Source organism: Coleofasciculus sp. H7-2, from assembly GCF_042747725.1.
GTDB lineage: Bacteria > Cyanobacteriota > Cyanobacteriia > Cyanobacteriales > FACHB-T130 > FACHB-T130.
The window spans coordinates 1-57671 of sequence record NZ_JBHZGO010000112.1 but is presented as its reverse complement, the minus strand read 5'-3'; the positions used below and the strand labels follow the sequence as shown (position 1 = coordinate 57671).

Genomic DNA, 57671 nt, shown 5'->3' with positions numbered 1-57671 from the left:
AGAAGTTGAGAGATTGGTAAGGTTAAATGCTCAGATGCTAACTTTAAAACTTGCTCGGCAACCGCAGGAGGCAATTTTTTCGCGTCATTTGTCGGGATCTGCCTTTGATAAAGCTGAACCTGGGAACCCACTTTGTCAGTATTATAAATCCAGCGTTTTTGTCCGCTTTCAATGGTGACTTGCCAACCTTCCACTACAATCGGATCGCAAGGATAGGGAAAAGTTGAAACTTCGCAACCATACGCCCACTCTGCCTGTTTAGCATTAATAATGCGTCCGGTGTTTGCTGGTAGTCCCCAGTTTTGGGTGGCATCTTGCAAAACGGCACTAACAACAGATTTAGGCAAATTGGCATCAACGATGCTGCTAGCGGCTTCATTTAATCTAATCTGAGAGCCGTTGCGATCGCTACGATAAACTAAGCTTTGTTGCCTAGCTTTTACAGTGACTTCCCAAGCAGGCATATTAATTTTGGTGCAACCTTCAGCCGGACGCGGCAGATTTAAACAGCCGTTCGTGTAAATCTGTTTATACTTAACGATGCGTAGTTGCGACGCTTGTAACCCCGTGCGTTGAGATGCCATTCGCAAAACGGCATTGGCAACAGAAGAAGGTAACTTTTCCTCCTTGGATAGTTGTCTGGCGGGATCGGCGACAGCAGCTTCTTTTAGGGTTAAAGCAGTACATAAAGATAAAGATAAGCTGCTAGTTAACAAAATTAAAGTAGCAATCACCCATTTTTTATGATTTATCTTTTGAGTCATTTTTTCCATGATTAATGCTGCTCCAAAGCTCATAAAATTCAAGTTTAGAAGTTTGATGCTTGCTTGAACTTTCTACAATTATTTGAGACGTGACTGCAAAACTTATGTTCCAAATTGAGTTTTCTCTGATTCGTAGAGGCACGTTAGCGCAGTGCCGTTTTGCGTTTCTAGGTTTTGAACGCACTTAACGCACTTTATTATAAAAAAATCACGACTAAAATCCGATTGCCATAACCTCCTATTTTTATAGCATTGGGATTAGGGTATCTAAAGAGTTGGTTTCAAAAACTGAAACCACTGATATTATCTGGGCGACTGAAGTTGCAGCTATATAAACGAAACCCGCCTACAGGGATTTCAAAAGTCCTATCAATTACCTATCTTCTCAGGCTGAAAGCACTATTCTTTACACTAAAGTAGCTTTCGCGCATGAACAATACTCAGTACATCATGCGTCCAAGTGGGAAGAATTAGTGTCATAGCAATTTCTTCTACCGTGTGAATGCAACCTACAGTAATTGCGATGAATAGAGTAACTCCGGCATAATTAAAACCGAATAGAGCAATTGTGGCGATGAACAGCGTTACTCCCCAAGCTTTGGCTGAATAAGTGTGATAGCTGGCAGGTTTTCCATATTTCGCCAAGTTGACTACCAACCAGATTAATTGCATCAAGATTATTAGGCTCAATGGGATTGAGAATGCAGTTACTAGATCAGGATGCACTAGCCATGCACTGATTGCGATACATAGATAAAGACAAACATCAGCCAAACTATCGGCTTGCCTCAAAGAAGCGGTACTGACACCTATTCGACGGGCGATCGCGCCATCAAAAATATCTGAAAGAAAGGCAAGTACAAAGCCAACGATGAACCAGGTGCTGGTTGTGCCATCAATGGCATCCCATAATAGCAAAGGGCTTAGAAAAAGGCGGATGATGACCAGTGAAAAGGGAATAGATTGCAGCATTAAGGATGAATATTTTTGGCGATCGCGTTGGGAGTGTTCGATTGTATTTATGTTGTTCATGTTATTGAAGTAATCAGTAGGCGTGTGATGATAAAGACGCGATCGCTCATCCCATTTCACTTTTGTGAAGCTACACATCAGCTTCCCCCAGCCCCCCTTAAAAAAGGAGGCTAAGAAGAAGCTTATGTGTAGCGGTTAGAAAATGAATGGGTAATCGCTAAAAAGGAAGCACCGTTATCGCTTGCATCTCGTACTGCTGATTCGCTGCTACATGACTGGATCTCGCGTTTGTCCCCAAAGGCAAGGGAAGTGGTTCGTGGCGTTCCAGGCGGTTGAGGGGTGTGCTGGTGGCAGTTTCGTAGGCGATCGCGGTGTGGATGTAAGCTAGGATTTCCATCATTGGTAGATGCCTGTGGGGGTGAAGTTCTCGATTACCCTTAGTTTTATGGGAATCCAGATTTAGAGGGAGCGATCGCTTACCAGTTTTTGAAAAGTGCGCCCGCTTGGTGGCTGTAAACCTAGTTTTTTCGTAGTGGCTGCGGCTTGAGAAGGGGTCAGTTGCAAAATTGGCTGACGCATTGCGTGCGAAAATAGCGAAGTCTTTTTCGCCTTGTCTACGCTTTGGCAAAGGCGATCGCTTCCGGAGCCTCTCCATGAGGCTTTCTCTACACGAACGAATTTCATCACCAGGAGAGCGATCGCCCTCTCTGATATAGCAATCCTATTTGAGTTGTATGCCAGCAGTTCAGATCCCCGACTTCCTCCCGGCTCACCCGACCGGGTGATTTCTCAGAACTCAAGAGCGATTAAGATAAACTCAGCAAACAACACGATTGAATACAACGGTTCGGCGTGCGTTGGTAAGTTTTGTAAACTACCTTCAGCCAATTGCAACTACTTGTAGTATTATACTACAGTTCCCTTGACCGGGAAATTATTGAAAAGTATCTAAGGAGGAAGAGTGATGTTAGAGCGTGTAGCCGTTAAGACCGCCACAACCATTCAGACGCAACACCCCATCTTCACAGAGCTTTTCATTCAATTATTCTGATGTACGCGAATAATTTACGCGATTCCTCTGTGAGTTTGGCGGTCAATAACCGTACCCATAGAGGAAACTTCAATGAATTTAGAGTTGTTAGGCTGGAATCGTTTTTTTGCGAAAAACTTTGACAGCTATTTTCAACAAGGATATACTGTTGGTCGAGTTGCTCTAGAGCAAAAAAATACCTACCTTCTCTACACCGAGTTTGGAGAATTGTCGGCAGAAGTAACGGGGAAAATGCGTTACCAAGCCGAGCGACGAACAGATTTTCCAGCGATAGGAGATTGGGTAGTCGTCAGCATCATTGACGATGAAGAAAGAGCAAATATCCATGAAATTTTGCCCAGAAAAAGCAAATTTTCTCGAAAAGCTGTAGGCGCACAAACAGATGAGCAAATAATTGCCACCAACATTGATACGGTGTTTTTGGTTTCGGGATTGGATCGGGATTTCAATCTCAGAAGAATCGAACGTTATCTAATTTTGGTTTGGGAAAGTGGAGCGAATCCAGTCATCATTTTGAATAAAGCCGACTTGTGCGATGAAGTTGAGCAACGAAAAGCGGAAGTAGAAGCGATCGCTCCTAGCGTACCCATTATTAGCTTGAGTGCGATTGAGAACCAAGGACTTGATGCCTTGACTCCTTATCTCAGCACAGGACAAACGGTAGCGCTGATTGGTTCTTCGGGAGTCGGGAAATCGACCATTACCAATCAATTAGCTAAAAAGGACATTCAAGCAGTTCAAACAGTACGCAAAGGAGATAATCGAGGTCGCCACACCACAACACATCGAGAGTTAATTATTTTGCCTTCTGGGGGTTTGCTGATCGATACTCCGGGAATGCGAGAAATTCAGATGTGGAATGGAAGTGAAGGCTTTCAAGAAACCTTTACTGATATCAATACGCTTGCTACAGAGTGTCGCTTCCGCGATTGCCAACATGAAACAGAACCCGGTTGTGCAGTGCAACAAGCTTTGCTTGATGGCACTCTAGATAAGCAGCGTTTTCGGAACTACCAAAAACTTCAACAAGAGCTTGAATACAATAACCGGAAACAAGATCAAAAAGCGTCTTTAGCCGAGAAGGAAAAATGGAAAAAAATCCATAAAGCTCTGAGGAACAATCCAAAACGCTAATTAGAAACCGTTACTCAAATTGTCGAAGCGTTAGAGGATTATCAAGGTGCTATATTGGTAATTTCTCACGCTCTGGACTTTCTCAGTCGCATTTAGATAACCAAAGTCTTGAAAATCCAAGATAGGGCGATGCGAACGACCGTTTCTCTTGCCGATGACCCAGAAAACTATTATCAAGAGTTGCTGGGATAGCTAAAGGTAGCTCAAAGTAAAATTAGGTGAAAGCTAAATAGGCAGGTTTGTTTGTATAGACACTACTTGAGGCGTCAGATATTTTTAGTAAACAGATGCCATGCTGAAAGACTATCAAAAACTCCTGAAACATGAATAAAAATCGTAGGGAATGGTTGAGCGTAAGGGAAACCCAACAAATATCACCAGTGCTGGGTTTCGTGACCTCAAAGAGAGCCTACACATCCTACTTGAGGCGTCGCATATTTTTAGCAAACAGATGCCATGAACCCTAACTCAAATAATCCTAAAACGATTACCTACACCCAAATTGTAGACCTGAGCCATATCATCGATCCAAATATGCCTATTTGGCAAAACGATCCACTCGTTGAATTTGAGACAGTCGCCGAGTTAGAAAAAGATGGTTACTATCTACGAAGATTCTCGATGGGAGAACATAGCGGGACTCATATTAACGCACCGAATAGCTTTTATGAAGATGGAGTTGGGATTGAGAGTTATCCAGCTCAGTCGCTCGTTGTACCAGCGATTGTTATCGATATTTGCGACAAAACTACTGCTAATTTTGACTATGCTTTAACAACAGTCGATGTCCTCAACTGGGAACAGCAACACCATCCTATCTCCGCTAACAGTGTTGTACTTCTATATACGGGTTGGCAAGAAAAGTGGGGCGATCGAAGAGCCTTTTTTAATCAGGACGAACAAGGCAAATTTCACTTTCCGGGGTTTGGTGCTGAAACTAGCCGATTCTTAATCGAACAACGCGCGATCGCTGGCGTGGGAATTGATACTCATGGCGTCGATGCCGGACAAGATGAAACCTTTAGCACCAATCGGCTGGTACTAGAAAAGGCTGGAATTGTATTGGAAAATTTGACAAATCTCGATCGGTTATCGCCCAGTGGAACTACATTAGTCATTGGGATTTTACGTCTACGGGGTGGTTCTGGGACACCTGTATCCGTGTTAGCTTTTGTGCCTTGATGCCTGCACCAAAAATCGCATTGACTTTAGGCGATCGCGCCTTCCTATTAAATCAACCTTGACAGGCTATTATCCCTTGTGGTGAAAGCAAAGATAGATGACACCGGATCTTGCCGACAACTCCCCGATAGCTGCACAAGAAAGGATCGATATGTCTGAACAAGAGGTTTTTGTCTTTCCTGCATCGTTTGCTCAACAGCGGCTGTGGTTTCTTGACCAGTTGATCCCTGGCAATGCCATCTATAATGTGCCGACAGTCATTCGCTTAACAGGTTCGCTCAACACTTCGGCATTAGAGCAGACGTTTAACGAAATTGTGCGTCGCCACGAAGCCTTACGGACTACATTTAAGGTGCTAGAGGGACTACCCGTACAAGCGATTCCTGCGGAAAGCGGCGCTAACGCTTCCAGCTTAACCATACCTCTGTCCGTACTCGACCTGCGGCAATTCCCAGTAGGCGATCGCGCACTCCAAGCACAGCAATTGGTAGCAGCAGAAATCGAGCGTCCTTTTGATTTGTCCTCTATCCCATTGCTGCGAGTGATGCTGCTACAGCTTTCCGAGACAGAACATATTCTATTGCTGAATATGCACCACATTATCTGCGACGATTGGTCGATTGGGGTGCTGATTCGGGAACTGGGAACACTATACACAGCTTTTACTCAGAAGCAGCTTTCTCCTCTGCCGGAATTGCCCCTGCAATACGCCGACTTTGCCCATTGGCAGCGCGAGTGGCTGCAAGGGGAAGTGCTGGAAACCCAGTTAACTTACTGGCGGCAACAATTAAACGGTATTTCCGTGCTAAATTTGCCCGTTGACCGACCGAAACCAGCTGTTGCAAGCTATCGAGGAGCAACGCAATCTTTAGAGTTACCGAAAAAGCTAAGTGATGCGCTACAGACGCTTTCGCAGCAAGAAGGTGTCACCCTATTTATGACTTTGCTGGCAGCATTTCAGACCTTACTCTATCGCTACACGCATCAAGAAGATATTGCGGTAGGTTCGCCAATTGCTAACCGTAATCGCAGCGAAATTGAAGGCTTAATTGGCTTTTTTGTCAACAGCTTGGTATTACGCGCCGACTTATCTGGAAACCCAACTTTTCGGGAACTCTTAGGCAGAGTCCGGCAGGTAACACTAGGCGCATACAGCCATCAAGATTTGCCTTTTGAGAAGCTTGTTGAGGAACTACATCCAGAGCGTAACTTAAATATTCATCCGTTATTCCAAGTAGTATTTGGCTTTGAGAATGCGCCAATGTCGGCGCTAGAACTACCTGGATTAGTGCCTAGCTTTATGGATATTGACTTTAAAACAACGCGATTCGATTTGGAGTTGCATCTGTGGAACTGTTCCGAAGATTTCCGGAGTTTATGGGGCGGTAAATGGGAGAATTCTGAGGGAATTAGAGGCGTAGTGGTGTACAACACGGATTTATTCGATGAAGCCACAATTACCCGAATGCTGGGACATTTTAAAACATTGCTTGAAGGTATTGTTAATAATTTAGAAGAACGAATCGCAAATTTACCGCTATTGGGTGAAGCTGAAGTACAGCAATTATTAATTCAATGGAACGACACCCAGACAAATTATCCTCAAAATAAGTGTATCCATCAGTTGTTTGAAAATCAGGTAGAGCAGAATCCTGATTCCATAGCAGTAATCTTTGAAAATGTAGAGACAAGGGTTATCGAGTCTCTAACCTACCGAGAGTTGAACATACGCAGCAACCAATTAGCACATTATTTACAAAAATTCGGGGTAGGTTCGGAAGTTTTAGTCGGCATCTGCATGGAGCGTTCTGTAGACATAATTGTGGGATTACTAGGCATTCTGAAAGCAGGAGGGGCTTATGTGCCTTTAGATCCTAGTTATCCTCAAGAGCGTTTGAAGTTCATGCTTGATGATGCTTGTAGGGACGAAGCATTCGTAAAGAAAAACCTTGGCTCCAATCCAGAAATTACTGGCATGAATGCTTCGCCCGTACTGTTGCTGACAGAAAAATTTGTTGAGCATTTTGGGGACTTCTCGAACCCAGTTGTTTACCTCGATAAGGATTGGGAAATCATTGCCCAAGAAAGTGAAGAAAACCCGAAAAGCGGCGTAACAAGCGATAACTTAGCTTATGTAATCTACACTTCTGGATCTACAGGAAAGCCCAAGGGAGTTGCTGTTACTCACAAAGCTGTAAATCGGCTGGTGTGCAACACAAATTATGTAAAATTGTCATCTGATGATAAAGTTGCCCAAGCCTCAAACACTTCCTTCGACGCAGCAACCTTCGAGATTTGGGGAGCTTTGCTTAACGGCGCTCAACTTGTTGGAATTAGCAGAGATGTCACCCTTTCGCCCCACGAGTTTGCATTACAGCTCCAACAAAAAGACATCAGCGTTTTATTTTTGACCACCGCCTTATTTCAACAGATTGCCAGAGATGTTCCGCAAGCTTTCGCTGACTTGCGCTATTTGCTATTTGGAGGCGAGGCTGTTGATATTAGGTGGGTCAGAAAGGTTCTTAAACAAGGAGCGCCAAAGCAATTAATTCATGTTTATGGGCTAACAGAGAGTACAACATTTTCTTCTTATTACTGCGTGGAGAAATTAGCAGAATCAGCAACATCTATCCCCATTGGTCGCCCGATTACGAATACGCAGATTTATCTGCTGGATGCTCATTTACAACCTGTACCAATTGGCGTAGTCGGCGAGTTGTACATCGGCGGTGATGGACTGGCGCGAGAATATCTCAATCGCCCTGAATTAACTGCTGAACGCTTTATTTCTAATCCTTTTGTAGCGGTTTGCAGTTCGATGCAGTACGGGCTGACCTCTCCCCCAACCCCTCCCCTACGTAGCTTGCTTCCGCGAAGCGGTGGGGAGGGGAGTCTTGCTCCCCCTTCCCTACAAGGGAAGGGGGTTGGGGGGTTAGGTTCTGTGTTCGATCCAATTGAGAACCGCTATAGTAATAAACCAGAAGCACGACTTTATAAGACGGGTGACTTAGCCCGCTATCTACCAGACGGCAATATTGAGTTTTTAGGTCGCATTGATAATCAGGTAAAAATTCGCGGCTTCCGCATCGAATTGGGCGAAATTGAAGCAGCAGTCAATCAGCATCCAGCAGTGGGGGAGACAGTGGTAATTGTTAGCGAAGACATACCTGGGGATAAGCACTTGGTCGCTTATATTGTTCCCAACCAGAAACAGACACCGACAAGCATAAATCTGCGACAATTCCTGAAAGAAAAGTTACCAGAATACATGGTGCCTTCAGCTTATGTGATGCTGGAATCTCTACCGCTGACACCGAATGGAAAAGTGGATCGCCGTGGCTTACCTGCGGTAGATACGCTCAGTTTTGATATTAAAGAAAATTATGTCGCACCGCGCGATCGCGTTGAGGAAGCGCTAGTCGAAATTTGGGCTAAAGTTTTGGGAAAACAGCAGGTAGGTGTCCGCGACAATTTCTTTGAATTGGGCGGTCATTCTCTACTAGCAACTCAGCTAACTTCCCGCATCCGCGACGCATTTCAAATAGAGTTATCTGTACGCAACTTGTTTGAATCTCCAACTGTAGCTAGTTTGGCTAGATACATTGAAACAATGTGTTGGGTAGCGGAAGGTTTGGATACCACAAGTTCTACGGGAAATGAGCGAGAAGAAATGGAATTTTAAGTGATTCTACAATCTCATTTGCAAATACTCAAGGTTCTGAGCGTTACCCGCATTTAGCACAAAACGCACTGACAACTTCGGAAAACACTTGATTCTTTTCCATCAATGCCATGTGTCCACCCGGCTTAATCGTGACGAGTTCAGCTTGAGGCAATTCGGCTTTCATGCGATCGCTTGCAACAGGTTTAGTCGCTATATCTGTTGCACCGCAAACGACCAACACCGGAACGTTAATCGTTGAGAGTGTCCTTGTTTCCTCGAAATTGAACATTGCCAATGTACCGCGAGCAAGAACACCAGGCGAACCTAAAGTCGATAAGAAAGCGGCGAAATCCAGCTGACCGCGTGTTTCAGTCCCCTTAAATCCAGAAATTTCTACGCTGATGTACAGCGAACCATTGAGATAGCTTAGCCAAGTCATCAGCCAAAAGATGGGTGACAGTAAAATGGTGAGGTACAGTAGTGGTTCGAGCAGCGGTTTCTGCAATTTGCGTAACACACCGCTCAAGATAGAAGTTTTCAGTGGATTTGTGTAGGTTGTATCTACGAGGATTAAGCCTGCCACCCGACGCCCCAGATGTTCTGGAAATAGCCGACAAAATGTTAGGTTAATCATACCGCCCATGCTATGTCCGAGCAGGATAACAGGCTTGTCTCCCGCTATGGCAACAACCGCTTCCAGGTCACGGGCATATTTTTCCACCGAGTAGTCATTGTTTTTGGGTCTAGAGGATTTTCCTAGCCCTGGCAAGTCCCAAACAATCACTCGGAAGCGATCGCTCAGTTGTCGCTTGGCATAGTACCATACCGCACTGTTCGGTCCCCAACCGTGTGACAAGATAATCGGTTGACCATCCTCAGGCCCATAGAACTCTACTTGCAGGACGCTACCATCCGGTCGTGGCACGCGCTGTACAGTTCCGGTACGCATCAACTTAGGTTCGTCAGCACCTTGGCGACGCAGCAGCGGCAAGCTGATAAAACGACCGCCACAAGACCACAAAACCATCGCCAGTCCGCCTATCAAGTAGGACATCCCCACCAGTTCCCCTTCATACCACTCATAAAGAATGTAAATCCCTCCGCCAAGTATCCCGATGGACAGCAATCCAACCAGCCATACGAGTAGGAAATTGAGGGGCATGAACATCATGAGCAGAAACCTTCGCGGTAGGATGTTGACTGCGTTGTTTTCCAACGTCATACCGAGGTTAGACTACAGTCGGCTCAATAGCAAGTACACTCCTCTAGCAGGTTAGGTAATCTCTTTATCCATCCAGTTATTGATTTCCGTTATCAGTTTGCACATTATGGTTCAAACAATTCAAGCTAAAAACGTTACCCTGCATGACTTAAGAAAAAAATTTGGACTCCAGCTAGTTGAGGATGACCAATTTTTTCAAGAATGGCAAGATAACTTGTCAGAAATCACAGATTTAGAAAAACAGAGACTCGACCGAGTTAAGGAGAGTTATTCCAACTTACTTGAGTACCCTCCCATGCTGGAAAATACTGTCAAAATGGTGGTGCTATCTCCACTGTTAGATTTAGCCGGATTTTATCTACCTCCCTTTCATATCAAATCAGAATCTTCTGTGGAAATTTCTGCTGAAGATGAAGGAGTCATCTACAAAGGACAAATGGATGTCTTGGTTTTGTTTCAAAAGCTTTGGATAATGGTCATCGAGTCTAAGCAGGCGGCTTTCTCTCTAGAATCAGGGAGAGCGCAGTTACTAGCTTATATGCTGGCAAATTCTAATCCAGATAAACCTACTTTTGGACTGCTAACGAATGGCGCAACTTTTAGATTCTTCAAATTAGCAAAACTCCATAACCATCAATACGCATTGTCTAAGCTGTTCGACATTTTCAATCCTGAAAATAAATTAGATGACGTTTTGAGAGTGTTAAAACGCTTAGGTCAATTGGCAACTAACAACTAATAACTATCGCCTTGATAAATAGTAATTGTAGTTTGGGTTAAGGTAACGAAACCCAACGTCTCTAAGCATTTTTTGAGTTAATCTAAGCTCAACCCAACCTACAATTATTCTTAACTGCACGGTATTGCTTGATAAATAGCCGAAAAGAGGTGTGATTTTGAAGACAGTTGAGTTTTTATCTTACCTCCGTAGCTTAGATATTCAGGTTTTTGTCGATGGAGAACGCCTTCACTGTAACGCCCCAGAAGGAACCCTAACATCCGAACTGCGTGCAGAAATACAAGAACGCAAAGCAGAAATTATTTCATTTTTAAGGGCAGCTAATTCTACTACCAGCCACGCTTCTACATCCCTGGTACCTATCTCGCACAATAGAAATCTCCTCCTCTCCTTTGCTCAACAGCGGCTGTGGTTTCTTGACCAATTATTTCCTAACAATTCCTTCTATAATGTCCCGGCAGCAGTGCGTCTAACAGGTTCGCTCAACGCTTCGGCGCTGGAGGAAACTTTTAACGAAATTGTGCGCCGTCACGAAGCTTTGCGTACCACTTTTGTCACAGTGGAAGGGCAACCCATTCAGGCAATTAATCCCAACTTAAAAATATCTTTACCAGTAATAGATTTACGAGAACTGCCAGCAGCCGAACGAGAAACCCAAGCACAACAGCTAACAACCCAGGAGGCTCAACGCCCTTTTAATTTATCAACTGACCCATTGCTGCGAGTAACGCTGCTGCGGTTGGATGAGACAGAACATATAATGCTGCTGAATATGCACCACATTGTCTCCGATGGTTGGTCTATCGGGGTACTAATTAAGGAGTTAGCAGCACTCTACACAACCTTTGCTTCTTGTAGAGATGGGATTAATCCCGTCTCTTTCCCCCTGCCAGAATTACCCATCCAATATGCAGACTTTGCACACTGGCAACGCGAGTGGTTGCAAGGGGAAGTTTTAGAAACGCAACTTGGTTACTGGCGGCAACAATTAGCTGGCATTTCTATGCTGAATTTGCCCACCGATAGACCGCGACTAGCCGTTCAAACTTACCGGGGTGCAACGCAAATTTTGCAACTACCGAAAAGTTTAAGTGAAGCGCTAGAGGCTCTTTCCCAGCAGGAAGGAGTAACTTTATTCATGACCCTGCTGGCAGTATTCCAGATTTTATTATACCGCTACACACAGCAAGAAGATATTGCTGTGGGTTCGCCGATTGCCAACCGCAATCGCAGCGAAATTGAAGGTTTAATTGGCTTTTTTGTCAATAGTTTAGTGCTGCGTACCGACTTATCAGGAAACCCAACTTTTCGCTCATTATTGAGTCGAGTGAAAGAAGTTGCCTTGGGAGCTTATGCTCACCAAGATTTGCCTTTTGAGAAGCTAGTAGAGGAACTGCATCCAGAACGCAGCTTGAACCAAAATCCCCTGTTCCAAGTGGTATTTGCGCTACAAAATGCGCCAATGTCAGCGCTAGAACTACCTGGATTAACGCTTAGCCCGATGGAATTTTATAGTCAGACAACCCGCTTTGATTTAGAGTTTCACTTATGGGAAAAAGGGCAAAATAATGGATTATGGGTAGATAGCTCAGAAGGAATTAGCGGCTTTGTAATTTATAGCACCGATTTATTTGATAAAGCCACTATCAATCGGATGTTAGGGCATTTTAAAACGCTGCTAGAAGAAATTGTTGCGAATCCAGAGCAACGAGTCGCCAACTTATCGCTACTCAGTCAATCTGAGCTACATCAGTTGTTGGTTGAATGGAACAATACCCAGGTAGATTATCCCAAAAACTTGTGCATTCATCAGCTATTTGAGGCTCAGGTAGAGCAGAATCCTGATGCTATAGCGGTAGTTTTTGAAGACGTAGAGACAAGGGTTATCGCATCTCTAACCTATCGAGAGTTAAATATACGGAGCAACAAAGTTGCACATTACCTACAGAAACTGGGTGTTGGTGCGGAAGTTTTAGTGGGACTTTGTGTGGAGAGAAGCCTCGATCTGGTAATCGGGATGTTAAGCATTCTCAAAGCGGGTGGAGCTTATGTATCTTTAGACCCTATTTATCCCCCTGAACGCTTGAACTTGATGCTAGAAGATGCTCAGGTGTCCGTGTTACTCACCCGCCAGGGAATTAATTTTCTGGCGAGTGAGAGTGCGGTGCAAGATGTGGAAATACAGGCAGATTGCCAAATCCATAATCCAATTGTTGTTTGTCTAGACCAAGATTGGCAAACGATTGCTCAAGAAAGCGAAGATAATCCTAGCAGCAACGTTACTGCAGAAAACCTTGCTTATGTCATCTACACTTCTGGCACCACCGGAAAGCCTAAAGGAGTTCAAATTGAACATGGTGGACTATTAAATCTAGTATTTTGGCATCAACAAGCGTTTGCAGTTTCACCGCTTGACCGAGTAACGCAGGTTGCCGGAGTTGCTTTTGATGCTTGCGGGTGGGAAATTTTGCCTTATTTGAGTGCAGGAGCTAGCGTCTATTTTCCAGATGATGAAATCAGGCGATCGCCTGAAAAACTGAGAGATTTTTTAGTGTCAAAATCGATAACAATTAGCTTTTTGCCGACGCCTTTAGCTGAGAAAGTTTTGTTGTTAGATTGGTCTGGAGATACCTGTTTGCGAATTTTATTAACAGGGGGCGACAAATTACATCAGTATCCTTTGGCTGAGTATCCTTTCCAGGTAGTGAATAATTATGGGCCAACTGAGAATACTGTTGTTACAACTTCCGGGATAGTTGCTGTTAGAGAGCAAGAAGATCCCCCCAACCCCCCTTTAAAAGGGGGGCAAGAAGATCCCCCCAACCCCCCTTTTAAAGGGGGGCAAGAAGGGAGCGCAGATGTAATAACACAATCAGGAAATGCGATCGCGCCTGCAATTGGTCGTCCCATTGCTAACATTCAAGTTTATGTGCTGGATAGTCATTTACAACCTGTACCGATTGGTGTTACTGGTGAATTGTACATTGGCGGTGATGGACTGGCGCGAGGTTATCTAAACCGTCCCGATTTAACTGCTGAACGATTCATTTCTAATCCTTTTAGCAATCAACCAAAAGCACGTCTTTATAAAACAGGCGATTTAGTTCGTTATCAACCAGATGGCAATATCGAATTTTTAGGTCGCCTCGACGATCAGGTGAAGATTCGCGGCTACCGCATTGAGTTGGGAGAAATTGAAGCGGTATTGAGTCAGCATCCAGCAGTGCTGCAAACGGTAGTAATGACTCGTGAGGATGCAGCAGGCGAGAACCGTTTGGTGGCTTATGTGGCTTTGAATACTGAGTTTCAATTGAGTGGAGATTCTAACTCAGCAATGATGCAAGATGAGCAGATTTTGCAATGGCAAATACTTTACAACGAAACTTACAATCAATCTGCTGCTGATATAGATCCAACATTCAATATTGTGGGTTGGAATAGCAGTTATACTAATCAATTGATTCCAGTAGAACAGATGCGTGAATGGGTAGATAACCAAGTGGCGCAAATTCTGGATTTGCAACCCAGCCGAGTGTTAGAAATTGGGTGTGGAACAGGTTTATTGCTGTTTAAAATTGCGCCTCACTGTACTAAATATTGTGGGACAGACTTTTCCTCGGCTTCACTTAACTACATCCAGCAGCAATTGACACAAGAGTTACCTCAAGTAACATTGCTTCAAAAGATGGCGACTGACTTTGAGGGAGTAGAGTCAGAAGCTTTTGATGCGGTGATTCTGAACTCGGTTGTGCAATATTTTCCCAGTATTGATTATCTGGTGCGCGTACTGGAAGGGGCAATCAATGCGATCGCTCCCAGTGGCTTCATCTTCATCGGCGATGTGCGTAGTCTCCCGCTACTGCAAGCTTTCCACGCCTCAGTGCAACTGGCTCAAGCCGAACCTTCTCTCACCCGCGAACAGTTGCAGCAACGGGTACAAATGCAAATGTTCCAAGAAACTGAGTTGGTAATCGATCCAGCTTTCTTCACTGTATTAAAACAGCAATTTCCCCAGATTAGCGACGTACAAATTCAACTGATACGAGGTTGTTCTCACAATGAATTAACGCAGTTTCGTTATAATGCGATTCTCCATATTGGGGCTGAAATAAATTCTGGAAGAACCCCCCTCAATCCCACCGAAACGGGGGGAAGTAAGAAGAATCCGGCTCCCTCCCCGTTGCGGGGAGGGCTGGGGAGGGGTTCCATAGAGTTGCTAGACTGGCACGAAAATAACTTAACCGTGTCCGCTGTACGTCAGTTATTAGTTAATAATCAACCAGAAATTTTAAGCATTACCAATGTGCCTAATGCGCGGGTAATGGCAGCAGTTAAAACAGCAGAATGGCTGTCAGGCGCAGCAGAATTTAAAACTGCTGGACAGATGCGTGAAGCTTTGCAAACACTCCAAAATTCAGGAGTAGATCCAGAAGATTTTTATACTCTAGATGTCCCTTACAACGTGGATATTAGCTGGTCACATTCCGGCACTGATGGACGCTACAATGTAGTGTTTGTCTCGCAACTAACAGGCAAAAAAACTATTTCCCCCGCCAGCATTGCCGTGTGTCCTTGGCGTTCTTATGCGAATAATCCCCTGCAAGCTAAAGCAGCTCGTAAGTTAATCCCTCAATTGCAGATTTATCTAACCCAAAAGTTGCCTGAGTACATGGTGCCTTCAGCTTTTGTGGTGCTAGAATCTCTACCGCTTACGCCTAATGGCAAAGTCGATCGCCGTGCCTTACCTGCACCTGAACCAGTCAAACTAGAATTGGCAGGAAGTTATGTTGCACCTCAAACTCCGGTTGAGGAAGTGTTAGTGAAAATTTTTGCAGAGGTTTTGGGAGTTAAACGGGTAGGTATTCACGACAATTTCTTTGAATTAGGAGGACATTCATTACTAGCGACTCAGCTGGTTTCTAGAGTGCGCGATGCCTTCGGGGCGGAGTTACCTTTGCGTAGCGTATTTGAGGCACCGACAATTGCAGAATTATCGAAAGCGATCGCTATCTTTAAGCAGACCAATACTCAAAGCAAAGCCCCAGCCTTAGTGCCAATTTCTCGTGAAAATCGTCGCATGAAGCTATCTTCTCTGAACCGAGAAAGCAAAGAAAGTTGAATTAAACAAGGGAATTGGTTGAATTGTGGTTGATGTTGTCACCGCAAGGCAAGCAAATTTGCATAGTGAATTATTAGCGCGTCTCACCGAGGGCAAACAATCTTCAGTTTGTTAAATGCGAGAGAAAATTCTCTACAGGGAGCGAGTTCCCAACCCCAACTCGCCGGTTGTTCTTTCTAACAAATTGATAGGCGCACACTCACCTAGAATTAAGATACGTCCCGATTTCGATGTCGAAGTTATTAGCAATAATGCCGATAGCACGACAACTGTGAAGTTAGTCAAACAGTTTCCAGATGGCAGCATCTCCAAATTTAAGAAATCCACTTTAGCTCCGGACAGTTGGAGTGATGACAAGATTATCAATGTAACCAACCAAGTAGCTTGTACTCCTCTTGCAACAAGTTTGCGGGGTGATAGTTCAACCTTGCATCGGCAGATTGTTGATGGCGTAGAGTGGGAAGTAATGAAGGATTCATCGGGCAAGGTGACATCTTCTTACCCCACTGGCGGCACTCCGACCACAAATTTTTGAGGTGGTGGTAGTATGACGATTTTCCAAGAGCTAGATGCGTATTTGAGCCAAAATTTCTCAGACGACTATTGGGCTGATGACGCTAGTTTATATGCTTGTGAGTTAGTTAAACAACTGACAACAGAGGATTGGGATGCTCTTCACGCCTCTTGGCAAAATCGCTCTAAGGAGTGGCAGGTGCGCTGTGCCGAAATTCTCGACTGGGGAGAGGTGAGTCAGGCAGTTCCTTTGCTGCTGGAGATGATTCGGGAGGAAGATGACGAGTTGACACTAACTGCGGCTGATTCTTTGAGGTCGATAGGTGTAGAGTTAGATTTGCCTGGTGAGGATATCTTGGAACGCTTGCAAACGGTAGCTCAGACGGGTAGCATCGCTAAACGCATTGTCAATGAGCTACTGAAACAATTACAAGTTCAATCATTCTTACCCTGAGCCTACACCTGTCCTTAGTAGATTTGCGTGAAGCAAAGCGAGGAACGAGGGTCAGCGATCGCGCAACTCTCAAAAGTGGTTGAAAGTTTTGAAGACAGCAATGCTAAAAGTAAAGCCCCACTTTTAGTCCCAATTTCTAGTGGTAGTCGGCGGATGAAGCTATCATCGCTGAATAGAGAAAGCAAAGAGAGATGACGGGCAGCCTAAAATTGGTAGAAGATATTATTTGCTGCAAGCATCATTGGAATCAGATAGGTTCCTTAGCCTGTCAGGATTTAAGGATTATTTGTAATGGCGTACTTCCTTTTTGTGGATGAGAGTGGACAAGATCATCGGAATTCACCTTATGAAGTTTTAGCTGGTGTTGCAATCGAGGATCGTGACTTATGGAATTTAATCCAAGCAATCCAAGCAGCAGAAATTCGCCACTTTGGTACGCGATATAGTAACGGAGACAGAGAACTTAAAGCCAGAGAGCTTCTCAAGAAGAAGGTGTATCGACTTGCAGCGCAGCTAGAACTAATTCCAGAGGATGAAAGACAGGTATTAGCCAGAAGCTGTCTTGAAGCAGGAGCCACTGCCGGAAAACGTGAACTGACAGCATTAGCTCAAGCCAAGCTAGCCTACGTTAGCGAGGTATTTGATATCTGTTCACAATTCCGGTGTAAAGCGTTTGCTAGTATTGTGAGTACAAATGCCCCCGTACTGCGCTCACCGGAGTTTCTGCGGAAGGATTATGCTTACCTTTTTGAGCGCTTCTTCTACTTCCTTGAAGATATTAATCCTTCAATATCTGGTATCGTCGTCTTTGATGAACTCGACAAAAGTCAGAGTCACCTGTTGGTACAACAAATGGATCGTTACTTCAAGCATTCAACCAAAGGAAGACAACGATCTGGTCAAATCATTCCAGAACCGTTTTTTGTTCATAGTGACTTGACAACGGGGATACAAATTGCAGACCTAGTTGCTTATATCGTTTCCTGGGGATTTCGTACTAATGATATGAGCAAACCAGCGCGGCTAGAGCTTAATAATTTAGTTAACCAGGTTTGTCAGATACGGTATCGTGCTATTCGGGAAGTAGAAGACAATCCAAACTTTGCTATATGGAGCTTTGCGGTAATCACCGACTTACGCACGAAAGAACAGCAAAACTAGGAATAAAAAAAAGGCAATGCAGCATATTATGCTTCAAAGCCTCCAACTTGATTATGAATCATTAAAACTGAAACGTCAAGGTTTTGTCATGATAGAGGGGCAACCAGAGCAGGCGATCGCTTTTGCTTGAATACTGGTTATCTTAGACTCGTAATAGAGCCAAGGTAAATTCGATGGAAACTGAAACGACAGAAACTGCCATTCAGGATAAACTGTTCAAGCCGAAAACACCCCTCGGACGTAAACTCTGGGAAATTCGCCAAAAAATTGTGGCGAGTGGTCAATCTTTACTGGGGTGGGAAGACGTAGAAAAAGAATTGAGTGAGCGCCGAAATGAGCGCGCTCAAAACATTGAATGAAATGACACAGTATGTTTTCGACAATTCCCATGCAGCGGCTGAAGAAAAATTGAATATTCCTGAAGAAGAAGTTTTTGTATTTCCGGCATCTTTTGCCCAACAGCGATTGTGGTTTCTCGACCAACTGTTCCCAGGCAATACCTTCTACAATGTAGCGACTGCACTTCGCCTAACGGGTTCGCTCAACGCTTCGGCGCTGGAGGAGACGTTCAACGAAATTGTGCGTCGCCACGAAGCTTTGCGTACCACTTTTAGGATGCTTAATGGGCAACCCGTTCAAGTAATTGCTCCCAGCTTAACCATACCTTTGCCCCTTGTAGATTTGCAAAATCTCTCAGCAACTCAACAACAAGCTGAAACTCGACGAATAGCTACCGAGGAGCGATCGCGTCCTTTTGATTTATCTCAGGAACCGTTACTGCGCGTAATGCTGCTACAGCTAGACTCGTCAGAACACGTACTTTTGCTGAATCTGCACCACATTATCTGTGATGGTTGGTCGATTGGAGTGCTAATTCGGGAACTAGGAACGCTGTATGCAGCTGCCAACAACACGCGATCGCCCTTGCCAGAACTGCCTATCCAATATGCAGACTTTGCCGACTGGCAGCGCCAATGGTTACAGGGTGAAGTTCTGGAGACTCAGTTAGCCTACTGGAAGCAGCAGCTGGACAATATTCCCTCACTGAACTTGCCCACTGACAAACCTCGCCCAGCTACTCCAACCTACCGAGGCGCAACGCAATTTTTAGAGTTATCGAAAAGCCTAAATGAGGAACTAGAGGCACTTTCGCAGCGCCAAGGTGTTACTCTGTTCATGACCCTTTTAGCGACATTTCAAACCTTACTTTACCGCTACACTCAGCAATCAGATATTGTTGTCGGCTCACCAATTGCTAACCGCAACCGCCGCGAAATTGAGGGGTTAATTGGTTTTTTTGTCAATAGTTTGGTGCTGCGTACTAATTTATCAGGCAATCCAACATTTCTGGAATTGCTGGGTAGAGTACGGGAGGTGGCGCTAGGAGCCTATGCCCATCAGGACTTACCCTTTGAGAAGCTGGTAGAGGAACTGCACCCAGAGCGCAACCTGAGCCAGCATCCCTTATTTCAAGTTGCATTCAGCCTGCAAAATACACCAATCGAGGCGCTAGAGTTGCCTGGATTAACGCTCTCGCAGTTGGAGTTTGACAACCCCAGCGCCAAGTTCGATCTAGAGTTCCACTTGTGGGAATCGCCGGAAAGTCTTAAAGGACAAGTAATATACAGCACTGATTTATTTGATGACGCTCCCATTACTCGGATGCTGGGGCATTTTCAAACGCTGCTGGAAAGTATTGTTGCAAATCCAGAACAACGCCTTTGCGAGTTGCCTTTATTGACAGCAGCCGAACGGCAACAGTTATTAGTTGATTGGAATAATACCAGAAGAGATTACCCACAAAACCAGTGTTTTCATCAGTTGTTTGAGGCACAAGTGGAGCAGACTCCAGATGCGATAGCGCTAATCTTTGAAAATCAGCAATTAACCTACCGCGAATTGAACATCAGAGCCAATCAACTTGCAGGCTATCTGCAACAATTGGGGGTAGTTACAGGCGTTATAGTTGGCATTTGTGTAGAGCGTTCTGTAGATATGATAGTGGGACTATTGGGCATCCTCAAAGCAGGTGGAGCATACCTACCTTTAGATCCAAGCTATCCGCAAGAACGTCTTAATTTCATGCTGGAAGACGCTCAAATATCCATCTTACTAACGCAATCCATATTAGCCCCCCTTTTGAAGGGGGGTTGGGGGGATCGCCAACACGGTTTGTCTGTAGTTTGTTTGGATAAGGACTGGGATGCGATCGCTTACCATCCCCAACACAACCCAACCAGCAGCGTAACACCTGAAAATCTAGCTTATGTCATCTACACCTCTGGCTCAACCGGAAAACCAAAAGGCGTTTTAGTGCAGCACAGAGGACTGTCTAACTTAGCAGAAGCTCAGATTGAAGTTTTCAATGTACAGCCAAGCGATCGCATACTGCAATTTGCATCCTTGAGTTTTGATGCCTCAATCTTCGAGATTGTCATGGCATTGCGATCGGGAGCAACCCTCTATTTAGCCAAAAAAGAATCCCTTCTGCCTGGACAACCTTTAATAAAGTTATTGCGCGATAATGCGATTACTCACCTCACGCTCCCGCCTGCTGTACTAGCAGTATTAACAGAAGAACTTCCCGCACTACAAACTATAATTTGTGCAGGCGAATCTTGTTCTAAAGATATTGTAAACAAATGGGCTTCTGGTCGCAGATTTTTTAACGCTTATGGGCCAACTGAAGCAACTGTTTGGGCTACGATTGCAGAAATTAGCTACGACAGCCAAAAACCCTCCATTGGTCGCCCAATTTTTAACACTCAAATTTATATATTAGATACCCATTTACAGCCTGTACCCATCGGGATTACTGGCGAATTGTACATCAGTGGGGATGGACTGGCGCAGGGATATCTGAATCGTCCCGAATTAACTGCTGAACGGTTTATTCCTAATCCTTTTAATTCTTGTATAGACAAAGGTTGTCACATCTCTACAATTTATAAAACCGGCGACCTAGCTCGTTATCGACCAGACGGCAACATTGAGTTTTTAGGTCGTCTTGATGACCAGGTAAAAATTCGCGGCTTCCGCATCGAATTGGGAGAAATTGAGACAGTACTGACTCAGCATCCGACAGTCAGAGAAACGGTGGTAATTGCTACAGAGAAAGTTTCTGGTAATAAGCGTTTAGTCGCTTATATTGTGCCACACCAAAATTTGACCCCTACAATCATTGAACTCCGTGATTTTCTAAAGAAGAAGTTGCCAGAGTACATGGTTCCTTCAGCTTTTGTCGTGCTAGAATCTCTGCCTTTAACACCTAATGGCAAAGTCGATCGTCGTAACTTACCCGATCCCGATAATTCGACTAGCCTAGCCATAGATAAAACTTACATTGAGCCTCGTAATCTTACTGAGTCAACCCTCGCAAAAATATGGTCTGAAGTTCTTAACATCGAGCGTGTAAGTATTCACGATAACTTCTTCGATTTAGGGGGAAATTCGCTGCTGAGTATAACCCTCATGGAGCAGATACACAAGCAGTTTGAACGCGAATTACCGCTGTCCACTCTCTTCTTAAATCCAACCATTGAAGGTCTAGCAAACACTCTATCTCCAGAAATCGATTCTCCGTCTTGGTCGCCCTTGGTGGCAATTCAGCCTAAAGGTTCAAATCCACCTTTCTTTTGCGTTCATCCCATTTTTGGAGTAGTCTTTCCTTATTATGAATTCGCATATCATTTGGGGACAGAGCAACCATTTTATGGGCTACAACCTCTGGGTATGGATGGAGAACAATCCCCATTAACTCGTATTGAGGATATGGCGGCTTATTATATTGACGCCTTGCGTGTAGTGCAGCCGAATGGTCCTTATTTTTTAGGAGGTTGGTCTTTTGGAGGTTTGGTTGCTTTTGAAATGGCTCAACAATTGCAAAAAGCTGGGCATAAAGTAGCTCTACTTGCTGTGCTGGATACTTCAGCACCAGTTTCCAAAAACAAACCTTCTTTCTGGGGCGGTTTAAAGTTTCTCCTGACCACAGGAGCGCGATATATATGGCCTTATTTTATGGATTATTTTTATCTTATCGCTGCTACCGAAAAGTACCAAAGCAAGCTAATCTCTCAAGAGTCTAGAAAACGAATATTAAAAGAGCTAAAAAGTAAATCGATCCTTAGAGTTTTTAAAGCGAATAGTCAAGCCGCTCTCAGCTATGTGCCGCAAGTCTATCCCAGCAAAATTACTCTTTTGAAAAATAGCGAACAAAATATCATTGCGAATCAAGATCCGAGTATGGGTTGGGGCGATCTAGCTGGAGGAGTGGAAATTTATAACATTCCTGGCAATCACCTAACCATGCTAAAGAAACCCCATATACAGGTTCTCACCGAACAGTTAAGAACCTGTATTGAGAATGCACAGGTCGGAAGTTAAATTAAACCTCTTTTGTCATAGAAAATCAGAAAAAACCCAAAAATAGGTAGAATCCGGAAGATGTTGAACGGCAAGACCGATCGCTACATCATAGAGTACAGCGATCGCTCTTACCGTGGCGTACTATTCGTACAAAGCCCATAAGTAGTGGGCACCCAGCACCAGCCCTTGAGCAACATGAGCGCGGTTGCGTGGCTCCTCCCAACTAGGTTCTGCCAAAGTCAGCAGTTCTCGTGCGTGTTCTACGTCAAGTTCCTCGTGGACAGTATAGTGTGACTGGCTACCCGGTGCTGCCCAAGCTCGCTCGTTAATCGTGCGACCGATCATCCCACTAACACTGGAATACAGATGCTCAAGCATCCCCAAAGCGGCTGCACCCGCTTCACTTGATTGTGTCAGACAGTAGCCCAGAAGTGAATGATTGAAAGCTAAAACTGATGCAGGACAGGGTATTTCTAAATCCTCTGGCGTGGCACCTAAAGCACGCAAAAATTGGCGGAAGGTGTATTTGTGAGAGTTTAATAAATTGCCGTGACCATGTTCTTCAGCCACGTTTTCCATCACAGAAAGTCGCCGTTCTAATACTGGAGTCCGAGCCAAAACTGCCGCTAATGATTGCGAAAATGACTCAATTGCAAAACAAATTGGTAGCTGTGTACAAAGAAATTGCGACCGTGAGGTAGAGGGTGTCTGCATCCAAATAAAGTAAGGATGACGGTGAAAATCATAAGCATTATTTACCATCAGCACTGCTTCTGATAGTGTGGTACATCTCACGATGTCTTCTACATACAATTGGTGAAGTCCTACTTTTCTCTCGGTAGCAATAGAGCAATTGTCTAGGAGCTGCATGACTTACTTCTTTCCGCTAACCTTACGCCTTAGTAGTAGCCTTTCTCTAAATTCTTAGTCCACCGTGAATCTGCGTAATTCTGAATTTTGTATGAATAAATGCCTCGGCAAAATTACTGAGAATGCTGCTTGTTTTCTATCTAATAAAGGAGATCGACTTCTTAAGACAAAGGCTAATTTTGCGGACGGATGGGAATCTCAACCATAAATTCAGTTCCCTGCCCAGATGTTGAAAAACACTGCAATTGACCGCCGTGTTTTTCCACCACAATCTGGTAGCTAATTGCTAACCCTAGTCCCGTACCTTTACCAATCGGTTTTGTAGTAAAGAAAGGGTCGAATATACGTTTTTTTACTTCCTCTGTCATCCCAGGGCCATTATCGGCAATGGCAATAAGAACCCGACTTTTGTCTACGACACAGGTGCGAATCCGAATTGTAGGTAATTGGTAATCGCTAATTGGCAATTGGTTATGAGAATTTTGTTCTTTTCGTCGTTCCCAGGAAGATAAACAAGATGCCTGGGCTACTTCCTGGTAATGTCCTATCGTCTTTGAATCATTACTCATTACTTCTTCCAAAGTATCAATCGCATTAGCTAGGAGATTCATAAATACTTGGTTGAGCTGACCCGCATAACACTCCACTAGCGGCAGCGAACCATACTCTTTAATCACCTTAATAGCGGGAATGTCTGTTTTAGCTTTCAGGCGGTTTTGCAGAATTAACAACGTACTATCTAGCCCAGAGTGAACATCGACCTCCTTCATCTCTGCCTCATCAAGGCGCGAAAAATTCCTCAAACTCAGGACAATTTGACGAATTCTGTCAGCCCCCACCTTCATCGACGACAGCATTTTTGGCAAATCTTCAACCAAGAAATCTACTTCAATCGCCTCCGCTTCGTCTTGAATCTCAGACACCGGACTCGGATAATGCTTAGCATATAGCTGCATTAGGTTCAGTAGGTCTTGAGTATATTCATTAACGTGGACAAGATTGCCGTAGATAAAGTTAACCGGGTTATTAATTTCGTGGGCAATACCAGCCACTAATTGACCCAGACTAGACATTTTTTCGGTCTGAATTAGTTGAGTCTGAGTGTGTTTAAGTTCTTGTAGAGTTTGCGATAAACGCACATTTTTTTCATTTAATTCCTGCGTCCTCTCTTGGACTTTTTGTTCCATCGAAGCGTAAAGTATAGCATTTTCCAGAGAGATAGCTGCCTGAGCCGAAAGCAGTTTTAAAACTTCTATTCTATCGGGAGTAAAAGCTCCAATCGTTAGATTATTTTCTAAATAAAGAATGCCGATTAATTTGCCTTGATTAATGATGGGGGTGCAGAGAACTGACTTCAATTTATTTAGATCGATATAGGAGTCATTGATAAACTTTCCCTCGCTAGCCGCATCATTTAGAACCACATCCGAGCGAGTTCTCCTTACATAATTAATCACGGTCAGAGGCAATTCTTGACAATCTTTAAGCGGAGTTGCTTGCCGAACGATTACTTCTTTAGATTCAACCGATGAGCGAGCTTCAATCAGCAGTTTTTCATCTCTTACCAAGAGCAGTAAACCTTTTTGTGCGCCAGCATTCTCGATGGATATTTTCATTAAAGAAGCCAGTAACTTATCCAGCACGATACAAGCAGCGATCGCGTGGCTAGCTTTCATCACAGTGGCTAAATCCAGCGCATTAGAACTACTACCCGTAGACGAATGTCCAGTAGTAGTTGGAGTATCTTTAACGCGAGGCAAAATAGATATTTTAGTAAGAAGGTTCGGATATTTTTCTTCTAAATATTCTACTTTGCGCTTAGATCCCCAACGTTGATAGCCGTAATAAGCTTCTATAATATGGGCTTTAGCATACTTCTCTTTTCCTTTAGCTAACCAGAACTTAGCAGCTAGTTCATTAGCCAAAGCTTCATTCTGAATAAACTCATTTTCTTTTGCTGATTCAATGGCGCGTTCATACAAGTCTATCGCCTCTAAATCATTGCCAGTGATGCGACTAATTTCAGCTTCTACCAGCAGGTACTTGTGTAGAAAATTTTCTGGGCAGTTGTCTGCCCAAATCTTCATCTGCTTTTGATTCGTTGCTAACGTCTCCCAAGATTGTTTTTGTACTGATTCTGAAACAGTCGGATAGAGAGCAATCAGAATCAGTGAGTGATAAAAGTTATGTGTAGATACTGAGATATGACCGAAAATAGAAGTAAGTAGCTTTGAAGCTGACAAGCTACTGCTCAGAGCTAAATCCGGTTTTTCGTATAAATAGAGAATTTGGGCTTTTAAAATATGGAATTCACAAATTGCCGCCAAACTTTGATGTTGTTCGCAACTTGTCAAGAAGTTTGATTCGATAATCTCATCATTTTCAAAAGATAATGTTCCGGCAGTTATGCCTATCAAATTCGACACTGCCAGGTTATAACCTAAAATTATATCAATTGCCCATTGATTTTTACTTTTTTGACAAAATAGCAAAGACTGAGGTATCTGTTTTAAAATTTGTTCTAAACTTTTACACTGATGGAAGTAACCAATGACTTTGTGAAGACGAGTATAACCTGCCCATTGCAAATCTCCAAAATCTAGTCCCGTTTTGTATGCCTCATCATTAATTGCATGACTAAATTTAATTGGCTTCACCCAATTACTCAAGTAATTGGCAAGAACCACAAGTTCTACACATTTCTGAGCCACATTATTAAACTTATTACTTAGTTTAGTTGCTAGCACCCCAAACTCATAACCAGAGTGATAATTTCCTAAAATTGCGCTAAGTATCATTCCATAACAAGAGTAGCTGTACGCTGCTCCTGATGCATAACCATAGGTGAGACAAAGATTAATTGTTTTAACAGTAACTAGCTGCCAAAGGTCTAAATTAACAAAATATGACAGTGGCCCCATGTTTGCTAATAATTTGACTGCTGCTTTTATTTCGGGAACTTTTATTTCTTCTACATTAATTAAAGACGCAATTTCTTGGTTTTCTAATTTCTTACTAGCTTCGCCTAGTTCTAGAGCAACTGCTGTTTTTAATTCCTCTTCAGGTAAGTCAATTCCTAGCAGACTGAGAGCATTACGCCCTGCTTGAATTGCCTCTTGGTATTTGGCAAGCATGGTATGCTGCACAATCAGCATATTATAAACTTCAGCTTTGTCGAGGACTGATTTCGCTTGAGATAGCGTTAGCTCCAGTAAGGCTTCAGAACGAGCAAAATTACCGTTTAAATACTCAATTTCGGCTCGTTTCTTATGCAATGAGAAAGCCAGCTCGTAGCGTTTTACCCAAATATCGCTCGGTAAAATCTTCATACAAACAGTCAAATAGTGAAGTGCTGAGCTGTATGCGGTCGCATCTTTCGCTTTTCGAGCTGCTTCCAAATTCAATATTACTAATTCAATTTTTTCCTCTTCATCGGCGATTAAGTCTGAACCAATATTTAGATGATCGACCAATTTAAAAATTATTTCTATCTGTTCTTCCAATGGCGTATTTGCTAACAGGAGATTGCCTATTCTGAGATGAACTGCTTTTTGGAGCGAGTTATCAATCAGTGCATAAGCTGCCTGTTGCACGCGGTCGTGTGAAAATTTATAATTAAAAACTAACAATTGAGAATTAATCCCTTCATTTTCGGTTGTTTCCAACACAGAAGTGGGTCTAATTAATTCTTCTTTCAGGGCTGGTAAAAGGTATTTAAAAGTTTCAGAAATTGATTTTTCATAAATGATAGACAGCGTATTTAAATCGAAACTATTGCCGACACAAGCGGCTAAACGTAAAACCTGTTGTGTTGAATTTGGCAATTTCTTTAATTTTCCTATCATCAACTCCACAACATTATCAGTAATGCCCAGCGCTTCAATTTGAGCGATGTCCCATTGCCACAGGGCTTTACTTCCCTCTTTTTCCCCCTGAGTAAGGAGGGTCTGAGGGGGGTTAAAGGTAAGCAGGTTTTCCTGATACAGAGTTTTTAGAAATTCATTGACAAAGAAGGGATTACCTTCTGTTTTACGCAGGATGAGGGAGGCTAAGGGTCTTACTGATTCCCTATCCTTATGCAAGGTATCAGCAATCAAGTGGGTAATATGCTCAAGTTCTAAAGGTGCTAGATTAATCTGGTTGATGATAGCTCCATCATCGCGTAAGCTATCAAGCGTCATCATCAAGGGATGAGTGGAACTGACTTCATTATCCCGATACGCTCCAATGAGAAATAGATAGTGCGTTTGGTCATCCGTCATCATCAACTCTATCAATTTGAGCGTGGCAGAGTCAGCCCACTGCAAATCATCCAGAAAGATGACTAACGAATGCTCTTGTTGGCAAAATACCCGAATGAAGTTTTGAAAGACTAAATTAAAGCGGTTTTGAGACTCAGTTGACCCTAATTCTTGAATCCTAGGCTGAGGGCCGACAATTAGTTCTACTTCAGGAATCACATCAATAATAATTTGCCCGTTAGAGCCAAAGGCTTCTAGGAGTTTTTCTTTCCACTGGTTGAGCTGTGCTTCGCTTTCAGTTAAAAGTTGCTGGATTAATGCAGAGAAGGCGCTGACGACAGCAGAATAGGGAATACTCCGCTGAAACTGGTCAAATTTTCCAGAAATGAAATAAGCTCGCTGTTGAGTGATTGGTTTGTAAATTTCTTGCACTAAACATGACTTGCCGATGCCAGAATAACCCGACACCAACATCATCTCAACATCCCCTTGCATTGGCTTGCCAAATGAGAATTGACTTACTCGGTCAAATGCTGTTAGTAAAGTATTAATTTCTTGCTCTCTGCCATAGAGTTTTTCAGGAATTTGAAACTTATTAGAAATATCATGACAACCGAGGGAAAACTCTGCAATTTGGTTGGTTATTTCTAATTGAGTTAGACAATATTCTAAATCTGCTTGAATTCCATAAGCACTTTGGTATCTATCTTCAGCAGTTTTAGCCAACAATTTTATGACAATATCCGAAACTGCTTTAGGAATGTTTTGATTAAACTTATGAGGCGGAATTGGCGTAAGCGCAATATGACTATGCACTAACTCCATTGCATCAGTACCATTAAAAGGTACTCTGTCAGTGAGGAGTTCGTATAAGGTGACACCAAGGGAGTAAAAGTCAGTGCGGTAATCCAGCGAACGGTTCATTCTGCCAGTTTGCTCTGGCGACATATAGGCAAGAGTGCCTTCTAAAACATTGGGACTTTTTAGCGTAGGGTTTTCCCGCGACAAAACGCTGGAAATACCAAAATCAATAAATTTGACTTGCCCACTTTTTGGGTTAAAAACAATATTGGATGGGTTAATATCTTTATGAATGATGTTTGAGGTATGCAGTTCAGCTAAGGTTTCAGTAATTTTTATAGCAATTTTAATAACTTCTAAAACTGTAAAATTTTGGTCGTCCATCAATATTTTTAGAGATTTCCCTCCAAAATCCTCCAAGAGCATTACTAGAGTGTTTTGATAGGGTTTTAAATCATACGCTTTAGCAACACCATCTAGATTCAGCGAACGGGTAATTTCATATTCTTGCTTATACCTAGAAATTTCTTCTGGTAATGGATAGTCTTCTTTAATAACTTTAAGAATAAGGGGTAGATTATCCCGAAGTCGGCATCCCCGATACACAAGAGACTTGCTGCTTTCATAGATTAGCTCAAAAATCTGATATCCGGGAATCGTTGTCATAATTGTGTCATCTACAGATTTGTAGGCGATTTAGTTCAGTTAGGAGCAATTTTGGGGATAGGGCACGAAATCCGCATATTGCACTGAAGTAAAAATAAGACTTTATTCAATGAATCGAAAGCGTATTTATACTGAAATATAGTTTGCTTCTCAGTAAATACCAGTAGATTCACAGTTTTTGGGAAGCATCGTTTTGACCATCTAAAAAAAATGTAACCTAGAATACTAATTCCTCCCTAGACTTGTCACATAGATGTAGTCAAGTGTTAGAGATAGTTTGAGAAAAAACGATTAAAAGAGTGTGAACGAGTGCATTTTAATGCTTGTAAAAACATTACTTGCCATCTGGAACCCCACCCAAGCCTTGTACAAAAAACTTATTCCCGATATTCCCCCGCTGGCGGGAGAATCTTCAAGGATTGCAGGACTAGCCGAAAAGTCTGGGATATCAATGATTCTATAAAAAATATATAAATCTGTATTGATCAATAAAAAATGTTTACTGTCCAATCTTTATAAAAATTCACAAATACATTTTTTTCTTAATCTTACTTCAGTCAGCGTTGTTTATTTGATATAAAGTTGACATACATATACAAATCTAAGTAAATAAGTTTGAGCTGAGATTTTACTAATTGCCATTTACGAATGCTCAGTGCAAGGTTAAAGCGGGATTTTTGCTATTATTTTGCTGAGTTGTATCTTTCGGTTCGTGCTGCGGCAGAATACTGGCTTGCAAATGGGGAATTTGAGACAAGATAGACGTTTCTTATACATACAGAATCGGAGGCAAAAATGACCCAAGAGAAAACGTATCTAGAATTCTCAGAGTCAGATAGTAGTTCTCACAAATTTTATGAAGTAATTGTCAACGGGACGGAAGTATCGATTCGCTACGGTCGCATTGGCGACTCAGGACAAACTCAGGTTAAAACCTATCCAACACCGGAAAAAGCCAAAGCTGAAGCGACGAAAAAGATTAACGAGAAACTGAAGAAAGGTTACGAACAAGCAGTTATGGGAGTGAGGAGTAAACGTCCCGTGACTCGACGGGAAATAAAGAGCGATCGCTCAACGGCTTCTCAAGCACCTGTAGTTTGGAAATTTGCTTCTTCTTCTCCCGCTTTTGGCATCTTTATTGACAACTTGCGCTGTTGGGTTGGCAATCAGGCAGGTCAAATTTTCGCTCTCAGCCATACGGGAATTGTGCAAAATCAGTTTCGTCTTCCTGACGGCGTGAAGTGTATTGTCGCTGATGAAGGCTGGCTTTATGCGGGATGCGATGATGGCAAAGTATACGATTTGACAGGCAAAATTCCGCGTGTCGCTTATGAAATTGCCCCCGATGTAAATATTTTCTGGCTTGATATCAAAGATGCAATTCTCGGTGTTTCTGATATCGACGGTAACGTTACAACTATCAATCACGAAGATGAGTCTCAATGGACTAAAAAAAGTAGCGGCGAGTATGGCTGGATGGTGCGCTGCGATGAAATTGGCATTTATCACGGACATAGCAACGGCGTAACGATGTATGACTGGGAAGATGGAACGAAAATCTGGAATCAAAAAACTCGCGGTGAGGTGCTATTTGGCTGGCAAGAAGAAGCAACAATTTATGCTGGAACAGGTCAAAATTTAGTTTATAGCTTCACCAAGAAAGGGGAAGTTAGCACAATTTATCAATGTGATGCGCCTGTTTATTCTTGCGCCACCGCTGAAGAAGGTAAATATGTCTTTGCAGGCGACAATTGCTCCTCGATTTATTGTTTTGAGCGGGGAGGCGATCGCTTGTGGAAACTAGCCACTGGCTGCGGTTCCGCTTTTTCCATGCAGTTTTTGGGCGACAATCTTTACATCGTCACTACCGACGGTTCTCTTGCTTGCATCGATGCTAGTGAAACAGCTATCAAAGCAGCACAAGCAGGTACAGTTCCCCAGACTATTAACATTAAAGCACCCACTGCCGTTGCCGCAGCACTTCCTTCTAATACCCTGGAAACGGCATCAAACGCCAGTCAGGGTGTAATTGTGGAGTGCTTTAAAGAAGGCGGGAAGTTAAGAATTCGCGCTGTTTCTCCTGGTTACAATCCCAACTGGAAAGTACAATTTCCTCAAGATATTCGCTCTGAAGGTGCGCGTTATCTGGTGGAAGAGGTGCGCGAATCTTCTCGTGGTGGATTTTATCGGGCTTTTGGGGATATTAAGAAGTTGGTTACTTAATCGTTTTTTAAACGCTCTCGGTACGCTAAGGATAGCGCAGAGGTACGCAAAGTAGTTTAAAGCTCTTATTCAGTAGGTTGGATTGAGGCTATGAAACCCAAAATGCGATCGCATCTGAAAAATCAATTGATGATTGTTATGTGTTAAGGGGATTCTTTATGGTTGATGATTTGCAACGCTCGTGGGTATAGGCTTGTGCGTTTGCTAAGATAGCGTCTCCAGTTAATGAAAGCTCAGTGTTTTAGGGAATGGAAAATCAGTGCTGAAGCTTTCCTATTATTTTGTCACCTCATTCACCTTGGTTGATGAAACGGTTATGAGACAAAACTGCTCATGAAACTCTTACCATACAACACTTTTACCCTTCAAACTCAAGATCCGTTGCCGATCGTGCTGGAGAAGCTGGCTGCTCATATCGAACCATCAAAATTGCGATGGCATATCTCCCGCCACCACGCGCCCTATGAAGGCACACTCTCAGAGACTGGATTTGAAATTCATCGGATTATTCACTATCGCAACTCCTTCGTGCCAATCATTCGCGGGCGATTTGAGCTGTCACCCTCCGGGACAATCATTCGCATCACTATGAAATTGCACCCCTTTGTAATTGCCTTTTTAGTATTTTGGTATGTGACGTGGTATAGCTTTTCGCTCCCAATGTGCTTGGCTGGAGCCATGCCCGCTGACTTTGCCTTGATGTTTTTAGGGATGCCAATTACCATTTTGTTTGCATTCTGGTGTGCGTTTTGGTACGAGGCAAACCGTAGTCGCCGCGACCTGGTACAGATAATTTTAGGAGAACCAAGTCAAGGGCTAAATTCAGGCTCTTCCCGTCAGTCAAATTTTGATACAGGGTTGCCCAAAGCCTTTCAAGTGGGCGTTTTTCTGATTGGAATTGCATCGCTAGTGTGGTCAATTGTTGCTAGAGAGTTTTTTCCGTCAACGCAACCGCAGTTGGCGTCCCTAGAGGCGGTTTCCTGTTCCCAACATCCAACCCAGTCGCCCTACTGCAAGTTCTCAGTTGTTCGCACGATCGATGGGCATCCCTCTGCGTCTACCCTAGCAATCAGTGCGGATGGTCAAACCTTAGTCAGCGGCGGGCAAGATAAAGCGATTAAAGTTTGGGATTTGAAGACAGGACAGTTGAAAAAAACGCTCCAAAGTGATTCGGGTCAGGTTCGGGCAGTGGCGATCGCGCCTGATGGAAAAATAGTCGTGAGTGGTAGTGCTGACCACATGGTACGGATCTGGAATCTGACCAAAGACCAGCCACCCCGAATGCTGAAGGGACATTCCGACGACGTGAAGCTGGTTCAAATGACACCGGATGGTAAGACCTTGATCAGTGGCAGTAATGGCGCGGTGAAAGAGTGGGATCTGGCGACTGGTCAGCTCAAAGCAACATTGCCCAATTTACGCAAGTCTGAGATTAAAATAGGTCCCCTCTCGATCGAAGATGACGCAATGGAACGTTTGATTCCTTTGGCGATTAATCCCACCAGCAAAACGGCAATTGTAGAGTTCTTGGGGGGTGACATAAAGGTGTGGGATCTGACAACAAACCAGCAAACAGCCATACTGAAGGAACGGTTTGATACGTTTGCAGGCTATATCTTATCGGCTTACATGAGTCCCGATGGGAAGACTGCCGCCCTACAATATACCAACTCTTCTAAGAAATTTGAAACGCGACTGAAGGTGTGGGATTTGACCACGGGAAAAGTCGCAGCACGGGGAAGTACGTTCTTTTCTCGTGATACGTTTGTGAATGTACCCCTTGCCCTGAGTCGCGATCGCATTTTTGGCAGCACCAATCGACAGCTTAGGGTGTGGAATCTGCAAACAGCCGAACTCGAAGCTGTGCTGGATACAGGATGGATGGACGCTCTCGCCGTTAGTCCGGATGGCAAACTTCTGGCTGGCATTTCAGTCAATCCAGATTCCCAAAACGCCCAAATCAAAGTGTTGCGGCGTTGATGAACTGAGCTGCGTAGCCGTTCTCGTCTCAGATGGGAAGAAGCAGCGGCGTCTAGTTGGTGCTTAGTTGATGAGCGGTTTCAGCAATAGAAATTAGAAGCGATAGCGAAGCGCTGACTTGTCAGTTCGCGCCTCTTTTACACGTCGGCGATCGCTCTTGAAAAGTCCGATCATTTTCAGTAGTTGCGATCGCATTGGTTGGGTTTCACTATCGTTCTACCCAACCTACCATTACTGGTTTGTGAACGCGATCGCTTGCAGAAACTTGCCACAGCTTGCGGTTGTGCATTGTCCGTGCAGTTTTTAGATAGCCGCCTCTACATCATCACGATTCAGCATTGACTCCTCAAAAATTTTGTATTTACAATGTGTATATAGCAGATCGAACCTAAGCAATATCGAGAAAATGAACAGCTATGGCTGATAAAGCCGAAAAGATTAAGCGATCCGAAGTTGTAAACATGAGAGTTGAGCCAAATCAGCTCGACCTCATAGATAGTGCAGCCAGTCTTTCTGGTAAGACTCGGAGTGCCTTCATGCTAGATGCTGCATATCGAGCAGCAGAGGAGGCTTTGCTCGATCGGAGATTGTTTTGTCTTAGTGATGAACAGTGGAAAGCTTTTAATCAGGCTCTAGACACCTCTCCGACGAAAAATGAAAAGTTAATTGAATTGCTTCAGGCACCAACCCCTTGGGAATAGAATACACCCCACCAGAACCTCTTCAGGCGACACACGATGTAGAGACATTCGATTGTGGTAAGCCATCTCTAAATGACTGGTTGAGGAAACGCGCTCTTGAAAATGAGGCAACCGGAGCGTCGCGTACATACGTTGTCTGCTATGAGAATCAGGTAGTGGGGTACTACAGTTTAGCGAATGGTAGTGCCATTCATAGTGAGGCTCCGGGCAAAATCAAAAGGAATATGCCCGATCCAATTCCGGTTATGGTATTGGGCAGACTCGCAGTTGACATTAACCACCAAAGGAAAGGAATTGGTAAAGGTCTGGTCAAGGATGCAATATTGCGTACTTTACAAGCATCAGAAATTGCCGGGATTAGAGCTATTCTGGTTCACGCACTTGATGAGGACGCGAAAAGATTCTATGTGGATAAGTGTGGCTTCACCCCCTCTCCAGTTCATCCCTTGACCCTCATGGTAACTCTTGCAGATGTCAAAAAGAACCTTGCATAAAAAATAGCGCAGAGTTACTTTGCGTACCTCTGCGCTATTCTTTGCATACCTTTGGGTTACAAAAAGTCCTACTGAACTAACCGCCGAATCTTCCCATAAGCGACATAAGATCCACCATTCTTCGCTTCTTCCACTTCATCAACAACATAGAGAACGTTTTCTTCTCGAATGTCGCGGGGAAAGCGGATGTTGTAGTTAGGATCGTACCCATCCGATACGACTCTCGCTCTCAATTTACTGCCTTCTTTCACGCACTGCACGAGAACTCCATCCCCTACACTATCAACTGTTTCTAAATCGGCAGCAGAAGCAGGTGCATTCAGCTTTTGTCGTTTTGGACTGGAAGAAGAGGTACTATTTTGAGATGATGCGGCGCGTTCTTGTCCCGGTTGCACTAAGCGGCGAATGTTACCGGAGGCACGATAAAAGCTACCGTCAGCAGATAGATTGATTTCATCAACGATGTAGGTGACACCTTCTTCACGAATATGGCGGGGGAATTGCACATTGAAATCAGGATTGTAACCGTCAGAAATGACGCGAACTCGCAATTTGCCACTAACGCGATCGCATTTCACCAAAACTCCTGCATCCACGCTGGAAACCGCCTGTAAGCTGTTGGCAGATCCCGCAGCAATTCCTCGCAATTTTAAGTCGCCGCGATCGCGTGTGAGTGCCTGGTAAGATTGATCTCGCATCTCCTTGCGGCTGGCACTATCAAACTTTTTGCTCTCCAAGCGTTGTGCATAATAATCCAGCTGTTCCATCTCTTCGGCAACTTCAAAGGATTCGTGCAATGCTTTGAGCTTGAGATCCTCGATTGTCTTGCGAAGTTTCTGGGAGGCGGCGGTGTAATCTCCTTTGTCGGCAAGTGCGATCGCTTCGTCTTTTACCTTACCAATCCTCAGCTTACTTGCTTGCTCCACAACAGTTGCATCTGGCTGCACGTTCCTGGCTGATTCAGCATCAGCAACCGTTATAGCAATGGGGATTTGATCGCTGAATTCTTGAATGCTGCCATCGACAACCGCTTGATATTTATAAGCAACGGTAGCAATATTTGTGACTCCAATATTTGTTTGCGGAGCTATTGACAATTCTACCGCTAACTGCTTATTTTCTACCTCATAAACATCGCCACAGAAAACTTCCAACTTGTTGCCAATCGGATTAGATCGGTAATTGTTAAGAATCCCAGAAATCTGTACAGAATCCTCTGGTTGCAGCGTCACCGTCAGATTTTGCGCGACGACAGACGTGAGACTTTCTAGTTCGATTCTGAATACATCAGATGCATCGTCAGGCGATTGGATGAAATAGAAGTTTCCCCCGGCAGCATTTGCCATGCCGATGAGCAAATCTTCATTAAAATAAGTTCCAAACCCCAAAGTTGTGGTAACGATTCCTTGTTCGGCTTGTTGTCTTGCAGTGTTAATTAATACTTGAGAATCAGTAATGCCAACATTCGCCTGTCCATCTGTTAATAATAAAACGCGATTGATTCGTTCTGTGGACTGCTGAGATTTTACCTTGTCGCATCCCATCAACCAACCGCCACTCAAGTTAGTACACCCGCCAGCTTTCACCTTACCAATTAGCGAACGAATGGCAGCTTTATCCTGAACTTGCTGATGCTGAAGAATCGTTTCCGGCGTATCGTCATAAATGACGATGGAAAGAAAATCCTCCGGTGTCAGATGTTCCACAAGCCTTTGTGCAGCTTGAATAGCATTCTTAAGTGGCACTCCCGCCATCGAACCCGATCTATCAATTACCACACTCAAATTAAGCGGAAGACGCGGTATTTTGTTGAGCGTTTCTTCTTCACCCTTGAAACTGATAATTAAGTCTACAGTGGACGGTTTGGCGGCTGCAATAAGCGATTGACTCAGCGAGTAAGTTGCTTTCATCTGTAGCGTCCTCTAGATATTTTGTGCAGTTTCTAGCGTCGAGTCGGGAATGCCGTTTTGGTGATTTATCACTTAGATAAACTACAAGAGTAGAGATGAAAATTTCGGATTTTTTATGGAGAAGATTGCATATTTTTGAAACTCCAACAAAATCAAAATTTGTAGGTTGTGTTGAGCGACGAAACCCAACAAATGCTTAATAGAGTTGGGTTTCGTTGCCTCAACCCAACCTACTAACTTTGCGTTAGCGAAGCGGCGCGACAGCGCTACCTTTGCGTTAAAAACACTCATGCAGAAACCTAACGTCTGTATTTATCTCGAATTCGTCGAATTTGCTCTTGAAATTGGGTGCCTTTTTCGGGATTAACCATAGTGACAAAATTGGCATAACCCTGAATCGAAGCCATCACATCAGTAGAATTTCCCCAATGCTTACCTTCTAAACCATCTTTTTCAATTTGAAACAAAGTGGCGCGGAAGCGTTTTAGCTCTTTTTTAGAAATATTGGGTTTATTGTTGACGACAACTCCAGTTACTTCCTGTTGCCGATTTTTCCGCAATATTCTAGTCTTCAGTTCGTTAATCGCAAACCCTTCGTGAGTCACAATTGACTGGGTGCGTTTGAGAATATTGCAGATATGGCGGAGACTGTCACCAGAAGCGGAAAAAGTCAAATCGTCAGCATAGCGGGTATAAACAAAACCTAATTGTTCAGCCATTTGGGTAAGGCGGCGATCTAAGCGGCGGCACATTCGATTAGTAATGGCTGGAGAAGCGGGTGAACCTTGCGGCAAGTGGCGTTCTGTAAGAGCCACATAGTAAGTTTTACCGTCTAATTCAACCTCCTCGATATCCGGTTGGGTACACAGCAACCCAAAAATTGTTGCCGCAGCTTCCGAATAACCAAATGACCGAAAAAGACCTTTCACTCGCTGATAGGAAATGGAGGGAAAAAAGTCTTTCAAGTCAAAATTGATAATTACATCACGCTTTACATGAGGTTGAGCGTTGCTGACGATAGAGCGATCGCGTCTAAAACCATGAGCTGCATCGTGAAGTTCCAGCTTTTCCAAAATATTACCCAAAATCCAATGCTGGGCCTGCTTCAAGCGTGGCATTGGTGCGGAAATCAGCCTTTCTCCACCCGTTTTTTTAGGAATCTTGAAGCGGATATAGTGAGATATTGTCGAAGTCTTGCGGGAAAAAGCGAGAAAGCGCAATTGTCCCACCGTAATTCCCATTGCAGCGGCAATTTCGTAGGGTGTACCGCACAAAGGTAATCCATAACTTCGCAACCTTTCCTCATCGCACTCAGTGTAGTTGAGTCCACCTGAGACATCCTCACTAAGATAAAGGATTTCTCGCTCTTTTCTTTGCCGCCAATCTTCCGCTCGTTCTTGCCTTTCCCGTTCCCGCCGTTCCTTCGTCTCCTGTCGCTTTCGCCGCGACTCGGCTAGCCGTTGCTTAAGTGCTGAAGCGCGAAGTTCCTTTTCGTTGTGAAGGCGCGAACTATCCTGTCGCAGTTGCTCCAGTTCTCGCCGAATCTCACCCATCCGCCGAATTTCATCGGCTGGATCTTGCGGTATCTCGCCTTGTGCAGGCCAGAACCCATAACGTATCATCTCTTCGAGGATAAATTCCTCTTTGCCCGTTTGTCGGATGCGATCGTAGAGTTCCTGGCGGGTACGAGGCTGATCGGACATATTTGTTGGGGTTGAAGTAGCGATGCCATTTTGAAAATTATAGTACATACGTACTGAATGGCAATCGGGCAATAATCCCTGAAACCTAGAAGTAATGGAGGCTGGAGCCTCCAAAAAAGCATTCCCAGCATCTGACTGGGAACGAGAGAATATAAAAAAATTACGCACCGCTATCAGTTGGTTGCCCCTTCGTAAATCCCTCAGGACTAGATTGCTCAACTCAAGCGGTCTCGGTAGGGTACCCCTCTTACACTTCAGGGAAGTTAAACCGGGAAGGGGTACCCTACCGAATGACCGCACAGTTAAGAGCAGGCTAGTGGTGCATGGCTAGGCTAAACGCAAGGACGGCGATCCACCGTCCGGATTGCAAGGCTGTTTCCCAACTGATTAGGTGCGCGTAATTCGTCAATACTGACGAGCGTGTTGCATCCGCAACGCCAGAATGTGTTCGCAAGGACCTTTGTACAGCTTATTCTGTTGATGCCAATTGCAATTACATTCTGCGGATATTATACGCTCATCTGCGTCAACTGTCAAGGAAGGATTATAATTTCTTTCCTTATCTTTGACGTTGCCTTGCAGAGTAAACGCTCTTGTTGCATCGCTGGTGACGGATGTTACTTGCGCTGCATTGTAAATCAAGAAACGGGTTGCCTTCTCTTCTCGCTCGTTGGCAAAGCGCAGCCGTTCCATCGGCAAAGGTTCTCGCGTCAGTTCTCGCACTCGATAAACTTGCTTATTCAAGTCATAAATCGCACGTCCGGCTTGCGTATAAGCACTTAAAGCACCGAGAACTACGGCGCGGTTTAAACCAAGACGTTCCGCAAGCGAATCGGGACTTTCTACCCAATTCTTCTTCAGCGCCTCGAAAATTTGTTGCTGCGTCCATTTGTCGATATCGGCGCGGGGTGCCATCAAGTCAAAGTTACCAGATTGCGCCCAGTCGTTGGCTGTCCATCCCGATAAACCGAGGGTAAAGGACATATCGCCTAAGTCTGCGACATAGAAGGAAGGCATACCCGTACCGAGGAGGTGAACGGTAAACTTTTTGGCGACGGGGATGAGGCGTTCGAGGATGTGGAGGCGGCGGCGTCCCCAAACGCGGATTTGTTGTTCTTGCGATCCAGTGTAGAGCGATCGCGCACAAACCACCTCAATTCCCCACGGATCGAATGTCACCCGCACAGGTTCCCCCGGTTTAAGATGGTAGCGCATACTGCGAGGCCCTTGCTTCTCCTTGTGGCGACGCAGCACAAAGCACATATTGTAGATGTCCATCGGATGCAAATCAACTTGCGTTGCTGGTAAAGACATCGCCGAACTAACTTGCAAAAATCCTCTTACCCAACTGTCGGGTAAATCGATTTTGACTTCTTTAAAAGTCTCTTCGTGAGTGGTTTGAACTTCAAAACCGGAAGGATCTATTTCAAATCTGGTATTCTTGTAACTGCGAATTTTTTGAAACTCATCGTAAAGTGCCGCTGAGTAATCAATATTAGTCGTACCGCAAGCAAAATCGTTGATATTTTTAAAAACCTCGTAGCTGGCACCCAGACGCCCATAACTGGATTCATCCTGACTGAAACATTCAAAAAATACTTCATCGGGATGAACTGTAATCACCGGATCGAGAACAAACCAAGCATCGCGATCTTTTTGATAAATGTAATCAAAATAGCGGCGTTGTGCCTTGTAGAAAGATTCCCGTCGTTGGTAACTATGTTGATTTAATTGATTAAGTTCGTCTTGCAACGGCTTAATTTTATTCGCAACTTCTTGGCGTTGCGCGGCGATAAGTTGCCAGTCAAGATCCTGCTGTTTTGCTGCCCATTCTTTATAGGCAGTTTTGTCTTTTGGTTTAAACCGCATATCGGAGACGACAACATCATGTAAGGCGCTAATCGCTTCCCGAAACGCGACATTTTGACGCAATTCTCCGATAAAGTAAGTCGGTTCGCGCTTGGTATCGGGAGAGAAAGACATCTGGGTATTGGAACCGCGATCGCTTACTTCCGTACTTCCGTTGTAGCTGTAGTTAAATTCCATATGTTTGTTAGTTATTGATGATTAATTGTGGCTAAAAAGCTGAATTATTATTAATCGGTTAAAACCGATTTTAGCTATTAGCCAGGGAATTAATTCCCTGGCGGGTGTTGTTGCTAACCCACTAATTTCTTACTTCTGAAACAGGTTTTACCTGAATGGGTAAGGATATCTGAGGATAAACCTTTTGAATTTTCAGCATTATCTGAATCGCTGTGGCTTTATCGCCAATTGCCATCGTGGCAGATTGCCTTGTGAGAATTTCAGCGACAATTTGTGCAGATTCTTCGTTTTTTTGCGCCTCAGCATCTAGAAAAGCAAAGATGCGCTTCTTGGCAACTCTTCCACGATTGACACCGGACAATACGCTGATAAAGTAGGGCGTTAGTTCTCGCAACCGTTCGGAATTATTTACCGCATGGCTTTCCAAATAATTAGTCGCAAACATCTGCATATCGGTAGAGGGATGTTCACTGAATTTGAGCAGGTATTCTTGTCCATAATCTTCTTTAAAATTGCGCGTAACTAAATCGCGTCCAAAAGAACGGACATCTTCGCGAATGCTATCACAGACGCTAACCATTACCTCTGGTGTCCAATCTTCATTGGTGAAATCTGTGCTAAAAATTCTAGATGCAAATTCCTGCGAATCCTCCCATTTTGACTCTAGTAATCGCACTGCTGATAACATTTCTTGAGAGTCAGTGCGGATGCGGTTTAAATTTCGCAAGAACATTTCTCTCGCTGCTTCCCGAACTGAGATAATTTCATGATTGGCAAGTTTGACAATCTCGCTTGTCTCAAATTCAGGGAGGAAGCGATCGCTATTTTCTCTCAATACCAAACCGCCCAATTCTTGCGCGGCTGAAGATTTAGCGCGAAGTAGCTGCATCGCGCGTTCTTTGCTGATATTAGACATCCATCCGGGAATGTCTTCTCGCAACAAACCCAATAAATCTTTGTGGACGCCTTCGTATCTTTCTGGCGTAATTAAGACTTCGATAAAATCGGCTGCTAACTCAGCGCTAAAATTGGGTTGATTGGTTGCTAAACGCCGAATCACCGGACGAATTGCGTTGCGGATATCAGCGACAGCATTAATTGCCATTGCGACGATGAGGATGCGATCGCTCATTAGTTTCTCATCGGGCAATTGTCCAAAAATCCTCACACCAATACCCCGCACCAACTCATAAGGAGAGGCAAGAAGCGATTCAATTAAATCTGGCGGTAGATCAACTGCACGGGTTTCGTGATTCAGCAGTATTCTTGCGCCTAATTCTTGAATTTCTGGCATTGGATGTCTTAGCAGATCGAGAATGACACCAAACCCCAAATTACGCAGTTGCGGCGTAAAACTAATCAGCAAAGTTTCACCAATTTCTCTTACGATTTCCCCTAGCCCCCCTTGATAAGGAGGGGAACCTAGCCCCCCCTTTTTTAGGGGGGATTGGGGGGGATCTACCGATAACGCCAGCAACTCTGCAATAATTCTTCCAATCAATACCCTGGCGGTTGTATCGCTTAAAATTGATGAACTTAATAACCTTCGCGCAAAAGCACGAGTATCAGCTTGTTGACTGGTCGCTAAACCGGCAATAAAGTCGCTAGATTGAAAGAAGTATTCTCTTTGCTGTTCAATCCAACGGTAAGCTTGTGTACGCGCTTCTTGTAATACGCAATTGGCAATAGCCAGAACTAATTCGCTGTTGGGTTGGGCGGGGTTGTAGCGATCGCGTGCGAGTAAAAAACCGAGTTCGGCGGTTACTTCGTAGGATTTATTGAGAAATCTGATTAATTTGTCTATGTCAAGGCGATCGCAAAATTCTTTATTCGCGCGCAATGCTTTAACTGCAAAATGATGCACCGGACGGCAATCACTTTCTATTAGTAACTCAACAAGTCCTGCTGGGTTTTGTTGCCAAAGTTCGGGAAACGCCTCTTCTCTTACTTTCGGTTCTGGATCTCCGCGTTTGTAACCCTCCCGTGAATACCAAGCTTTGGGATGATGGACGTAGCGGGGACTATTTTCGTAGAGAATATGATTAAAAATCAAATAGCTAGCATAAGTATCCCAATCTCTAGTAAAGCTTTCGTAGGAACTGCGTTGTCCGTTCCATCTCCTGAAAGTTGACTGCTTGGCTGGTTGAGCGTCATCATCTGAATACTGAAGGAGAATGCTAACTGCTAAATTTATATAGTTAGAATCGCTTTCTTCACCCAAAGCTTTGAGAGTTCGCCAAACTCGTCGCCGCAAATAGTCACGAGTTTGTTCGCTGTAAGCTTTATTTGACTGCGGACTCTTGAGTTCTTCAGTGTAATGACGTTTCCCGGTACTATAATATTTACGCCTCACCGAGTCCCATTGCCAACCTGTACGTTTATTATTAAATGTCCCGGCTTCTTTCTCAAAAGCGTAAGCAAGAATGCCAAAAACTTCTGCATCATGGCGATACTCAGACATTTTAAAAATATGGCGAATTCGCTGGAAGTAATTAGATTTAAAAGGTGCTTCGCATAAAATATCGAGTAGTGCTGGACGCACAGACTCATTATCAATTTGATAGATAGTATCAAGGACGGCAAAATGCCTGTAGTCGCTACTATTTAAATAATCGCGAAGTGCTGTTGCAAATGCTTCTTTAGTTCCATTTCGGGCTAAATCGCGCAACTCAGAGGGCAGTTGTTCTATCTTCTCAGAACGCATCTGCTCTTGTGTCTGTTGATCTGATAATTTAAATAGGGCTTCCCAAGCGATGCGGCGGACGAATTCAGCAACAGATTTATACTGGGAAAGTTCTCTGACGAAGGGAATTGCACTCTCATCCCCACACCAACCCAACGCCCAAGCTATACAGTAATCTCTCAAAGGTTCGCCCGTGCCAATCAGTTGAATTAACAACGGCGTAGCTTCTCTAATTTTAAGTTCGCCAGCCCGCCAAATCGCCCGTTCCAGAGGCCATTTTCTATTATTCCGGTTCGCCAAACGGTTGAGGATGGCTTGGTGGCGTGGGTCGCTGGTGACTGGTACACTTACATTACTTGCAGTTTGGACTGGTGCGGGTGCAGTCGCCTCGCTAGTTGCCCCAGAGGTGACATCCCGATAGCCTTTCTGAATTTGGGAGTCAACCAGCTTATCGAACACTCGCTGCGCTTCCGCTAAGGGTACAGCCTGAACCGTCTTTGTACCTTCTTTGAGAGTTGTACCGCGTCGTCCATAGCGGAAGTTGACTAGATAGCGGTTTTCACCTATCTTGCAGAGATCGACTTCGTAGACTTTATCTGAACTCCCGGCTTGATAGAGAAGCGTAGTCCGTTTGATGAGTTCCATACGAGTGTCTCAAGACTTGCTGTGTAAATAGTATAAATGTTAGATAATTGCCAAAAGCGATCGCCTTGTTTGGACAACTCGTCAATGCTGTTTATAGCGGTTCTCGGTTGACTCAAATACAAAACCTAACCCCCTAACCCCCTTCCCTGGTAGGGTTGGGGGAATAAGCTATTTTTAAGCGATCGCTACTATCAACGTGCCGAAAGAGCAATTCTCCCCCAAAATTCCGCCTCACCGCCCAACATTAGCGACGGTGGAACTCGACGACATCGCGTTTAATCGTGACATCGTAATTGCCAAAGAAGTCGTGTCCTAACAATCCCATATCTTGTTCTGGACCAGCGATCGCAACTAGCACTTTGTTGGCGACAGCACCATCCACGCCAATCGATTGCACATAGCCGACGGGAAACTCGACTCCCACCGCACTCGCAGTATCTGCCTTGACAGTCTTCACCGGCACCACACGCAAAGCTGATGCCATCTGGCGGGTAATCATCGTGCCGCTAGCCCCCGTGTCTACAATCATCTCAAAAGTCTGCCCGCCATTAAACGTTACATCAATGACGGGTGTGCCACCGGCTCGACGTTTGATTCTGGCTTGAAAGACTCGTTTGTTCGCCGAATCGGTGCCGCAGAGACTCCCCAAGTCTATCGTTCTGCCCCCCGGTGCCACCATGAAGCAAGCCGCATCCTGAGCCTTAGCCGCCTCTGGCACCCCCGCTACGACTGCGTAGGAAACCAGCCCAGTGAGAGAAACTACCACGGTTAGAAATCGTTGCATCTTGCTTTCCTGTCTCATGAATTGAGCGCCCAGCAGATTGATTATTGCTCAATTTATTAGTTTATGATGGCTGCTGAATGATGTTATAAATCTGGCTTACGGCAAGTGCTTTTGTCGAGGGCGATCGCCTGCGTGTGCTATTCTAGTCCGACTCCCAGGTAAAGACGCGATAACCCTTGTCTCTACTAATCGCTAGAGGCTTGATTCTGCAACTCCACATCAAAGAGGGGTTTGGGGAGAGGTCTGCCGACCTGTATGTACACCGTAGCCTTTTGAAGAGGGTTAAAGGATCTCTCCACCTTGGCACCAGCCAGCACAAACTCTCGCCTTAGAAAGTATCCCGAAGAATTGTTTCACCCCGTCGGTATATTTCACGAGCATAGTCAGTCCAAACTCCTTGTCCCCAGTAACGAAAACAGCTTGTTTGAAGCAAAAGATTATTCATCAGTGCCTCGCGATAGCTGGATTGTTGGGTAACAGATTCCCCAGAAAAACTCTGGCTTGATTCTGCTTCCCCTTGGAGCAATCGATCGATTTTATTGTGAAACAAAGCACTGAGTTTATTCATCGGAGTCAAGACATTTTCATATCCCTTCACCCAACTCAGGTGATTCGTCCAAGAAGCGCCATCCATGTGAAAGTTTGGATTAATCTGCTTCAATTGTGCAATCGCATTGGCAACCGCTTCTGGGGTACAATTTTCGGCGGTTACTCGCTCCCAAATTTGGTGTTGACCAATTGCTTGACAAGTTGGATAATCTTCAGGCGTGCAACCTGCGGCTTCTATTAGTTCCAAGTATTCTGTACCTGTCATTCCTACAACGCCTGTTTTTCCTCCGCCTTGATTTGCCATTTGATACCAGGCTTGGTTGAAGGCGCTAGGAAATTCATTCATCATCACGCCGCCATTTTCACCATCTCCAATCTGGGTAACGATGGGTGGTACTGAAACTTTACCTAATTGCTGCCGAGATAGGGTTTTAGCTTCATAATAAGGCTGCATTTGCGCCACTAATTTTGTATCAGAACCTTGAGTCTTAATCAGTGCCGTAATACTGATAGTTTCGCCGTGAGAATTTCGGGCAATCAGGCGGTGAGGCAAATGCTTATATGGCAAAGATTGACCAGTTATAGTTTCAACAGAATGCTCTTGAACCAGTACCCAACGGTATCCACATTCTTTCAGCGCTTTTACAAATTCAAACAGCGTATCTGGGTGATTGGGAAGGTGCATTTCAGGAGGAGAAAATCCCTTCACTCGCGCCAGTGCATCCCATCCAAAAATGGCAGCAAAATGATGTTGCCATGCTTGAATATGTAACTTGATATCTGGAATCGGCGTAGAAGGAACGACAGCATGACTCCACATCGTCCCCAGCCATTCTAGATAAGGCTGGTAAGTGGGGTTACAGGTGATGCGCTTGAGATTTTCTAAGATGTCTCCTCGTCCCATTTGCCGCAGTCCCCAGAAGAGATTGCCGGAGAAATCTAACATGACGCGAGGATTACAACCATTAGCAACCAGTTCGGGAATAAAATCCGCCATGCGGCTATAACAATAGGCAAATGGCCCTGCATTATGGTTGTCTCCTTCGTAGGGATGCTCAAACATATATTGCAGGTTGCTGATGATTTCGCCATTTGCGCCAGCGGGGATGGTAGGCTGGTGCATATGAAGCGCGATCGCAAATCCAGCCGTTACTTCTTCTAACCGAATATTCGTGGTAGGTAAAAATACAGGGTTATCCTGGTTGACGACAGCACTAACTTCTTTTTCCCATCCGGAAATGTTAGGCAATCCATCAATTACTTCGGATAAAACGGGAAGCGTCGTTTTAGGAGATGAGGAAAGCATTACAGATTACTCTAATATTAGATGAATTTATTTAATTATTATATAAAATATTGGTAAAATAATTCCATTGTTTCTGGTAGTGTAAATAGTCACATCAACCATTTACAGTACCAAAAACTATCCAAAAATCGCACTAAGATAACGCGCGGTAAGTGAAGCGATGCCACAGGCGATCGCTTTCAGATTGCTTTAACCTTTGGTGCGGCGAACATGATCGGAAATTCGCTGCTTCCGTTCCTCTGAGTTTTGAGGAGATGCCTTGATAAACTCCCCCGAACTCCGGGATAAATGCTCCATAATTCGCTTCTTGCGGTCATTTGCACTTGCCATAATTTACCTGGTAGATAAAGGGGTTGTGAGTTAGCTTTATTCTCTATTATTACTAAGTAATTCAAAAATTGCATCCCGCTAAGGGGTTAAACCTCTGGCTAATAGCTCTTATTTTGTGAAAACGAATTTAATGTAAGAACTATTCCTGAGTTTTAACTGAGATTTTGCATCAGTCCTCTTCCCCCGCCAGGGATTTAAATTCCTGGCTAATAGCGAAAGTCCTCTTGCATAGGACTGGGAATTAATTTTATAATTTTAAGGCTATTAAGGTGGAATGGCACTGACTTATACCATTTCACTTTATGTCTGCCACAAATACGTCTATTGCCCCCTTTTTACTAGCGTTAGCGTTTGCTATCTTCGCTATAGCGGCGATCGCTTCGCGGAGGTTGGGGGAACGCAAATGTGGCATCAAAATAGTGAATTGGTATTAAGATACCTGAAATAAATTCCGGCTTTACTGCTCAAACCTATTTCAACGATTTATTTCAGGAGGGAGCTGCGGGTTAGGTTAAGCTTAAGTTAGTGCCATTAGATTAAAGTGGACTTGAGCTATTAGGCTACCACTTCAGTGGCGGACTGAATAATCTGAACCCAATACGACTCATTTAACAGCCGATTCTAACATCCGAATTGTATTCTGATTGGCATCAATTTCTACTTGCACGCCGACTGGCAAAGTAAATTTATCTTTAATGTGACCGATTGGCGAACCATACCAAGCTGGAATTTTTAAAGGTTGAATGTGTTCTCTCAATACTTGCGATAAAGTTAAGGAAGGCTGATTATCTTTGGGATGGCAATCGGTACATTGCCCAAAAAGAAACCCAGAAATTTGGTCTAGAATACCAGCTAATTTTAGCTGAGTCAGCATCCGGTCTATCCGGTAAACTTCCTCCCCAATTTCTTCTACAAATAAGATACTTTGTTTCCAATCTGGCAGATAAGATGACCCCACCATTGCCGCCAGCACTGATAAATTGCCACCGACTAATTTTCCCCTAGCCTTTCCAGGAGTAATCATTTCCACTTTAACGCCAGCATTCGGGGGATTTTGCATTGTCACGGCTTCCCCATTAAATAGAATGCGTTTAACATAATCTACAGTAAACGGATTCCAAGTGGATGTGCCGACGGGACCATGAAAGGTGACAACGCCACTTTTGGCATAAATTGCTAACAGCAGCGAAGTAATATCGCTGTAACCGATGAGAATTTTGGGAGAAGCTTGGATGAGAGGATAATTCAAGAGTGGCAAAATCCGATTGCAACCCCAACCGCCACGCACAGCAACAATCGCTTTTACAGCAGCATCGGCAAACATGGCGTTTACATCAGATGCGCGATCGCGATCGCTTCCTGCCAAATAACCATAACGATCGAGAAGATGCTTCCCTAATTTCACCTTTAACCCCAAACTTGCCAGGGTTTGCTGTACTTGTGCAATGTCTTTCGGGTCAATGGGACTCGCGGGATTAATTAATCCCACCGTATCGCCGACTTTGAGGCGGGGTGGTTTTAAGGTGGTTTTTAAAAATGGATTGGCGATCGCAATCTGTGGCAATTCAGTTGCGATCGCGGAAAGCACAACGGTTTTAAGAAACTGGCGGCGATTAATAATGGATGGCAACTGACGATTAACGAATAACTATTGGCTAATGAGAATCATTTAACTTGGCGACAGAGGTTGGCAACCTGCTTGAGATCGTAACCTTGTTGGGCAGCAGCACCGCAGATTTTTTCAGCGAGTACCGTCGTACCGACACCCCAACGCCCTTGAGTATAACGGCTATCTTTGACGACATCATCATCAATCAAGATATTGAGTACCTGAATGCCCTCTGAGTGCGCGAGTTCTGCCATTCCTTCCAGGCTTTCGCGCACTACATTATCGGAGTTGTTGATGATTTTTTTCATGTCGTTTTTTTTAAGCTTATTAAATTAGCTTTTGTTCGAGATTAGCCAGTCGGAGGATGCCAACCACTAACTGCCCAACGCCTCCTAGCGGCAATGATAACTGTGTTATTCATTCGCAAACGCACAATTGTAGCCCGACCAATCACAATAAGACCTTCAACCCTGGCGCTGTCAGAACTCCAGGCAAAATGGTCAGACCATATTTGCGTGCGTGGGTTGAAAAGGGGCACAGTTTCACCTGTCAAAGGATCTATCGCCTCAGTTGCATCACCTTTGAATTCATTGCAGGAACGACAAGCTAAACAAATATTCTCAAAGCTTGTCTCCCCACCTTTAGAAACGGGCAGAATATGATCGTGCGTCATGGGAATTCCACTATTAGTTTCACTTGTCAAGCAATAGCAGCAACGCCTACGGTCGGTTTCGGCAATTTGATGTCGTAAACTTTCAGGTATGTATGCAGACACGATATTTTAAGGGGTTGGCACGCGATGTCCCCGCCACCGGAGTAATACTGCTGCCTGAGTTTTTTTTAACATGAAAAGGTCAGCTTCATGCCGCAGTGCCATCAGTTCTAAGCGTTCCGCCTCTGTCAATGTACCGCTAGAATTGCCCTCAAGTAGGGTATTGTATCGCTCCATCTCTGCTGATGTTTTGCCGCTATTGGCAATTTGCCATAGCGTATTCTCATCCAGTTTGTCTAAAGCAGCAAGGTCAGCTTGAAACTCCTCTGGCACATCATCCCATTCCGGAGGGCTACCTGTTTGTAAAGCATGGAGTATGACTTCTTCAAGAGGGCGCTGAGTTGCACGAGCAGTATTGACCAAGCGCTGATAGAGTATTTCTGGAATTTGAAGTGTAACAGTTTCAACTAGCATATCTAGTTCTTAGCTTTAACAAATATTTTAACGGTATATTTTTTGAGAATGTGGTATTTTATCTTTTTTCTGGAACTGCTTTATTATACTTTGAGCTGAGTAGACCAAGAGTTAGGGATTTACATTCATTTAAAGCTTTGCCAACTGCTAAGTTTAGTTTTTCTGCAAAAAAAGTAAACTAACATCTCTCGGAGTTGTTGATTAGCTTTTTCATGGGCGATCGCACTCTGGTATCTTCAGTATCAATCAGCCATCTTATTTTTCTCAACTCGCCTTAGTTCTAGGCAAGTGATGCAGGGATATTCCGCTCCGGTGATGTTTTCGTGTTTTGTCAGACTGCTACTTTGACTCACCAGGCAACCTGCGGAATCTGGGGTTTACCGTTGTAGAAACGTAGAGTCCTCGTATTGCTGGCAATTCAAGGATAATTTTTGCAAAACTATTGATAAATAATCGCAATAAGTCTAAAGTAATTTCTAGTTTCATGGTTGAGCGGCGAAGATTTGTCATCGTTCTTCCGAGGCGCTTGACGGTTACGGCAGTATATTTAGGGCTGTAATTGTAGCAATAAACACAAGGTAGAAGGCATCGATAGAGTTGGCACCAATCCAGAAAATAGTGAAAAATCGGTTAATCGGGGAAGTCTTAGGATTTATACAGCCACGACCCTCTCTGCTTGTCGGCTTAGTTCTGAGCCTCCTGATTCTCCTAATTTGCCTGGGGGTAAGTATTGGCTATGGTGCAGCCGACATTTCCGCAAGCACCATTTATGCAGCGCTGACAGCATTTGATGGGTCTGCGGATCACCTGATTATTCTGACGATCAGGCTACCGCGATCGCTCATCGCTATCTTGGTCGGTGCTGCAATGGCGATCGCTGGTGCGATTATGCAAGGCATCACCCGCAACCCCTTGGCTGACCCCGGAATCCTGGGAATCAATGCAGGTGCCGCAATGGCAGTTGTCATCGCCGTATTTGCTTTCGGCACACCCGATCCGAGTCTCTATGCTTGGTATGCCTTTCTGGGTGCCGGTGCGGCTGCCATCCTTGTCTATTTCCTCGGTTCCTTAGGTCGTGGTGGACTCACCCCACTCAACCTCACCATCGCCGGTGCAGCTATCAGCACCTTCCTGTCTTCACTGACAACCGGCATCCTGATTCTTAGCCAACGCACGCTTGACGAAATCCGCTTTTGGATGGCTGGATCGATTGCGGGTCGTGACTTCACGATTGTCTGGCAAGTGCTGCCCTACATCACCCTCGGACTTTTCGTTGCCTTCGCCCTCGGCAAACAAATCACCACCTTGAATCTCGGTGAAGATGTCGCCAAAGGCTTAGGTCAACGAACCGCATGGGTAAAAGTTGCCGCTGCTTTTAGTGTCATATTACTGGCAGGCAGTGCCGTTGCCGCCGCTGGCCCGATTGGATTTATTGGTTTAGTCGTTCCCCACATTGTCCGCTTGCTCGTTGGCGTCGATTACCGTTGGATTATGCCGTATTCTGCGGTTTTTGGAGCCATTTTACTATTAGCAGCGGATATCGGTGCCAGATTGCTGATTAAGCCGCAAGAACTCCCAGTCGGAGTCATGACTGCTTTCGTGGGTGCGCCCTTGTTCGTTTATCTTGCCCGCTTCAAGGTGAAAAAATGAACAAAAGCTGGTTGGTAGTTCGTTCTAGGGCGCTTCCGGTATCCTTCCGGATCGAGCGGCGTATCCCGACTATCTTGAGTATCCTGCTCTTCGTTACCCTGGCGGCGATGGTTGTCAGTGTTTCTTACGGGGAATATCCGATTCCCATCCTATCGGTCATCAAAACCTTACTAGGACTGGAAACAGGAAACGCTGACTATCCCTTCATTATCAATACACTGCGACTGCCTAGAACCTTAGTCGCGGCGCTTGTGGGAGTGGCATTGGCGGTTTCCGGTACGATCTTGCAAGGCATTACCCGCAATCCCCTAGCTGACCCAGGCATCATCGGGATTAACGCGGGTGCGAGTCTGGCGGCTGTTAGTCTGATTGTTTTGTTTCCCAGTGTCCCGATTGCAGCCTTGCCGGTGTCTGCCTTTGGGGGAGCATTGGCTGTAGCTTTCCTGATTTACTTTTTGGCATGGGATAAGGGGAGTTCTCCGGTTCGCCTGATTTTGATTGGTGTCGGGATTGCCGCAGTCATCGGCGCTTTGACTAGCTTGATCGTGACATTCGGTGAGATTAATCGTGTGAGTCAGGCGTTGGTGTGGTTGGCGGGGAGTGTCTACGGTCGCAGTTGGGAGGAGGTATGGTCTGTTGCACCCTGGTTGGCGGTGTTGGTGCCATTGGCTTTGGGGAAAGCGCGACAGCTGAATGCTTTGAATTTGGGAGATGATGTTGCCAAAGGGCTGGGTAGCCCGGTGGAATGGGAACGCGGCTGGTTACTCGCGATCGCTACCGCGTTGACGGGTGCGGCAGTGGCGACGGCTGGTACGATTAGTTTTGTTGGGTTAATGGCACCGCACATCGCTCGTCAATTGGTGGGTTCAACTCATGAGGGGTTAATTCCTGTCTCGGCAACGATTGGGGCAATGATGGTAGTGGTTGCTGATTTGCTAGGGCGATCGCTATTTGCTCCCACTGAACTTCCCTGTGGTGTGATTACAGCCGTGATTGGCGCTCCTTATTTTATCTATCTGTTGGTGCAAAATCGCAAACAATGAACCCAAAGATGAACCGACTCTCCACCCGCAGGCTCACCTTGGCTTATGATGGTGTGCCAATTATCAAAAACCTTGATTTAGCGATTCCCGAAGGGAAAATAACGGCTTTAGTGGGTGCCAACGGCTGCGGTAAGTCTACACTGCTGCGGGGTTTAGCCAGATTGCTGAAGCCACGTAACGGGACGGTTTATCTGGATGCGGCTGATTTGTTCAAGTTATCCACAAAAGAGGTCGCTAAGCAACTGGGAATTCTTCCCCAAGGGCCAGTGGCACCGGAAGGGTTAACCGTGCGAGATTTAGTGGCGCTGGGGCGTTATCCTTATCAGAACTGGTTGCAGCAGTGGTCAAAAGAAGATGAGCGGTTGGTCGCGTTAGCGTTGGCGACAACTGGGATGACAGAATTGGCAGAGCGATCGCTAGATACTCTTTCGGGTGGACAGCGACAACGCGCTTGGATTGCAATGGCGCTGGCTCAGGATACAGAAATTTTACTCTTAGATGAACCCACAACTTTCTTAGATTTGGCGCACCAAATCGAGGTGTTGGATTTGCTTTTGGAGTTGAATCAGACGCAAGGACGAACGCTGGTGATGGTGTTGCACGATTTGAACCAGGCTTGTCGCTATGCAGATTATCTAGTAGCGGTGAAAGAAGGTTGCGTTTATGCCCACGGAACCCCGATGCAGGTAATGACAGAAGCAATGGTGCGCGAAGTATTTGGGCTGGGTTGTCGCATTGTGGAAGATCCTGTAGCCGGGACACCGATGTGTATTCCTGTGGGGCGGAAACTGAAGATAAGCCAAGAGGTTGCCTTGAAGGGCGATCGCTTTTCTACTTGAAACTTTAGATTTCGTAGGTTGGGTTGACGTATGTTACCCAACACCTGCATGGGTTACGCTATCGCTAACCACTACTACCAATAATTAATCCCACCTCCTTATAAACTAGCCAAAAATGTCATGTTTAATACTTTAGTGCAGTAGTTTTTTATTAGATTTCGTAGGTTGGGTTGACGTATGTTACCCAACACCTGCATGGGTTACGCTATCGCTAACCACTACTACCAATAATTAATCCCACCTCCTTATAAACTAGCCAAGAATGTCATGTTTAATACTTTAGTGCAGTAGTTTTTTATTAGAGATCATTTGCCTTTCATTAATCAGTTTTAAAAGGGTAGTATGCGCGCTCAAATCGGGTATTTTAAAAGAAAATCCTTCCGAATTTTACCGTTAATATTAGGTTTCATCTTTACTTTATTTATAGGGAGCCAAAGTCTCAGCTTCCCGGCTTCCTCGACTGAAATCCTCTGGGACACCTACGGCGTACCGCATATCTACGGCAAGGATGCAGGAAGTGCATTTCGCGCCTTTGGCTGGGCGCAGATGCAAAGTCATGGCAACCTGCTGTTGCGCCTCTACGGTCAGGCACGGGGACAAAGTGCCCAATACTGGGGAGAGGAGTACCTAAACTCCGATCGATGGGTACAAACAATGGGAATTCCCGAACGTGCCAGCGAGTGGTATGAAGCGCAGAGTCCCGCTTTCCGCAGTTATCTAGATGCCTTTGCCGCTGGAATCAATGCCTATGCGAAGGAACATCCCGATCTGATTGATGATGAAGTTAAGGTGGTGCTGCCAGTCCAGCCAGTGGATATTCTGGCTCACGAACAGCGGGTGATGAATTTTACATTTATTGTAAATCCGCAGATCGTTAAAAGCCTTGCCAATAACAACAAATCGATGGGTTCTAATGGTTGGGCGATCGCGCCTAAGCATTCTGCAAGCGGGAACGCGATGCTACTGGCAAACCCCCACCTACCTTGGTCAGATTTATTTGTTTGGTACGAAGCCCAGATTACCGCACCCGGAATTGACGCTTATGGGGCGACACTTGTGGGACTTCCGGTACTCGCGATCGCATTCAACAATCACCTCGGCTGGACTCACACGGTAAATACCCATGACGGGTGGGACGCCTACGAACTGCAACTAAAAGACGGCGGCTACAACTTCGACGGTAAAGTTCAAGCCTTTGAGACAGAAAAGAAAATCTTGAAGGTGAAGCAAAATAACGGCAATCTGCGCTCAGAATCACTTATCGTACAACGTTCCCTTCACGGGCCGGTTGTCGCAGATAAGGATGGAAAAGCCCTGGCATTGCGGGTTGTGGGGCTTGAGCAGCCCGGAGCGTTAGAGCAATGGTACTCGATGGCGCGTGCCACCAAACTGCCTGAATTTGAGGCTGCCCTGAAGCGCTTGCAGATTCCGATGTTTACCGTGATGTATGCAGACCGCGAGGGGCACATCATGCACCTATTTAACGGTCAGGTGCCAATTCGCACATCTGGAGACTTTGAATACTGGGAAGGCATAATTCCTGGCGACACCTCTACAACCTTGTGGACGAAAACTCATCCTTACAGCGATTTACCGCGCGTAATTGACCCACCCAGCGGCTGGTTACAAAATACCAACGATCCACCCTGGACAACGACTTTCCCAGTGGCGCTAAATCCAGCAGATTTCCCGCCCTACATGGCACCGCATTTCATGCATTTTCGAGCGCAACGCTCTGCGAGAATGCTCGATGAGGATAAACAGATTTCTTTCGAGGAAATGGTTCAGTACAAGCACTCGACACGCATGGAACTGGCAGATCGTCTCCTAGATGACTTGATTCCGGCTGCACGACAGTATGGAGATAAATTAGCGCTTCGAGCCGCTGATGTCCTGCAAGCTTGGGATCGGAATGCGGATGCAGATAGCCGGGGTGCGATACTCTTTTCCTTCTGGGCGGAAGAGATGGACTTTGAGGATGCATTTCGCACCCCTTGGAACGAGAATTCCCCGCGCACCACACCCGACGGTTTGGCAGATCCGCAAAGCGCAGTTAAGGTGCTTTCTACCGCAGCAGCAAAGGTGGAGGCGGCTTATAAAGACCTAGATGTAGCCTGGGGTGAAGTTTTCCGGCTGCGTTCTGAGGGTGTGGATCTGCCTGCCAATGGTGGCTCCGGAGACCTTGGCATCTTCCGCGTTCTCAATTTCGCCCCGACGAAAGATGGACGCTTTCAAGCGGTCGGGGGCGATTCCTACATAGCTGCGGTCGAGTTTTCTAACCCAGTCAAGGCGATGGCACTCATCAGCTACGGTAATGCAACTCAACCGCGATCGCCCCATAATAGCGATCAGTTACAGCTATCCGCCCGTAATCAGTTGCGTCCGGTATGGCGATCGCGTCAGGATATCGTTGCTCATTTGGATGAGCGCAAGGTATTCTGAGTTACTTGAATGCCGCCTCATAGGCATTCTTCAGTAAGGTTGTCTTGTTGAAGTCGCCTCGTGTGTTCACCAAGACTACAGCATCGATATTGTCTGGAAAATGCATGATTACACCCGTAAATCCTTTGTTCTCAGAAGCGATCCAATCGCCGCCATGCTGGTAGTATGTTCCTCGCGTCCCTATGGTTTTTTTCCAGCCTAATCCCTCGCTCAACATTTGGTCGGTGGTAGGTTTTGAAAGGACTTTGTGGTAACGGATGTAAGCGAGAAATTTTGCCAGGTCTGTGGCGGATGCATACCAGCCATAGGCGCTACAAGTGTCACTATAGTCTCCCCATAACTTCCCTAACGTTTTGCTGGTGTTGTAGTAAAGCGTGGGGTTATTGACATCCGGCTGGCAAGACATATCACCAATTGTCATCTTGCTCAGAATTTCCGACTGAACGTAGTTCACATAATTCTGACCAGAAACCTTCTCAATGACTTCTCGCAACAGACAGAAATTAGAGTTTTCGTAGTTATAACTGTTTCCTGATGTTCCCTGTGACAGCAAACCAGGCAAGTTGGAGCAACCAACTCCTGCTTTCAAACCACTGGTATGAGTCAAAAGTTGCCGAATGGTGACATTTTCAACACCTTTGCCAGCTAGAGGAAATTTATTTTTGATCAGTGGATAAAATTTGTCATCCAGCGAGAGCTTCTTCTGTTCAACTAATTTCATCACCGCTACGGCTGTAATCGGCTTGGAAATACTCGCAACAGTCATTCTTTTTGTGGCAGTTAGCATTACGCTTGGCTGCTTTTGAGCATTGGGATCTGGGTTTAATGGCTTACCTTCCCAAGATGCCCGCGCCCAGCCTTGAGCGCCTGATTTTACTAGCTGTCCCGACTGCACAATGGCGTAGGAAAAACCAACGGCTCCTTCTTTGGTGAGTTCTTGTTTCAAGTAGCTTTCCATCTTTGTGGGGTCAAAAGCTTTGCCGCTAGAGACGATGCGACCGGATTGTTGTTGAGTTTGCCCTGACACGCCAGCGCTGGTTGGCTGCAAACGATTAGCTTCTTGATGGTCTGTTTCCTCAGCTTGCTGGCTCAACTCGATGTATCGGGCTTCATCAGCACTGACGACTCGGCTAGCTCCGGTTCCGATTGGCTTCTGAGCTACAGCTATCCGGCTGATGGGAGCATAAAAATTCGCCAAGCTCCCGACGAGAACGACGAGGGACAAGGACAAACGCTTGCCGTTAAAAGGAAAGTTCTTGGCATCTTTTGTAGGGCGCGTGACTTTCATGGGATGTTGCTCCTCAGATTGGGTTAGGCGTTTTGGTTAAAAGCGCTTTCACTTGATTGATAGGTTGGCTGTCAATTTTTTATGCACTTCCCTGAAGTCATGCGTCGGAGGGATAGTGTAATTAAGCTGTTTTCGCCGTTTCTATCATTTGAGGCGGAGCGTTTCAAAGGTTGGACGCTAGACCGCAAACTGCGGCTGGAAAGGAGGCGTTACCCCTACTTTCCAACCCCTCTGCTGATTGAGTCCAGTTCTCTAGAAAGAAATTGAAGCAGCAGGGGTTGAGCTGATTGCACAAAGAAATGGTCGCCGGGAAGCATTTGCAGCGAGAAGTCAGCGCTTGTCTGCTGTCGCCAAGCCTCAAGACGCTCAACGCTGACTTTGACATCCTGCAAACCACCAAAAGCAGCGATGGGACACTGAAGCGGCGGCTCGGTAGCATAAACATAAGTTTCGAGAACGGCAAAATCTGCCCGCAGGATGGGGAGAAGCAGTTCCATCAGTTCGACATTCTCTAGCACCGCTTCGGGAGTCCCGTTAAGACGACGCAATTCCTCGATAAAAGCGGGTTCTGGCAGGGCGTGGATAGGTGGCTCTTTTAGCGGGATTTGAGGGGCGCTGCGACCGGATACAAACAGATGGGCTGGACTTATTCCATACTCTCTGCGGAGTAGACGAGCCACCTCGAAGCTGACGAGTGCGCCCATGCTGTGACCGAAGAAAGCAAATGGCTTGTCTAAGTATGGCAAAAGGGCGCAAGCGATCGCCTGCACCAGAGGTAAAGCCTGAGTAAATGGCGCTTCCCAAATCCGCTTTCCTCGTCCGGGGAGTTCGATAGCACAAACTTCGACACTCACAGGTAGATGCTCGTGCCAGGCGCGAAAGGTATTTGCCCCCCCACCTGCATAAGGAAAACAGAACAGGCGCAGACTTGCCTGGGTCTTTGACTTAGGAAAGATTATCCAGGCATCATTCGATCTGGTTATCATCATTATTTCCGACACACAAAGTAGACTATGCCAGCCCCATCGGGTGGTGCCAACTCGGATTCTGTATTGTCAACACTCACTTTCTCAAAGCCTGCATCATTTAGAGCCGACTGAACTTCTGCGATAGAATACCTTTTCACCAGCCAAGTCGTATCTAAACGCTGCGGCGTTGCTGAATTAGGGTATGATAAAGCGAGCGAGCGTGCGAGCGCCAAAAAAAACACTCATTAAGATGCAATATTATGCAATGCCCTGAATGTCAGTCAACTCATATTAATAAAAATGGTCAGAAAAAAGGCAAACAGAATTATATCTGTGTCAGATGTAAGAGACAATTTATAGATGATTATCAAGCT

The 57671-nt window shown here is 44.9% G+C and carries 40 protein-coding genes and 2 pseudogenes (1 of these 42 running past the window's edge); 20 read left to right on the top strand and 22 right to left on the bottom strand.

Features of this window, described 5'->3' with window-relative positions; translation table 11 throughout:
* From ACFW2W_RS26125 to ACFW2W_RS26110, 4 genes are all read right to left on the bottom strand, one after another.
* On the bottom strand, positions 1 to 773 hold the 5' portion of the coding sequence (locus tag ACFW2W_RS26125) for a hypothetical protein (protein WP_378184764.1). The gene continues 454 nt to the left of window position 1, outside the view; only the first 773 of its 1227 coding nucleotides appear in the window; the start codon lies at positions 771 to 773; its stop codon lies beyond the left edge, outside the window.
* 402 nt (positions 774 to 1175) lie between these two features.
* Positions 1176 to 1736, bottom strand: coding sequence for a CDP-alcohol phosphatidyltransferase family protein (locus tag ACFW2W_RS26120; RefSeq protein ID WP_378184833.1), 561 nt, complete (start codon positions 1734 to 1736; stop codon positions 1176 to 1178).
* Between the two features lie 217 nt (positions 1737 to 1953).
* Positions 1954 to 2136 carry a hypothetical protein gene (locus tag ACFW2W_RS26115; RefSeq protein ID WP_378184762.1) on the bottom strand — a complete coding sequence of 61 codons (183 nt, stop codon included), beginning with the start codon at positions 2134 to 2136 and terminating at the stop codon, positions 1954 to 1956.
* Between the two features lie 59 nt (positions 2137 to 2195).
* Positions 2196 to 2420 (bottom strand): hypothetical protein, encoded by a 225-nt coding sequence (locus tag ACFW2W_RS26110; RefSeq protein WP_378184760.1) that lies wholly within the window; start codon positions 2418 to 2420, stop codon positions 2196 to 2198.
* Between the two features lie 439 nt (positions 2421 to 2859).
* Here ACFW2W_RS26110 and rsgA point away from each other — a divergent pair, with 439 nt between their 5' ends.
* The 3 genes from rsgA to ACFW2W_RS26095 all read left to right on the top strand — a co-directional run bounded on the left by rsgA (position 2860) and on the right by ACFW2W_RS26095 (position 8785).
* On the top strand, positions 2860 to 3921 hold the full coding sequence (rsgA, locus tag ACFW2W_RS26105) for a ribosome small subunit-dependent GTPase A (RefSeq protein ID WP_378184758.1): 1062 nt from the start codon (positions 2860 to 2862) through the stop codon (positions 3919 to 3921).
* A 456-nt stretch (positions 3922 to 4377) separates the two neighbouring features.
* Positions 4378 to 5103 carry a cyclase family protein gene (locus ACFW2W_RS26100; protein ID WP_378184756.1) on the top strand — a complete coding sequence of 242 codons (726 nt, stop codon included), beginning with the start codon at positions 4378 to 4380 and terminating at the stop codon, positions 5101 to 5103.
* A gap of 151 nt (positions 5104 to 5254) precedes the next feature.
* Complete coding sequence (locus tag ACFW2W_RS26095) at positions 5255 to 8785, top strand: amino acid adenylation domain-containing protein (protein ID WP_378184754.1); 3531 nt, start codon at positions 5255 to 5257, stop codon at positions 8783 to 8785.
* A 43-nt stretch (positions 8786 to 8828) separates the two neighbouring features.
* On the opposite strand, the gene ACFW2W_RS26090 is transcribed toward ACFW2W_RS26095, so the two are convergent.
* Positions 8829 to 9938, bottom strand: coding sequence for an alpha/beta fold hydrolase (locus ACFW2W_RS26090; RefSeq protein ID WP_378184752.1), 1110 nt, complete (start codon positions 9936 to 9938; stop codon positions 8829 to 8831).
* 157 nt (positions 9939 to 10095) lie between these two features.
* Here ACFW2W_RS26090 and ACFW2W_RS26085 point away from each other — a divergent pair, with 157 nt between their 5' ends.
* The 7 genes from ACFW2W_RS26085 (at position 10096) to ACFW2W_RS26055 (ending at position 22358) form a co-directional block, all read left to right on the top strand.
* Positions 10096 to 10728 carry a restriction endonuclease subunit R gene (locus ACFW2W_RS26085; RefSeq protein ID WP_378184750.1) on the top strand — a complete coding sequence of 211 codons (633 nt, stop codon included), beginning with the start codon at positions 10096 to 10098 and terminating at the stop codon, positions 10726 to 10728.
* A gap of 157 nt (positions 10729 to 10885) precedes the next feature.
* Positions 10886 to 15847 (top strand): condensation domain-containing protein, encoded by a 4962-nt coding sequence (locus ACFW2W_RS26080; RefSeq protein WP_378184748.1) that lies wholly within the window; start codon positions 10886 to 10888, stop codon positions 15845 to 15847.
* A gap of 115 nt (positions 15848 to 15962) precedes the next feature.
* A complete protein-coding gene (locus ACFW2W_RS26075; RefSeq protein ID WP_378184746.1) occupies positions 15963 to 16382 on the top strand; it encodes an EndoU domain-containing protein in 420 nt (139 codons plus the stop codon).
* Positions 16383 to 16394: 12 nt separating this feature from the next.
* Entirely contained in the window at positions 16395 to 16814 is a 420-nt protein-coding gene (locus ACFW2W_RS26070; RefSeq protein WP_378184744.1) for a hypothetical protein, read from the top strand.
* 291 nt (positions 16815 to 17105) lie between these two features.
* The gene (locus tag ACFW2W_RS26065) at positions 17106 to 17975 is read left to right on the top strand and encodes a DUF3800 domain-containing protein (RefSeq protein WP_378184742.1); all 870 of its coding nucleotides are present in this window, start codon (positions 17106 to 17108) and stop codon (positions 17973 to 17975) included.
* Positions 17976 to 18148: 173 nt separating this feature from the next.
* Positions 18149 to 18334, top strand: coding sequence for a hypothetical protein (locus ACFW2W_RS26060; RefSeq protein ID WP_378184740.1), 186 nt, complete (start codon positions 18149 to 18151; stop codon positions 18332 to 18334).
* 1 nt (position 18335) lies between these two features.
* Positions 18336 to 22358 carry an amino acid adenylation domain-containing protein gene (locus tag ACFW2W_RS26055; RefSeq protein ID WP_378184738.1) on the top strand — a complete coding sequence of 1341 codons (4023 nt, stop codon included), beginning with the start codon at positions 18336 to 18338 and terminating at the stop codon, positions 22356 to 22358.
* 123 nt (positions 22359 to 22481) lie between these two features.
* Here ACFW2W_RS26055 and ACFW2W_RS26050 read toward each other — a convergent pair whose 3' ends face one another.
* Both ACFW2W_RS26050 and ACFW2W_RS26045 read right to left on the bottom strand, forming a co-directional pair.
* Positions 22482 to 23210, bottom strand: coding sequence for an iron-containing redox enzyme family protein (locus tag ACFW2W_RS26050; RefSeq protein ID WP_378184736.1), 729 nt, complete (start codon positions 23208 to 23210; stop codon positions 22482 to 22484).
* A gap of 173 nt (positions 23211 to 23383) precedes the next feature.
* A complete protein-coding gene (locus ACFW2W_RS26045) occupies positions 23384 to 28918 on the bottom strand; it encodes an AAA family ATPase (RefSeq protein WP_378184734.1) in 5535 nt (1844 codons plus the stop codon).
* A 795-nt stretch (positions 28919 to 29713) separates the two neighbouring features.
* On the opposite strand from ACFW2W_RS26045, the gene ACFW2W_RS26040 reads away from it, so the two are divergent.
* The 5 genes from ACFW2W_RS26040 (at position 29714) to ACFW2W_RS26020 (ending at position 34316) form a co-directional block, all read left to right on the top strand.
* Positions 29714 to 31141 (top strand): WGR domain-containing protein, encoded by a 1428-nt coding sequence (locus tag ACFW2W_RS26040; RefSeq protein WP_378184732.1) that lies wholly within the window; start codon positions 29714 to 29716, stop codon positions 31139 to 31141.
* Between the two features lie 333 nt (positions 31142 to 31474).
* Complete coding sequence (locus ACFW2W_RS26035; protein WP_378184730.1) at positions 31475 to 33121, top strand: WD40 repeat domain-containing protein; 1647 nt, start codon at positions 31475 to 31477, stop codon at positions 33119 to 33121.
* 183 nt (positions 33122 to 33304) lie between these two features.
* Complete coding sequence (locus ACFW2W_RS26030; protein WP_378184728.1) at positions 33305 to 33463, top strand: hypothetical protein; 159 nt, start codon at positions 33305 to 33307, stop codon at positions 33461 to 33463.
* A gap of 74 nt (positions 33464 to 33537) precedes the next feature.
* Positions 33538 to 33822: a DUF1778 domain-containing protein gene (locus ACFW2W_RS26025; protein WP_378184727.1), complete on the top strand. Its 285-nt coding sequence runs from the start codon at positions 33538 to 33540 to the stop codon at positions 33820 to 33822.
* The gene (locus ACFW2W_RS26020; protein ID WP_378184831.1) at positions 33819 to 34316 is read left to right on the top strand and encodes a GNAT family N-acetyltransferase; all 498 of its coding nucleotides are present in this window, start codon (positions 33819 to 33821) and stop codon (positions 34314 to 34316) included. Before ACFW2W_RS26025 ends, ACFW2W_RS26020 begins: the two co-directional genes overlap by 4 nt.
* A 68-nt stretch (positions 34317 to 34384) precedes the next feature.
* Here ACFW2W_RS26020 and ACFW2W_RS26015 read toward each other — a convergent pair whose 3' ends face one another.
* From ACFW2W_RS26015 to ACFW2W_RS25960, 12 genes and pseudogenes are all read right to left on the bottom strand, one after another.
* A complete protein-coding gene (locus ACFW2W_RS26015) occupies positions 34385 to 36226 on the bottom strand; it encodes a VWA domain-containing protein (protein WP_378184725.1) in 1842 nt (613 codons plus the stop codon).
* Positions 36227 to 36525: 299 nt separating this feature from the next.
* Complete coding sequence (locus tag ACFW2W_RS26010) at positions 36526 to 37929, bottom strand: reverse transcriptase family protein (RefSeq protein ID WP_378184723.1); 1404 nt, start codon at positions 37927 to 37929, stop codon at positions 36526 to 36528.
* A 405-nt stretch (positions 37930 to 38334) separates the two neighbouring features.
* Positions 38335 to 39975 (bottom strand): SWIM zinc finger family protein, encoded by a 1641-nt coding sequence (locus tag ACFW2W_RS26005; RefSeq protein ID WP_378184721.1) that lies wholly within the window; start codon positions 39973 to 39975, stop codon positions 38335 to 38337.
* A gap of 121 nt (positions 39976 to 40096) precedes the next feature.
* The gene (locus tag ACFW2W_RS26000; protein ID WP_378184719.1) at positions 40097 to 43303 is read right to left on the bottom strand and encodes a hypothetical protein; all 3207 of its coding nucleotides are present in this window, start codon (positions 43301 to 43303) and stop codon (positions 40097 to 40099) included.
* A 244-nt stretch (positions 43304 to 43547) separates the two neighbouring features.
* The gene (locus ACFW2W_RS25995; RefSeq protein ID WP_378184717.1) at positions 43548 to 44087 is read right to left on the bottom strand and encodes a TIGR02281 family clan AA aspartic protease; all 540 of its coding nucleotides are present in this window, start codon (positions 44085 to 44087) and stop codon (positions 43548 to 43550) included.
* Between the two features lie 328 nt (positions 44088 to 44415).
* Complete coding sequence (locus tag ACFW2W_RS25990) at positions 44416 to 45942, bottom strand: glycosyl hydrolase family 57 (RefSeq protein ID WP_378184715.1); 1527 nt, start codon at positions 45940 to 45942, stop codon at positions 44416 to 44418.
* A gap of 189 nt (positions 45943 to 46131) precedes the next feature.
* Positions 46132 to 46272 carry a hypothetical protein gene (locus ACFW2W_RS25985; RefSeq protein ID WP_378184713.1) on the bottom strand — a complete coding sequence of 47 codons (141 nt, stop codon included), beginning with the start codon at positions 46270 to 46272 and terminating at the stop codon, positions 46132 to 46134.
* 604 nt (positions 46273 to 46876) lie between these two features.
* On the bottom strand, positions 46877 to 47848 hold the full coding sequence (locus tag ACFW2W_RS25980) for an LD-carboxypeptidase (RefSeq protein WP_378184829.1): 972 nt from the start codon (positions 47846 to 47848) through the stop codon (positions 46877 to 46879).
* Positions 47849 to 47943: 95 nt separating this feature from the next.
* A pseudogene (locus tag ACFW2W_RS25975) lies at positions 47944 to 48135 on the bottom strand (dihydroxyacetone kinase subunit DhaK); the annotation flags it as partial.
* Positions 48136 to 48230: 95 nt separating this feature from the next.
* Complete coding sequence (locus tag ACFW2W_RS25970; protein ID WP_378184711.1) at positions 48231 to 48656, bottom strand: HNH endonuclease; 426 nt, start codon at positions 48654 to 48656, stop codon at positions 48231 to 48233.
* Positions 48657 to 48662: 6 nt separating this feature from the next.
* Positions 48663 to 49067, bottom strand: a complete 405-nt coding sequence (locus ACFW2W_RS25965) for a hypothetical protein (RefSeq protein ID WP_378184709.1) — start codon at positions 49065 to 49067, stop codon at positions 48663 to 48665.
* 339 nt (positions 49068 to 49406) lie between these two features.
* A complete protein-coding gene (locus ACFW2W_RS25960) occupies positions 49407 to 49577 on the bottom strand; it encodes a hypothetical protein (RefSeq protein WP_378184707.1) in 171 nt (56 codons plus the stop codon).
* A gap of 108 nt (positions 49578 to 49685) precedes the next feature.
* Between ACFW2W_RS25960 and ACFW2W_RS25955 the strand changes: the two genes are divergently transcribed.
* From ACFW2W_RS25955 to ACFW2W_RS25940, 4 genes are all read left to right on the top strand, one after another.
* Positions 49686 to 50717, top strand: a complete 1032-nt coding sequence (locus ACFW2W_RS25955; protein WP_378184705.1) for a FecCD family ABC transporter permease — start codon at positions 49686 to 49688, stop codon at positions 50715 to 50717.
* A complete protein-coding gene (locus tag ACFW2W_RS25950) occupies positions 50714 to 51760 on the top strand; it encodes a FecCD family ABC transporter permease (protein ID WP_378184703.1) in 1047 nt (348 codons plus the stop codon). Before ACFW2W_RS25955 ends, ACFW2W_RS25950 begins: the two co-directional genes overlap by 4 nt.
* A gap of 8 nt (positions 51761 to 51768) precedes the next feature.
* Positions 51769 to 52599 carry an ABC transporter ATP-binding protein gene (locus tag ACFW2W_RS25945; RefSeq protein ID WP_378184827.1) on the top strand — a complete coding sequence of 277 codons (831 nt, stop codon included), beginning with the start codon at positions 51769 to 51771 and terminating at the stop codon, positions 52597 to 52599.
* Positions 52600 to 52941: 342 nt separating this feature from the next.
* Positions 52942 to 55041, top strand: a complete 2100-nt coding sequence (locus ACFW2W_RS25940; protein ID WP_378184701.1) for an acylase — start codon at positions 52942 to 52944, stop codon at positions 55039 to 55041.
* Between the two features lies 1 nt (position 55042).
* Here ACFW2W_RS25940 and ACFW2W_RS25935 read toward each other — a convergent pair whose 3' ends face one another.
* From ACFW2W_RS25935 to ACFW2W_RS25925, 3 genes are all read right to left on the bottom strand, one after another.
* Positions 55043 to 56329: a serine hydrolase domain-containing protein gene (locus ACFW2W_RS25935; protein WP_378184699.1), complete on the bottom strand. Its 1287-nt coding sequence runs from the start codon at positions 56327 to 56329 to the stop codon at positions 55043 to 55045.
* 215 nt (positions 56330 to 56544) lie between these two features.
* Positions 56545 to 57318, bottom strand: a complete 774-nt coding sequence (locus ACFW2W_RS25930; protein ID WP_378184697.1) for a thioesterase II family protein — start codon at positions 57316 to 57318, stop codon at positions 56545 to 56547.
* Complete coding sequence (locus ACFW2W_RS25925) at positions 57318 to 57530, bottom strand: hypothetical protein (RefSeq protein ID WP_378184695.1); 213 nt, start codon at positions 57528 to 57530, stop codon at positions 57318 to 57320. The genes ACFW2W_RS25930 and ACFW2W_RS25925 overlap by 1 nt, the downstream gene beginning before the upstream one ends.
* A gap of 27 nt (positions 57531 to 57557) precedes the next feature.
* Between ACFW2W_RS25925 and ACFW2W_RS25920 the strand changes: the two are divergent.
* Positions 57558 to 57671: pseudogene (locus tag ACFW2W_RS25920) on the top strand (IS1 family transposase); the annotation flags it as partial.

Bases quoted from the DNA above. Each gene is read 5' to 3' on its own strand.
- ACFW2W_RS26120 (WP_378184833.1), bottom strand. From the start codon at position 1,736: ATGCTGCAATCTATTCCCTTTTCACTGGTCATCATCCGCCTTTTTCTA.
- ACFW2W_RS26115 (WP_378184762.1), bottom strand. From the start codon at position 2,136: ATGATGGAAATCCTAGCTTACATCCACACCGCGATCGCCTACGAAACT.
- ACFW2W_RS26110 (WP_378184760.1), bottom strand. From the start codon at position 2,420: ATGAAATTCGTTCGTGTAGAGAAAGCCTCATGGAGAGGCTCCGGAAGC.
- rsgA (WP_378184758.1), top strand. From the start codon at position 2,860: ATGAATTTAGAGTTGTTAGGCTGGAATCGTTTTTTTGCGAAAAACTTT.
- ACFW2W_RS26100 (WP_378184756.1), top strand. From the start codon at position 4,378: ATGAACCCTAACTCAAATAATCCTAAAACGATTACCTACACCCAAATT.
- ACFW2W_RS26095 (WP_378184754.1), top strand. From the start codon at position 5,255: ATGTCTGAACAAGAGGTTTTTGTCTTTCCTGCATCGTTTGCTCAACAG.
- ACFW2W_RS26090 (WP_378184752.1), bottom strand. From the start codon at position 9,938: ATGATGTTCATGCCCCTCAATTTCCTACTCGTATGGCTGGTTGGATTG.
- ACFW2W_RS26085 (WP_378184750.1), top strand. From the start codon at position 10,096: ATGGTTCAAACAATTCAAGCTAAAAACGTTACCCTGCATGACTTAAGA.
- ACFW2W_RS26075 (WP_378184746.1), top strand. From the start codon at position 15,963: ATGCGAGAGAAAATTCTCTACAGGGAGCGAGTTCCCAACCCCAACTCG.
- ACFW2W_RS26070 (WP_378184744.1), top strand. From the start codon at position 16,395: ATGACGATTTTCCAAGAGCTAGATGCGTATTTGAGCCAAAATTTCTCA.
- ACFW2W_RS26065 (WP_378184742.1), top strand. From the start codon at position 17,106: ATGGCGTACTTCCTTTTTGTGGATGAGAGTGGACAAGATCATCGGAAT.
- ACFW2W_RS26060 (WP_378184740.1), top strand. From the start codon at position 18,149: ATGGAAACTGAAACGACAGAAACTGCCATTCAGGATAAACTGTTCAAG.
- ACFW2W_RS26055 (WP_378184738.1), top strand. From the start codon at position 18,336: ATGACACAGTATGTTTTCGACAATTCCCATGCAGCGGCTGAAGAAAAA.
- ACFW2W_RS26050 (WP_378184736.1), bottom strand. From the start codon at position 23,210: ATGCAGCTCCTAGACAATTGCTCTATTGCTACCGAGAGAAAAGTAGGA.
- ACFW2W_RS26045 (WP_378184734.1), bottom strand. From the start codon at position 28,918: ATGACAACGATTCCCGGATATCAGATTTTTGAGCTAATCTATGAAAGC.
- ACFW2W_RS26040 (WP_378184732.1), top strand. From the start codon at position 29,714: ATGACCCAAGAGAAAACGTATCTAGAATTCTCAGAGTCAGATAGTAGT.
- ACFW2W_RS26035 (WP_378184730.1), top strand. From the start codon at position 31,475: ATGAAACTCTTACCATACAACACTTTTACCCTTCAAACTCAAGATCCG.
- ACFW2W_RS26025 (WP_378184727.1), top strand. From the start codon at position 33,538: ATGGCTGATAAAGCCGAAAAGATTAAGCGATCCGAAGTTGTAAACATG.
- ACFW2W_RS26015 (WP_378184725.1), bottom strand. From the start codon at position 36,226: ATGAAAGCAACTTACTCGCTGAGTCAATCGCTTATTGCAGCCGCCAAA.
- ACFW2W_RS26010 (WP_378184723.1), bottom strand. From the start codon at position 37,929: ATGTCCGATCAGCCTCGTACCCGCCAGGAACTCTACGATCGCATCCGA.
- ACFW2W_RS26005 (WP_378184721.1), bottom strand. From the start codon at position 39,975: ATGGAATTTAACTACAGCTACAACGGAAGTACGGAAGTAAGCGATCGC.
- ACFW2W_RS26000 (WP_378184719.1), bottom strand. From the start codon at position 43,303: ATGGAACTCATCAAACGGACTACGCTTCTCTATCAAGCCGGGAGTTCA.
- ACFW2W_RS25995 (WP_378184717.1), bottom strand. From the start codon at position 44,087: ATGCAACGATTTCTAACCGTGGTAGTTTCTCTCACTGGGCTGGTTTCC.
- ACFW2W_RS25990 (WP_378184715.1), bottom strand. From the start codon at position 45,942: ATGCTTTCCTCATCTCCTAAAACGACGCTTCCCGTTTTATCCGAAGTA.
- ACFW2W_RS25985 (WP_378184713.1), bottom strand. From the start codon at position 46,272: ATGGCAAGTGCAAATGACCGCAAGAAGCGAATTATGGAGCATTTATCC.
- ACFW2W_RS25965 (WP_378184709.1), bottom strand. From the start codon at position 49,067: ATGCTAGTTGAAACTGTTACACTTCAAATTCCAGAAATACTCTATCAG.
- ACFW2W_RS25960 (WP_378184707.1), bottom strand. From the start codon at position 49,577: ATGACAAATCTTCGCCGCTCAACCATGAAACTAGAAATTACTTTAGAC.
- ACFW2W_RS25950 (WP_378184703.1), top strand. From the start codon at position 50,714: ATGAACAAAAGCTGGTTGGTAGTTCGTTCTAGGGCGCTTCCGGTATCC.
- ACFW2W_RS25945 (WP_378184827.1), top strand. From the start codon at position 51,769: ATGAACCGACTCTCCACCCGCAGGCTCACCTTGGCTTATGATGGTGTG.
- ACFW2W_RS25940 (WP_378184701.1), top strand. From the start codon at position 52,942: ATGCGCGCTCAAATCGGGTATTTTAAAAGAAAATCCTTCCGAATTTTA.
- ACFW2W_RS25935 (WP_378184699.1), bottom strand. From the start codon at position 56,329: ATGAAAGTCACGCGCCCTACAAAAGATGCCAAGAACTTTCCTTTTAAC.
- ACFW2W_RS25930 (WP_378184697.1), bottom strand. From the start codon at position 57,318: ATGATGATAACCAGATCGAATGATGCCTGGATAATCTTTCCTAAGTCA.